This is a genomic window from Streptomyces endocoffeicus (assembly GCF_016741935.1).
Lineage (GTDB): Bacteria > Actinomycetota > Actinomycetes > Streptomycetales > Streptomycetaceae > Streptomyces > Streptomyces endocoffeicus.
Genome location: NZ_JAERRG010000045.1, coordinates 1 through 54,737 on the forward strand (window position 1 = coordinate 1; position 54,737 = coordinate 54,737).

A 54,737-nucleotide genomic window follows, 5' to 3' on the forward strand; every position below is an offset into this window, starting at 1 on the left:
ATCTTCTGCCACCCGGACGGCTCACCGCTGCGTCCACAGGGGGTGCTGGTCGAGCTGCGCCGGCGCGCTGCTGAGCTCGGCCTGCCACAGATCGGGGTGCACGATCTGCGGCACACGGCAGCTACGATCATGATCAGCTCGCGGGTGCCGCTGACGGTGGTCTCCAAGACGCTGCGCCACTCGACACTGGCCACCACGGTCAACCACTACGGCCACCTGCTCCCCCACGCCGCCCGCGACGCCGTCACCGCCATCAACACAGCCCTGGAACGCGCCGACCGCAAACACGCCACCGGCGACCCTGGCGGAGCGTCAGAACAGCGGGCGGCCTGAACCCTCCGCCTCCCCCGCTCCCCCTTAGGCTTCTCCGTGCTGCGGTGCCCCTGGCCAGGGACACCGTGGCGGTGGCGCCTCAGCGTTCACCGGTTGTCATCACATCGCCATCACGTGTCACACGAACGCAATCAGCGGGTCTGCCATCACTGGCAAACCCGCTGGTCACACCGTCGGGACGACAGGATTTGAACCTGCGACCCCTTGACCCCCAGCCCGGAATTGAGACGCTCTCCGCATGCGAAATACGTGCGGCAACGCCTGAGTTGCGCGGGGTCGCGCACACCGTGTGGTCCCCAAATGGTCCCCACGACAGTGCCTCCAAAGCCAGCTTCGCTTTCACTTCCATCATGCACCGCTTGGCAACATCCGCCAAGAACCCACCAGAGGAAGGACGAAACCAGAGAGACGCGGGCAGGGTGAATGTCCATGACCCGTCCGGGGGTTCAACTGCCTGCCGCGTGGCCGCAACGCCCCCTCGCCGAGCCGGGTGCCAGACACCATCCAAAGCCCGGAAGCGAACGCCTCCGGCACAAGACGACCCGTCGATGCCCGTGCGGACCCGATCCTGGGCGGGCCGCTCAACGAGTGTCCGCTCACCAAGCTCACCGCCAAGGACATCCGCACCTGGCTCAGCCAGCTCCGCACCACCTGCCAGTGCTGCGCGCGGCATCGACGCCCAGCGCGACCAGCCTCACTGCTGTGCCACCGTCCAGTGCTACCGCAAGCTGCTGTCACGCTCGCCTCCGTCCATTCCGTGCTCAAGTCCGCCCTGGAGCGCGAACCCCTCACCGTCGACGAAGCCCGGCAGCTCCTCACCTCCGCGCACGAACACCGCTTGCACGCCCTGTTCGAAATTGCTCTCCACACCGGTCTCCGCCAAGGCGAACTGCTCGGCCTGCACTGGAAGGACCTCGACCTCCACTCGACCGCCAAACTGTTCCTGGAACAGGGCGTCGAACTCGTCGTCACCAAGGAACTCCTCGGGCACGCCCACATCGGCGTCACCGTCGGCGTCTACGCCCACGTACGGCTCCGCCTCCAACGCCAAGCCATCGACATCCTCGGCAACACCCTTGGCCCGGCCGATACCCCTGACGACCCGCCCAGCGCAGTCGTCGTCCGCTGACGTTGCCGTCAGCGTTGCCGTCAAGAACCCCAGGAGCCCCATCGGATTACATCCGATGGGGCTCCTGCGGTGTGTCAAATGCGACAACGAAGCGGCTTTCGAATTTCTAACGGACCGCCGATATCCGACTTTCCCCGTCACTGGCCGGACAGAGCTCCCTAATCCGATGAACTCAGGAGTGAGCGCATTTCCCGATGCACGAATACCTTCTCCGTCACACCGGAATCCAGAGCATCCTTCAAGTCACCCAGCCTCGTAACGTCGTCCATGAATTGAGCAATGGGAGTTCCAATTTTCTCCACAAGAGAAGATTGGAACTCACCCTCGCCAATCTCCTGCTTAGAATTCTCCTCCAAGAGGAGGAGCCCCTCGGGAGTAATGGACTTAAGGGAGTTCAACCTGAATCGAACTTGACACTTAGATTCAGGCAGCCACGAATCCTCAGCTTGACTAGCGGGCGAGAAGGCAATGTTGACGTAACACAACTCATCCCACCTGGACTTTTGGACGTTGATCACTGCGTACAGATCCGATGTGACTCGATACCAGCTGTGGCCGCGCCGTTGAAACCCTAGCGGCTTGACAGCTTCACCGATGACTCGGACTACTGCGCTCTGCATAATCAATCGAACCTCTTATAGATGTCCAGATGCCCGGCCCAAGGTTGGCCAGTCATCTCCTCAAGCTCTTCGACGTAGCCCTTCAACTGCCGACGCCCGGTCACCATGCTACTAGGAGCGTCGGACTTGAGTTCGCGAACTACCCGGTTCCCCCAGTCGATCGCGTCAGGCCTGCGCCCGCTGGGGAGCGTCACTTCATAGTCGTATCCGTCCCCCAGTGCGGTTCGGTAATTCTTGTGAGTCAACCGCCCCCGAGCCGCGTCCGCATTCTCGCCCGACGTGAATCTTCCCTGTGCATCACGCCGGCAACTCGAATTATGAACGAGGACCGGAGTATCACCCGCCAGCACATAGTACGTGTGGATTCCGCTGACCGTGAGGTCATAGGTGCGTTGCAGCTTCGTGAAGTGGCGCACGGAGGTGACCGTCACGGCCTGGCCCTTGTCCGTGCGGAGCCGCATGCCGGTGATGACGTCGCCTGCGTCCACCCAGCGGGCCTCGCTCGTTACCCAGAACGGGTGGGTGTCGGTGGCGATGATCGACGCGGGGCGGTCACCGGTCTTCACTGTGAGGTCGGTGAAGTCCTTGTCATCGTTGGTGACGATCGTCGCGACGACCGGGCGGGCCTCGCTCTTCCCGGTTTCGGGATCGGTGGCGAGGACCTTATCGCCGACCTTGATGTCCTTGATGTCGCTGTGGCCGCCGTCTGCGAGTTGGACCTGGGTTTCTTCGGTGAAGCTGTGGCACTTCTCGACCGCCTTCTCGGCTGCGTCGACCGCATCGTCGGCCTTCTTCTCGGCCTTCCGTGCCTTCTTCCAGACCTTGACGCCCTTGAGGGCCTTCCCCGGGCCCGGCAGATCAGCCGCAGCCCAAAGGCACCCGGAGAGTTTGAAGTCTCCGCACTTCTTCCATTCCGATGTGTCCGGGCCGAAGAAGTCCACCGCCAGTTTTAAGACACTGAACAGTCCCGTGCCGGCTTTCTCATCGTGATAGGGGCCGGGCACAGGTGGAGGTCCGGGACTCGGCGCGGGCGTCGGGTAGGAAGCCGAAGTGGACGCCGTGCCCCCGCCTCCACCTCCGCCGCCTCCGCCGCCTCCACCACCATGGTGCCGACCACCACCGCTGGGGTAGTGGTTCTCCGGTGGGGCGTTTTTGCCGGCGTCTCCACCGTTGGTCGGCATGCAGTGCCCGTTGCCGGGGTCTACACACAGGCCTGTGGGGTCCCAGTCAGTGACCGGATTCTGGTTGGCATAGCTGTATCCGTTGAGGGACTGCCCCTGATCGGGAGTGAGGAGCGGGTCGAGGCTGATGAATTGGCCCGTGACGGGATCGTATTCGCGGGCACCGATGTGAGTGAGGCCGGTGACGCCGTCGGCCGGCTTGCCGAGGAACGCCTTGTCGTCCGGCCATGTGGTGGGCTTGGTACCGCGCGGAGCGCCGAAGGGGGTGGTGTAGCGCTTGGTGACCGCGCGGGTGCCGACGTCGACGGCCAGGGTGCCGGTGCCGTGGTGGTCGGCGGCGAGGAAGGTCAGCTTCGTGGTGGACTGGCCCTTTGTGCCGGTGCGCTCCGCGATGGTCTGCCCGGCGCCGGTGTAATAGCGGGTGCCGGTCAAGGTCTTCGCCGAGCCCCGGACAGTGAGACGGACCTCGGTGGCGCCCAGGTAGAGGACCGTGTCCCCGTCAGCCGTCGTGGCACGGCGGATGAGGAGCTCGCCATCGGCATCGTAGAGGTAGCCGGTCCCTGTGGCCGCCTTCCCGCCCTTCGCCGGTTCTGAGGAGGCCGCGAGTCTGCCTTCGGTGTTCCAGGCCAGGGTCTGTTCGGCCTGGGTGCCCGGCCGTGTGGTCGTGTTACCTGCGGCGTCGTACGCGTACGCGGCAGTGGCGGACGGTGTGCTTCCCGGCTTGGTCGTGCGGGTCTCGGCCAAGGGGTGCGGCTGCCCCTTGGCCGTGCCGTACGCGTAGGTTGTCGTCGTATCGCCCGCCGCCGCGTGCTGAGTCTCGGATTCCCGCTGGCCCGCCACGTTGTAGGTGTAGGACGTCCAGTACGGGGCAGCGCCGCCGAGGTTCGCGGTGGTCCGGCCGGAATCCGCACAGTCCGCCGTCTTCGGTGTCCACGCCTCGGCCAGGCGCCGATAGCCGTCGTAGCCGAAGCATTGGTAGTCGGCCTTGCCCGTGCCGCCGAGGTTGGTGCTGTCGAAGATCGACGTCACGTTCCCGGCGTCATCCTGCGTGTACTTCAGGTCCTGAAGCAGGTATCCGTAGGTCTCATCACGTGTGAAGCCGCGTGTCAGGCGTCGAGTCCCGTCCTCGTACTCATAGCTCGTGTACAGCTTCTTGCTGTCCGAGGCGGGGGATGTTCCCAGCTCCAACTGGCGCAGGTCCCCGACCGGGGAATAGACGGCGTCCAGCAGATAGCTGGAAGCGCCCGAGGCGGTGAGCTGCTGACCGGTCGCGTTGTATGTGTAGGAGACCGACTCGCCCGACAGCCCGCCCACGGCCGGCTCTCCGGTCTTCTTGACCGTGCCATCGAGCCTGTAGTCGGTGGAGAAGGCCAGTGTGGAGGGTACGCCGGCCTGTACGAGCGGGTCGTTCCCCGGCAGGAGGAGCTGGGAGTCGGTCGGCTGGTACAGGCTGTTGTATTTCGTGACTTTACGGGTGTACGCCTTGCCATCGACGCCGCCTTCATAGCGGGTCGCCGAGTCCTGCTGCCCCATTGCGAGGGTGTCGAAGGTCCAGGACGCCAGCTTGTTGGCGGCCGTCTTGGAGGACTGCCACATGCCGGTTTTGCGGCCGAGCTCGTCGTACTCGTACAGCAGGGTGTTCTTGTTCGCGTCGTCCGTGGAGGTGATGTGGTCGAGCTCGTCGTAGTGCGTGGATGTCTTGCCCTTGTCGGGGTCGTCAGCCGTGCTCAGTCGGCCGAAGAGGTCGTAGGTGTACGTCCATGTGGCGTTGTCCGGGCCGACGATGGTCTTCTGGTCGCCGTCCGGTGTGTAGGTCAACTTCGTGCTCGTGTACTTCGTGCCGGTCGGGCTGGTGCCCGAGTACTCACGGCGCTCGGTGACCCGCCCCAGAGCGTTGGTGACCTCGGCGACGGCTGACCCGCCCGCCGGGCCAGTGGTCGCGGCGGTGTCGCCGGTGTAGGTGGTCGTCGTGGTCCAGCGGTCGGCGCCGCGGACCTTGGTGACCGCCTGGACCGGGCGGCCGGCGCCGTCGTACTTCGTGTCGGTCTGGGTGGGCGCCTGACCGCCGTCGGTTTCCACCGCCTCGCCCGACGGGCCGTTCTTCTCGTCCCAGATGTCGTCCTGAGAAGAGACGGCCAGACCACGGTCGTCGTACAACGTCTGCGAGATGACCCGCCCGCCGACCGGCGAGGGCTCCTGCGTCTGACGGGGGCGCAGCAGGCTGTCGAAGATCTCGTAGGTGGTGTTGTATCCGGAGCCGTCACCCTTGAGTGTGCCCGTGGAGATCCACGGGAGGGATGCGTTGGTGACCTTGTAGCCGTATACGTAGTTGGGCTTCTCCTTGACGGCATTGGACCGGTTGGGCAGCCACACCTTGGTCACCCGGCCGAGGCTGTCGTACTCGGTCTCGGTGATCTTCTTGTTGGGGTCGGTGACCTTGAGCGGCGCACCCCGCGCCGGATCGACCGTGGTGATGGTGGGGAAGCCCTTGGCATCGGCGGTCACGGTGGAGGTCAGCGGGCCGGCCGTTTCGGGCGTGTAGGCGGTGGTGGTGTTGGTGCGGTCGAGAGCGTCCTTGACAGTCTTCGGTCGACCCAGCGTGTCGTAGGTCGTGGTCTCGACCTTCTGCCAGCTGGGGTTGTTGCTGTCGGCGTAGCCCTTGGCGCGGCCGGTCCAGCGGATTTCTCCCCGGGTGGGGGTCTGGTCCTCCGACCAGGTGGTGCTGTCGTACGCGGTGGCGACATCAGAGACGACGTCGCCGCGGCGCGAGGAGTCAGCGGGAAGATCGAGGTTCGCGGCCGTGACCGAGCACTTCCGCGACACGGTCTGGGCGCGTGCGATCAGTGAGCTGATGCCCGCCTTGTCGTTGCGTGCGTACCAGTTGCGGGTGCAGGTCTCGTCACCGCTGACCGCGTCGTCGCCGCCGTCCTCGACGGTGGCGGGCATGCCGAAGTCGTCGTAGGTGGTGGTCTGGGTGCGGACCCTGTCCACCGGGCTGATGCCGCTGGTGATTCTGGTGCGATCGTGGGTGGCCCTGGTCCGAACGTAGTATGCCTCGGTGTCCGCGTAGGACTTGTGCTGGGTGGCGGTGCGCTTGGACCACGGGTCGCTGATGCTGCCGGACACCTCGGCGTCCCCGTTGTAGGTCACCGACTCACGTGTGAAACCGGCGTACGGGTCGGAGTCGGTGATCTCGGCGGCCGTGATTCCCGTGACCGTGACCGTTTTCCGCTTGTCCGGATCGACGCCCTTGCCGTCAGGTCCCAGTACGCGGTCGCCGTCCATGCCGCGCAGGTAGACGGTGACGGTCCTGGACCGCGTGCTGTCGCCGGCGCCGGTTCGGTGGATGACCTTGCCGTAGCCCCGCCACTCCGACCAGGTGCGTTGCTTCGCCGGCGTCATCGGGTCGCCGTTGTAGTGCCAGGCCGCGCCTCCCTCGTACGTGTAGGAGTGGGCAACGGCTTCGGAGCCGCCCTTGGGGTCGGTGGTCCGCACACCGGTCACCGGATACTTCTGGAACCAGTCGAGCTGCGGGTCGGCCGCACCGTTGGGTGACCAGTAGACCGGGAAGCAGCGCTTGGTGTTCTCATCCGCCTTCGGCATCGTCCGGCCCGCGACACAGTCGGCTTCCGCGTAGTCGACGACGGTCTGGGCACCGGCCTCGGAGGTGATGGTCTTCACCCGTGGCTTTTCCAGCGACAGAATGTCGTCCGTCGCACCGTCCACCCGGTTCGTGAGCCAGGTGTGAGCGAACTTCACCGGGTCCAGGGAGATGTCACCGCCGCGCTTGCCGGTGCGCTTGATCTCGTCCAGCCACAAGGACTGATCGGACGAGTCGCCCGTGTCGCCCGGGTCGAGATAGGTCTGCTCGAGCGCCCAGGAGTCGACGGGTTCGTAAGCGGGTGTGGGAGCGGTCGCGTTCCAGAAGTAGGTGGTGATGTCCGTCAGGCGCTTGCGCGTGAAGAAGGAAGGGCCGACGTTGCCGGTGCACTTGTCACCGTCCTTGCACACCGCGTCGAAGGGCACGTCCGGCCAGTTGTCACGGTGATCCTCGTTCAGCGAGTCGCAGCCGGTGCCGGAGGCCATGCAACGTTCCGCGACGGTGAATGTGACCTTGTTCGAGGCAGAGGGGGTCGCGGAGAACAGAGCATCGGCGCGCTGCCCGTAGCGGATCTCCCTGAGATAGCCGCCGCGTATGTAGTCGGTACCGGGGTCGTCTTTGCCGTTCTTGGCGTAGTTGTTGTGCTCGGCGTTGTACCAGTACGTCATGGCGTTGTTGTGGGTGTCCTCGACGTAGTCGAGGTTCCAGCGCCATGCCTGCTTCTTGTCGCGCTCGCCGAAGGACGAGCCCGAGGAGTAGCCGGGCTCTCCTTCGTCGTCGCCGAAGACCGGCACGGTCCAGACCGACTCCGTGCGGTCGTCCGCGGCCGCGCCGTCCAGCTTGTTGAGTCCGAAGACGTACTTGGTTCCATCGCCCGTGGTGACGGTCCAGTACTCGCCGTTGTCGTCGCCGTTGTCGGCACCGGTGGAGTGCTGGACGGTGGAGGCGTCGTCGTTCTTCAGCCGCCACGTGCCGCTGGTGTCGTCCTTCACCAGTTCTGTCGCCTTGCCGTTGAGCACGAGCGAGGCGTTGTCGTACTTCCAGCACAGGTCGAACTTGTCGTCCTGTCCGTCGTCATTGCAACTGCCGTACTTGCGCTCGATGTACGACGAGGTGAGATCGAACCCCTCACCGATCCAGGAGCCCTGGTTGTTGGTGTTCGCCGTTCGTCCGTCGACGCTGCCGGAGTCGTACGAGATCGACAGATCCGGTGCGGGCCCAGCGGCCGCGGGAGGCATGCCGAGCGGATACGTCCATGTGAAGGAGCCCGAGGACCCACCCGCCTCCCACGTGGACGAGGCGGAGAGCGGCGTCGCCTTGTAGTCGCCACCGCCGGATTTGGCGGCGGCGGCCACCGCCAGGACCTTCACCTCGCCGCCCGGCTTCGCGGCGAAGGTGAGCGGTGTGGAGAGCTGCTCCTTGTGCCGCTTGTTGACCGCCCGAAGGGGGCTCTGCGTACGACAGCCGGCCTTCTGTGGTGTCGTCAGCGCGCATGCCGGGAGCTGCACAAGGGTCAGGCGTCCGGCCCAGTCACCGCCGTATGCCGCGGCGAAGTCCGCGTAGCTGATGCCGAGCTTCGTGCTGCCCCCCTTGGCCGAGGCGACGGCCTTGAGGAGCACGCCCTTGACCCCGGCCTGCCGGGCTCGGCCTTGGTCCATCACCTGGATGCTCAGGCTGGAAGTGGCGTGGGCCTTCCTCCCTTGGGCCTTCCCGCCCGCCGTTCCGAGGGTGATGGGCAGGCCGCCCGGCCGGGCCGTGGCCGAGCCGCTGCCGGATAACGCCAGGCGCGCGGTACCGGCCTTCGGCCAGGTCACCTTCCTGGCCTGGTCGCGGCGCGCCGCCTCGGCGGCCGAGCGGTCTGCTGCCTCGCTCTCCTTGACCAGGGCGGCAGTCCTACGGTCCGTCTTCGGGGAGAGGGGTATGACCTCGTCCGCCCGCGGGGCCTCCAGCTTGGGCCTGCCGAGCCCTTTGGCTTCTGACTCGAACGTGACCGGTGACAGCAGTCCCGGCACCAGCGACAAGCCGGCCACCGCGGCGACGCGCCCCAGCCAGCGGCCTCTCCGCGCTCTACTTCTGACTAAGACACCACGGGCCGACACGATCCGTTTCACTCCCCGTCCCCATCGCGTGCGGTCCGCACCGCGCTCGTTGTCCCGCCTCGTCGGCCGTCCGTCACGGCGGCCGGATATCACGAGTTCTCCAGTGGTCCGGCATCCAGGACCTGCGAGCGAACCTGTTCGGCGCTCATGGCTCCCGCCCAGATCCTCAGCTCCTCCACGGCCCCGGGCAGATAGTGGGCCGTGCTGCCGCTCCCGGTCCCCCGGCCCAGGGCCAGCTCACCGGTGCCTTGCTGTTCGGCCGTGAAACCGGCCCGGTCCAGAGACTCCTGGTCGGAATCCCCGACGTACAGGTGCACTTTCCCGTACCGGGTCTCGGTCTTCTCCGGGTCATCCGGGTCGGTCCATTCCCATGCCTCCTGGGCGTCGAAGATCCCCGTCACCTGCACCCAGGTGTCCAGCTCGGCGTTTTCCTCTCCGGGTACGGAAGCGCTCTGAGTCGCCTTGCCCGTGCCATCGACGCTTGTACGGGTGAAGCGCCATCGATAGGTGTCTTCCGCGGGCTTGGTCACCCACAGCGCCCAGGACGATTCGGTACCCGTCCGCTGCCCGGTCACCTGGGCTTCGTAGCCGATGGGCTTGCCGGAGAGCTTGGCGCTGTCGAGACGTACACGAGCCGAGGCCGTGAAGGAACCGTTCTCGTCGAGCACGGGCCCGGTCGTGGAGGCGTAGCCGGAGGTTCCGTCCAGGAGGAGCGCGTTGTCGTCCTCGTTCAGTGTGGCCCCGGCAGAGGACAGCTTCATCGCGGCTGCCGGGTACGGAGTGCCTTCGGCGATCTCCGTACCCTCGGCGGCGGAGGCGTCCCACATGGCCACCAGTTCGTTGGGCGGTGCCTCGCTCCCCATCAGCCGGGCCTCTGTGCGGATCTCCTCTGTGGTCAGCACGCGCTGCCAGAGGGCCGTTTCGTCGATGCGGCCGTGGAAGTACTCACCGTAGGTACCGCCCACCTTGGACCGGCCGAACTGCAGGCCACGGTTGGCGGTCCACGGCTCGTAACCGGTCGCCGCTTTCGACAGCACCACAGGGTCGCCTTGTGGGCGCCCGTTGACGAACAGCTGGATGGTGTCGTTCGACTTGTCGGTATCGCCCTTGGTGTCGAAGACTCCGGCCAGGTGTGTCCAGACCTTGAGCGGAGGGTTCTGCGCGTTGGCGAAGGAGCGGATGTATGTGGGGTCGTTGCGGTCCTTGTCCGTACGATTGAAGATCCACTTCTTGTACGTGGAGGAGTAGTACAGGGTGAAGCCGGAGCCGTCCTCTCCCGGCTCGGTCAGCACCACCCTGTTCTCGGTGGAGTCGGTGAGGTACGCCCAGGTCGAGACGGTGAATGAGTCCTGGGTGTTCACTGCCGCCGTGGAAGTGGCGGCATATCCGCTGGTGGCCGAGGAGTCGTTCAGCCACAGCGAATAGTCGGCGTCGCCCCGCCGCCCGAAGGTCGACCAGCCCGTTCCCGCCTCGTCGTAGAGGGTGGCGTCATGCCGGGTCCCCTCCGTGGCACTGTCGACGGCCTTGGTTACACCCGAACCTGGCGCCCCGTCCGCGAAGTGCCATCGGCCTACCGGGCCCGCGGCCGGCGCCACGGCGAAGGTGAACTCCGCAGGAGTACCCCAGCGATTGCGTACGTCCTTGGCCTCCACGGACAGCACCTGGGTCCCCGACAGTGGCGGAGTGACATTCAAGGTGACCCGTGCTCCGGCGCTCTGTTTGGTGTTCGCGGCCGTCGTGGTCAGCAACCGCCAGCGATAGCCCGTGATGTCCGTATCGACGGCGTTCGGCTTGACGGAGAACGTGCCGGACACACCGGGACCGCCCATCCCCACGCACTGGTTCGGCAGACACTCGGTGTAGGGCTTGCCCGCCGTGATCTGCGGTGCCTTCGGAGCGGTGGAGTCGATCTTCAGGTAACACCAGGAGGAGTAGGACGAGAACAGATCACCCGACTTGCCGTTGTACGCCCAGTGCGACTGCGTCCGCGCCTTGTAGCGGTACAACCCACCGTCGGCCCGGTCCGTTGTGCGCATCTTCTCCAAGGTGCCGTCCGGGTCCCAGCCGCTGTCCGGTCGGTAGCCGCTCCACACCTTGTCCCATGCCCCGTCGTCCTGTTTGCGCTCCATCCAGAACTCGGCCTGGAGCGAGCCCTTGTCCTCGCCGCTCTTCGGTTGCGTTCTCGTCTGGACGCGAGCCTGGACCATCGGATCCTTGCGGGTGACGACCAGCGGATCCGAGGAGGACGTCTTGCAGTAACCGGAGGTCCCGTCCCCCGGAATCACTCCCACCGAGGTGGGCACACCGGGTCTGGGAACGTAGGTGACCTTCAGGGTCGCGTTGTCCTCGAATCGCTTCCATGCGGTGGCGTCGGATTCGTCCTTCGCACGCAGCATCAGCGTGAGCCGAGAGATCTTGCCGTCGGCGAAGGACCTGACCGTGCTCGCGAGATTCTCGTCCGACTCGTCCGGGTTGTCGTTGAACTCGATCCACGCGTCGGGCTGTTCCGGACTGCAATTCTTGCCCCGCCCGGCGGAGACATAGCGATCGCCCATCTGATCGAGTTGCCTGGGTCCCGGCCAGCGTGTGCCCTCGGAGATGTTGTCGGTGCGCTCCAAGTCCACCCAGTGCGGATCGCAATCGAATGACCATGTCTCATGAGCGCGGAAGGTCGCATCCAGCACGTACTTGCCGACGAGCTTCGATGGCGCGAACTCGAAGTACATCCGGTCCACGTAGCCGGCCCCGCAGTAGTAGCCGTTGGCGCTGCCGCACTTGCCGACCCCGAGGCTGCCGTCGAACTGCCAGAATCGGTCCCCGTCGGACGAGAGCTTGGTGCGCTCCGAGGCGCCGAGGCCGACTGGCGGATCGATGTAGACCGGGTAGACCGTCTTGTCGCCGCGCAACAATCCGAGGTCCGGCTTCACGATCACCACGCCGTCCTGCACTGTGACGGGCAGTACTGCGCTGGCATCACCATTGCCGGGCCGCGTTTGCGGACCCCCCTCCTCCGGCACCGTCGTCACCCGGGCTTTCGGGGCCCTCGGGGCTTTCGGGCCGTCCGCGGCGAGGCCCTCGGCGTCTCCGGCCGAGTCCCACATCTGGCCGGCCGGGCCCTTGAACACCGCGTTGCCGTCATCATCCATCGCACGCAGCCCGCCGCCCGCGCCGGGAGCGGCTTCGAGCCCGACCCCGGATACCGACAACTTGATCTGCTCAAGGTCGGGATTGGTGGCCGCCTGAGCCGTCCGCACCACGAGAACCTGTCGATAGCCCTCTGCCGTCGCTGTCAGCTGAAGGTCCACGCCGTCCAGCACATCCGGATACGTGGCAGTGGGCCCGTCCAGCCTCGGCGCAGGAAGTTGCCGCCCAGGCCATGAAAGCCGAATCGTCTTTCCAGCCGTTCCCAGACGCAGGAGGTCCTCGGCGTCACCGCCCCCGGAGAAGGCCAGGTCGACCACCACACTCCTAGGGCCGACACTGCCGTCGGAGCGGCGCTCCAGCGTGGTGTCCACATCACGCCATGATCCGTCTTCCGCTCTCACTCGCTGCGGGACCGAGGATTGCTCCAGCGTGAACGTCCCGTCCGGGTTTGCGAAGGTCTGCGAGTACTCGACTCGCTGGGCGGTCACCTCCACAGGCTCGCCCGACGCAGCTGCTCGCTCCGACGCACTTATCGCCTGTGCCACGGGTAACGCACCCGCAGTTGCAACCGGTAACAAGACCAGCGATACGGCGACGATCGCCGCGGCAGACGCCCCCGCGACGGCGCGACGCGCCGCACTCATCCCACCGTCGCGCACGCGACAGCTCCACCTCAACCCCACAGTCCCCACCCCGGAGTCACAGAATCTTCATATGTGCGGCGAAGTAGATCCAACATAAAGACACAGCGTCAAGAGTGATCCCTGTGCCGCATGGCGCCTGGGAGCGATTTCAAGCTACCCAGCGCCCACCCGAGAAGCCTTCGGCTCGCCACCACATCTCTTCGTGGGGGCGACGTGTTTGATCGTGTAGGAGCACGCGCGGAACTGGTGAGTACTGCGGCGTGACGGTCCACCGCGCGATTGGCCTATTTGCGTGTGCCCAGCATGTTCGCGGCGATGCGCCCGAGGGCCGTCCTGCCATCCCGATCGACTGAGCCGCTTGGCACACTATTCTGGCAGTCACATTCACCTCGCACCTCCTTCCGTGCGGCCCTGTCGGCAGTCTCCAAATGCCCTTGGCACAGTGCTCCGTTACTCAGGAGGATCCAGGCGAGGGCGTCACCCGCGTCGGCGGGACGCTCCGTCAGGAGCTGCTCCGCCTCGGCCGACCGCCCGGCCATCATCAGGCTCACGGGATCGTCGGCGCGGGTGCTGTAGGACGCCGAAAGGCTGCGGAACTGTCCGAAGCGCATACGCAGCGAGGTCAGCAGCCTCTCGGTCGAGGCATCGGTCAGGCGCTCCCCGGCCGGGCGCCCCACCGTTTCCCTGGAGGCGAGAAACGCGGCCGACGCGAGGTCGGCCATGCCGCGCCTGAGTGCCTCAGCGCGCACGTAGCGGGCGAAGTGGGCATCGGAAGGCAGCGGACGCCAGCCCTGCTCGATACCCCGCTCGTCACGCGGGATGGATACCGCCACATGCCTGACCGCCACAACTGGTGGCGCCCTTGTTTCTCTGTTGGCCTTCTCCCCCGCCTTGGCCTAGGTGGTCAACTGCTGTCTGCTGCAACTGGCCTCTGTACGCCGGGTTTCCACAAAGGCCAACCGCCTGCCAACATCTTCTGTCTGGGTTCCTCCGCATCAGTGGGGTGTTGCATGGCGCAAGCGCAGAACAACGATCAGCGACTGCTCGACCGAATCCTGGAAGACCAACACCGCAAGCTCGCACCCGACAAGAGCAGGGACGACTTCTTCACCTTCTTCGCAGCCGACAAAGCGCTGCAGGACTGGGACCTCGACATCGACGAGATCACTGACGGGATCGTGGACGGCGCCCACGACTGCGGCATCGACGGCATCTGGACGTTCGTCGACGAGCGATACATCACCGCCGACACCCATCAGTACCTCCCGTCACGAGTCGGCAAGATCGACCTGGTGATCCTGCAGGCGAAGAACACCTCGGGTTACCAGGAGACGGTGATCGAGAAACTCCACTTCCATCTCCCCAGCCTGCTGGACATGGGGCGAGAGGAAGACGATCTTATCGACCACACCAACGCCAAGCTCTTGGACCGCACTCGCCGATTCCTGCACGTGCTGGAGGAATTGGCCTCGTCGTTCCCCCAAGTCCGCGTCAAGGTCATCTACGCCAGCAAGGCAGCTGAATCCCCACACCCCAACGTCAAGTCAAAGGGCGACCGGCTCCGCAGGGAACTTGCCAAGATCACGTCAGACACCAGCGCCGATCTTGAGTATCTCAACGCGGCAGACCTCCGTGAACGCACCGCACGCGGCGCGAAGGCCGTCGCCCAACTCGTTTTCAATGAGACGCCGATGAGCACCTCCCTCGGTGAGGGCTACGTGTGTCTGGCCCGCCTGGACGAGTACTACCGGTTCATCACTTCGGACAACGAAGCCCTGCGACTCGAACTGTTCGAGTCCAACGTGCGCGACTACGCTGGGTCGACCGCGGTCAACAACGCGATTGGCGAGACACTCAAGTCCGGTACTGGCGAGGACTTCTGGTGGTTCAACAACGGCGTCACCGTGGTCGCCGACGCCGCCCAGATTGCTGGCAAGAAAATCGTGATCAGGGAGCCCCAGATCGTCAACGGTCTGCAGACCAGCCACGAAATCTTCAGCTACGTTCAGAACGGCGGTCAGCACCGCGACCGATCGCTCCTGGTAAAGATCGTCGTGGCACCCGAGTCCGGCACTACTCGCGACCGCATCATCCGCGCCACCAACAGCCAGACGCAACTACCCGCAGGTGCGCTGCGTGCCACCGAGTCCATCCAGAAAGACATCGAGGAAAGCCTTCACCAAGCCGGAGGCTACTACTACGAACGTCGCGCCAGTTACTACCGCAACCTCGGCTTCCCCCTCGACCGCGTGGTAAGCATGGCCCGCTTGGCCCGGGAATTCACCGCCTTCGTCCTCCGGGAACCACACATGGCGCTCCGGCACTCAGATGCCCTGTTACTAGACGACCAGCACTACGCACGGATCTTCTCCACCCGACACGACTTGGACATCTATCGGCTCAGTCTCGACGTCCACACTCGGCTTCGCGACTTCCTCGCCCAATACGCCGAAGACCGCCCCCTTCTGGGAGAGACGTTGGAGAACTGGCTCTACCCTTTGGCCTCAATGTCGTCCTACACTCTGACCCGACTGCGTCAACCATCCCCTCGCGACCTGCTCAACATCGACCTGGGCCACTTGAACGAGGCACTCATGACCCGCATGGCGGGAACTTTGGAGCACAATTTCAAGACCGCCCTGCGCCACAGCAAAGCCGGCGGCGTCGACCGCATCGCACGCATGACCGACTTCACCGCCAAGCTCCGCCAGGCCGTCATCACACAAGGTCGCTACCGCATCGAAAAATAACTCGCTCTTGAACAGCTATTGCAGGTCCCGATCCGGTCCCAGCGGCACGTACCGTAGAGCAACAGGTGCTGCGGCTGCGCCGCGAACGCCAGATAGGCCCGCTGCTGCTGGCCGACCCGCACCGCCGTTGCCCCCTCCGCCGCACACCTCTTTCTCCAAGCCGCTGCTTGCCCCCTGGCCTGTGCCGCTCGGAAATGCGATTCGATGCTGTGTACTGCGGCGATGCCGTTCGGTCAGGCAGCCTGGCGGTACTCATTAATCAGGCCACCGAGAACGGGCCGTCGTTCGATTCGATGGGGCGTGAGGTCGGTGACGTTGGCCAGGGCGGGTAGTTCGGTACTGTCCGGGGGGCGTTGCTGCCGGGACTGGTGGGGGCGGTGCTGGTTGTAGTGCCGGATGTACTCGGTCAGCACCTTCACGGCATGGGCTTCGTTGTAGATCAGGATCCGGTCGAGGACTTCGCGGCGTAGGGTGCCCACGGCTCGCTCGCAGACTGCGTTCGCCTTTGGTGCCCGGGGCGGGCTGAGCAGGATCTCCATGTCGTGGGCCTGGAATACGGCGTCGAAGGCGCTGGTGTACTTGCTGTCCCGGTCCCGGAGGAGGAAGCGCAGGGAGTCCATCCGGCACCCCAGCGTCATGGTGAGGTTCCTGGCCTGTTGGACGGCCCACTGGGTGGTGGGGCGTTCGGTGACGCCGGCGAGGCGAACGCGCCGGGTGTCGTGTTCGATGAAGACCAGGGCGTACAGGCGCTTGAGGGTGATGGTGTCGGTGTGGAGGAAGTCGGCGGCGAGGATGCCGTGGGCCTGGGTGGTGAGGAATTCACGCCAGGTCGGGCCGGAGCGCTGGGGAGCGGGATCGATGCCGGCCGCGTGCAGGATCTCCCAGACTGTGGACGGGGCGATCGGGTAGCCGAGGCGTGCGAGTTCGCCCTGTATGCGGCGGTGGCCCCACGTATTGTTTTCCTTGGCCAGGCGCAGGATGAGCTGTTTGACGGTGGGCGCGGTGGACGGCCTGCCGGGGCGGCGGTGTTGGGGGAACGTCCACTTCCGCGCGATGAGTTGCCGGTGCCAGGCCAGCAGTGTGGTGGGGGTGACTGCGAATACGCGGCGCCAGCGTTCCCGCGGGACCAGTCGGGAAAGGATGGCGAGCCAGATTCGGTCGGCGGGCTCGTAGCGGACTCGGGCGATCTGGCGGCGTAGCACCGCGTTCTCGTGCCGCAACGCCAAGACCTCCGCATCCTTGGCCACGCGGCTGCGCAGCACCGCTGCGGGCACCTTGATCAGGTTCCGGACCAGCGCGGTGACGATTGAAAGCGGCATCGGCAGATCATCCCAGGCGCCACGCAGGCCGCCACCCTGCGCCGAGAAGCTGCAGGCCAGAACAGAATCGTATTCCCGAGCGGGACAGGTCTTCACGGACAAGGGAGCCATGGCCGTGTCTCGCTGCTCCGTGAGGGGTGAGGAACACGTCTTCGTCAGCGAGATCGACCTCTTCGCCGAATGCCCCGACAACACCGCCGACCGGCGAAAGGCCCTGGAGGCGTTCATGAAGGCGTACCACCCGCAGCCGTGGCCCACCACAGCTGCACGGCGCCCTGAGAGACACACACCCGCGGTCGAACCAACGTCCGAACCCACGGCCGACGATGAGCCCGAATGCAAGCGTACCGGTGGGGCACCAAGAGTGGGGCGCACCCCGCCACCCCACCGGCCGCGCGTGCGTTCTGCTCATACTCCGCGACCATGTGCAGTCTGGAACTCTCCCATGTTCGGGGCCAACGGCTACGACGGCGGCCTCAAGGGTGCGGTGCTCAGCGACCCCTACATCCGCGAACTCGGGGATGTGGCCCACGCACTCGACTCGTCCGAGGAACGGACAAAACTGCCCGGGGCCCCGGAGCCGGACGACGACCGGCGCACCCCACCCGTGGTCGCCGCCGAGAAACACCGCGGACATCGCCTGCCCCGGAGTGAGGACGACTCCGCCCGGGAGGAAGACCCCCGAGGCGACCTCCTCCTGCTCGTCGCCTTCGATCTCCTGGTGCTTCACCCCACCGCAGAGTCGCCACAGCGCCGTCAACTCGGCAGGCAGTCCGTACCCGAGGCGTTGCCTCAACTGACCGTCCGCCGCGCCCACGTCGTACGCCTTCCTCTCCCGGCACCGGCCGCAGCAGGAAGGCGTACGACGTGGGCGCGTGCTCCGCCGACCACATCCGGTTCAGCTCACTTCGTAGACGCCGCGCGCCCCGTGCCGGTCCGCCAGATGACCGACGGTGACGCCCAGGACCAGCGCGACCTTACCGGCCATGCCGGGTCCGAGCCGCCACCTGACCTGCCGGGGGAAGCGGGGCCCGGCAAGCCTGTGGCACGCCACTCGCATGATCAAAGAGCGTCGCCACGGCCGTCCGCCGATCAGCCGATGGGCTCGGCCACGATGAGCTGGAACCGCTCGAAGGACAGCTTCACGGTGTTGTGCTGAGCAGTGGCAGTTCCGAGTGACTTGCCGGTGAACGGGTCGGTCAGGCGGTACCGCGTGCGGCCCAGACCGCGCAGCTCGACCGTCCCGTCCCACTGGTCGGCGTAGAAGGCGTAGTGGAGGGTCCGCTTCGTGGCCACGACATGCGCCTCGGGCTTGTCGAAGCCGATGTCGTACAGCTCACCGCGGTACTCGCCGGTGGGCAGCATGTTCTTCTCGTACAGGGACACCCACTTGCGCCAGAGGACCTCCTTCTCCGGGGTGAGGTCGGTCGCCTTGTCCGGGGCTCCGGTGCCGGGGAGGGTGAACTTGGTCGACAGGACGGCTCCGACCCCGTAGGAGGACGCGAAGTCGTCGCCGTTGTCGCTCAGTTCGACGTGGTCGCCGGCGTAGCTGCTGCCCGCGCCCATCAGCGCCTTCATCGACTTGCCCTTGCTCCGGACCTGGTAGGAGGACTCCGGGTCCGAGCTGGGGTACTGGTCGACGTAGGGCAGGTTGTGGAAGGCGAAGGCGGTGCCGCAGGGGCAGAGTTCGACGAGGGCGTCGGGGTTCGCCGCGTGCGCGGCTTCGTGGATCGCCTTCCAGAACCGCGCCACGCCCTCGGTGGATTCCTCGGGGCGGGCGTGCCGGTGCTTCGGGTTGTAGCAGGGTGCGACGCTGTTGAGGTGCTGGCCGTCGATCTTGAGCCCCTCGTAGCCCCAGTCGCCGATGAACCTCTTCGCCTGCTCGACGAAGTAGTCCACGGTCGGCTGGTAGGCCGGGCAGAGCGTGTAGGCGTCCCACCAGGTGACGTCCTGCTTGTTGCCGTCGCGGTCCAGCAACAGCATGTCGGAGCGGTCCCGGACCAGGTTGCTGTCGGGGTCCGCCGCCAGCGGGGCCCACCACAGGCGCGGTCGCAGGCCGGCGTCCCGTATCTCCTTGGTGAAGGCCCGCATGTCCGCTTCGCCGCGCGGGAACTTCGTCGTGTTGATGTCCCAGTCGCCCTCGTTGGTCTGCCAGCCGTCATCGAGCACGACCCAGCGCAGGCCGACCTCGTGCGCCTTCGGCAGCGTTCCGGTGACCTGCTCGACGGTGAAGTCGCGCTCGTAGCCCCAGGCACACCAGATGGGCTCGAAGGCCGAGGCGGGGACCTTGGGAGCGCGCTGGCCGATGTCGCTCATGTAGTCGCGGTACCGCTGGAGCGGCACGAAGTGGTCGCCCGGGAGGGCGGTCAGGAACGTGGTGTCGGTGCTGAGCCGACGGCCCGGCTTCAGGGTGCGGGCGGTGTCGTCCTGGATGGCGATGCTCGCTCCGGCGTCCGTCTTGCGGACCGGCATGCGCAGGATCGTCGCCACGGGCTCGACGTGTCCGACGGAAAGGCCCGCGCCCCGGCGCCAGACGGTCGCCAGCGGGGTGCCGCCGCCGTAGTCGGAGGAGTCCATCCCCAGCGAGTTCTCCTGGACGTAGCCGTCCTTCACCGGCATCACCCAGTCGCGGCGGTCCGTGTACGTGGTGCCGGAGAAGGTGTAGAAGCCGCCGGGGGTCTCCAGGAGTTCGTGGGCTCCGTTGCGCCACCCGGTGACCTTCAGTGCGGTGGAGGACCTGTTGGTGTAGGTCACCTTCATCACGATCATGCCGGTAAGACGCTCGAAGGAGGTCAGCTCGACCGTCTTGTGCACGCCTTCCTTGGACGTGCCCTCGATCGTCACCCGGACGCCCGCGCCGTGGCGGGGGTGCCGGGTGGCGCGGGTCCGGTGTCCGCGGTAGGCGAACGCCTCGATGGCCTTGTCGCCCACCAGCAGGGCTTCGCCGGCGTCGAAGCGGGTGAGGTCGACGCCCTTAAGCGCGACCCGGCTTCGCAGTTGGTCGTCGAACTCCAGGGTGATGGAGGTGTCGCCGACTCCGACGAGGTCAGGATCCGAGTTCGGTGCGGCGGCCGCGGGTGAGGCGCCCATGGCCACGGCGGGGATGGCGGCCAGGCCGGCACCCCCCAGCGCGACCTTCAGTACGCTTCGCCGGTTCATGTCCGTCATGTCGAACTCTCTTTCGGTCGTGCGTGCCCGACTAGGGCAGCTGCCTTCTGTCCGTCGTGGTGGATCGTTCAGAGTCGAGCCGCGTGCTCGCGACGAGGCGACCGTCCGTAAGGCTGGCCGATGCCTGGTCTGCTACTGGTTTTCGCAGTGGGTCGGGTGGGATCGGGGGACGGCGTGGCGTCCGAACGGGCGCCCCGGTGCGAGGTCGCCTCCGGCGGCAGTGCGCGGCCATCCTCGGTGAGCTGCGACAACGCTGCCTCGATCACCGGAGGGTGCCCGGGGCACGGCGAAACGGAAGGTCGCTCACGGGCGACTTCTTCATCACCAGGTGGCCTGCTGCGAGAACGTAAGTGGTATTCGAGTGGCATGTCAACGGGTGGGCCGCCCGGACGAGGGTTCGCGCCGTCGATCGAATTGGTATGTTTCTGGTATGACGGATGCGAGAACGCCGATGCCCAGAGGTCTGTTCGGGGACGATGCCCTCCCGTTGTACGAGCGCACGGCCACGCAGTTGCTCGAGGACCTGCGCGCCGCTGCCGCCCGCCCCGGTGACCGGCTGCCCTCCGAGCGGGCTCTGGTCGAGCGGTACGCCGTATCGCGCGTGACGCTGCGAGCGGCCCTCGCGCAATTGGAGTCACGGGGCATCGTGCGGCCGTCGTCGTCGCGCGGGTGGTTCGTCGCCGAGCTCGGTCTGCTCCCCGAGGCGACGATGACGTCCGGCTCGGCGGCCCCGCAGGTCCAGGGGTTCGCCGACTATGCCCAGGCCAACGGCTTGACGACGGCCGGCAAGGTGCTCTCCGCCACCGTCCGCCCGGCCACGGTGTCCGAGGCCGAGCAGCTCCGGATCGCTCCGGGCGCCGACCTCTTCGACCTCCACCGACTGCGCTTCCTCGACGGTCTGCTGGTCGTGCTCGAGCACAACCGGCTTCCTTTGGCGGCCTGCCCGGCCCTGGCCGAAACCGACTTCAACACGGCCTCGCTCTACGCCACCCTGCGCGCCGCCGACCCGCCGCAGCTGCCCCGCGTCGCCGACTACTCGGTCGAGGCCCGCCACCCGACGCCACGGGAGATCGAGCTGTTCGAGATCGGGGAGACCATGCCGATGCTCGTCGCGACCCAGCTGACGTCGAACCAGGAATCACGCCCGATCGAACTGACCGTCCAGGTCTACCGGGGGGACCGCTACCGGTTCCGGGCCTCCATCACCAATCAGGGCTGATTGATCACCGCAGGTCACGGAGACTCTCCTCCTGCACCACGTACCAGCTGCGGGGCGGACGTGATGCGCGGTATCGAATACCAGATGCATACCAAAATAAGACTATTGACGGCCACCAATGAGACCAGTACCGTCCCCTCTGGGCTCCGGGCCAACGTGGCGGAAGGGCTCAAAATGCACGTTGAGTAAGGGGTTGGCAATGCAGAGCCCATTGAGCGAGGTGGTCCGGCGCCAGAAGGCCGGACAGCCGCAGGGCATCACCTCGGTGTGTTCGGCTCATCCACTGGTCATCGAGGCAGCCGTGGTGCAAGCACGGGAGAGCGGCGGTCATGTACTGGTGGAGGCGACCTCGAACCAGGTTGACCAGTACGGCGGTTACACGGGCATGCGGCCCGCGGACTTCCGCGACCTCGTGTACCGCATCGCCGCCGAAAGTGGTCTGCCACTGGAGCGCGTGATTCTCGGCGGCGACCACCTCGGACCGAACCGGTGGCAGTCCCTGACGCCCGACGAGGCGATGGAGCGGGCCGACGCCCTGGTCGCCGCCTACGTGGCGGCGGACTTCACCAAAATCCACCTGGACTGCAGCTTCGCCTGCGCCGGTGACCCCGTACCGCTGACCGACGACGTGGTCGCCGAACGCGCCGCGCGGCTGATCCGCGTGGCCGAGGAGACGGCCGGCCCCGAGCGGGCCGAGCGGATCCGGTACGTGATCGGTACCGAGGTGCCCACACCCGGCGGCGCGCACGAGACGCTCGGCGCGCTCGTCCCGACCACGCCCGAGGCGGCGCGCACCACTCTGGAGCAGCACCGCAAGGCCTTCGCCCGGCACGGCATCGACGAGGTCTGGAAGCGCGTCATGGCCCTCGTCGTCCAGCCGGCCGTCGAGTTCGACCACCTTCAGGTCGTCGACTACCGGCGGGAGCTGACCGAGAAACTGCGCAAGGTCCTCGACGACGAGCCCACCATGGTCTACGAGGCCCACTCGACCGACTACCAGACCGCCGAGGCGCTCACCGCGCTGGTCGAGGACCACTGGGCGGTCCTCAAGGTGGGCCCCGGGCTGACCTTCGCCCTGCGCGAGGCGCTGTTCGCCCTCGCCGCGATCGAGGACGAACTGGTGCCGGCCGCCGAGCGGTCACGGCTTGCCGAGGTCGTCGAGCGGCGGATGCTCGCGGAGCCGACCACATGGGAGGGCTACTACCCGGGCGGCGCCGCCGAGCAGCGCCTCGCACGCCGCTACAGCTACAGCGACCGGATGCGTTACTACTGGCCCGACCCTGAGATCGAAAAGGCCCAGGCCCGGCTGATGGACAACCTTTCGGCCGTGGACATCCCCCTGCCGCTGCTCAGCGCACATCTTCCGCTCCAGTACGCCCGTGTCCGCCACGGCGAGCTCGCCGCCCGGCCGCGCGACCTGGCCGTGGACCACGTCCGCGATGTTCTGCGCGACTACGACCGCGCCTCCCGCCCGAACCAGAAGGAGCACGTGTGACCACGCCCTCCGGCACGCTGTCCTTGGACGACGGCGCTGCCCACACCGTCCGCGAGATCGCCCAGCAGCCCGCGCTGTGGCGCGAGGTCGACCGGATCGTCTCGGCCTCCCGGGACTCGCTGGACCCCTTCCTGTGTCCGCTCGTCGCCCGCGGCGACCTGCGCGTGGTGCTCACCGGCGCCGGCACCTCCGCCTTCGCCGGCCAGGTGCTCCAGCCCGCCCTGGCCCGGCGTCTGGGACGGCGCGTCGACGCGGTTGCCACCACGGACCTCGTCGCCGACCCCCGCGGCTGTCTCGCCGAGGACGTGCCCACGCTGCTGGTCTCCTTCGCACGGTCGGGCGACAGCCCCGAGTCCGTGGCCGCCACCGCGCTGGCCGACCAGGTTCTCTCCGAGGTGCACCACCTCGTGATCACTTGCAACGAGCAGGGCCGCCTGGCGCGCGAACACGCGGAGCTGCCGAAGTCCCACGTGCTGTTGATGCCGCCCGGGTCCAACGACCGCGGCTTCGCCATGACGTCGAGCTTCACGTGCATGACACTCGCGGCACTGCTCGCCCTGGGCGGCAGCGCCTACGACGGCGTCGCCGAACGCCTGGCCCGGGCAGCCGAGTCGATCACCGACAGCAGCGCTGTCGACCGCACCGTCGGCGCCCTCCTGGAGAGCGCGCCCGAGCGGATCGTCTTCCTCGGCAGCGGCCCGCTGAAGGGCCTCGCCGAGGAGTCGGCGCTGAAGGTGCTCGAGCTCACCGGTGGGACGCTCATGGCCGTCGCGGAATCCTCGCTGGGATTCCGGCACGGTCCCAAGGCGGTGCTCAACGACCGTTCGGTCGCGGTGGTGTACATGTCAAACGACCCGTACACCCGCAAGTACGACCAGGACATCTATGCGGAGCTGCGCGGAAATCTGCCCGCCGGCAGCGTCGTCACGGTCTCCGCGGACTCCGGCGCGGGAACGGAGGGCACAGGCACCGACGCCTGGCCGCTTCCGGGCCTCGATGGCGTCGAGGATGTCGCCCTGGCGCTGTCCGCCGTGGTGTACGCCCAGCTCATCGCCCTGCGTGCCTCTCTGGCCCGGTGCCTGCGGCCCGACAACCCGTTCCCCTCGGGTGAGGTCAACCGCGTGGTGCAGGGCGTGACCTTGCACTCCTTGCACAACTGATCAAAGGCATCGACGGCGCGGTTCGAGGGCGCCGGACGGAGGTACAACGATGTTCCTAGGTGTCGACGGTGGCGGTACGAAAACCGCATTCTGCATGGTCGACCGGTCCGGACAAGTCGTGGCGCGAGCGCAGGCGGCAAGTTCGTACTACTTCTCCCACGGCATCGAGCTTGTCGAGCGTGTGCTGAAGGAAGGCGTCGAAGCTGTCTGCGCGGCGGCCGGGCTGACCCCTGCCGACATCGAGTACGCCTTTTTCGGGCTGCCCGGTTACGGGGAGGCGGCCCGCGATCTGCCCGTCCTGAACGCGACCCCGCGAGCGGTGCTCGGGCACGACCGCTACGCCTGCGACAACGACATGGTCTGCGGCTGGGCCGGTTCACTGGGCGCGGTCGACGGCATCAACGTCATCAGCGGCACCGGTTCGATGACCTACGGCGAGCGGCTGGGCCGGGGCGTGCGCGTCGGTGGCTGGAGCGAGATGTTCGGCGACGAGGGATCGGCGCACTGGATCGCGGTCCGGGGCCTCAACGCCTTCTCACGGATGGGCGACGGACGGCTCCCCGAGGGCCCCCTGGCCGAGGTGTTCCGGCGCCACCTGGATCTCGCGTCCGACCTCGACGTGATCGACGTCGTCCACAACCAGTGGCAGGGCGACCGGAGCCGGATCGCCGCGCTCAGCCGCTCGGTGGCCGAGGCGGCCGCTCTGGGCGACGATGCCGCCACGGAGATCCTCACCGACGCCGGCCGGGAACTCGCCCTGCTCGTCGAAGTCACCCGCGAGCGGCTGGAGTTCGGCCCGGACGAGACCGTACCGGTCTCCTACTCCGGCGGCACCTTCGGCGCCCACACGGTTCTGGAGGCGTTCGCCTCCGGACTGAAGAATCGTTTTACCAACTATGAGCTGCGACACCCTCTCTACGAGCCTGTCGTAGGCGCCGCCCTGTACGCGGCAAAACTCGCCGGAACTCCGCTCGACCAGCCTGCGCTCGACGCGCTGCGCATGGCCCCCGGGACCCCTGCCTCAGGAGAGGACGACCGATGAACAGAGGCACAAAGAGCTGGATCGTGTACGCGTCGCTGCTGGTCCTGTTCTGGGGTGTGTGGGGCGCCTTCTCCAGCGAGCCGAACAGCAGGTACGGCTACCCCAACGAGATGATCTACATCATCTGGGCCTTCACGATGCTCATACCCGCGTACTTCGCGATGCGCGGCAACACGTTCGACCGCCGGCCGATCGCCGCCGTGTACGGACTGATCGCGGGACTGACCGGTGCAGGCGGCCAACTCCTGCTGTTCCACGCGCTCGCCAACGGCCCGGCGTACCTCATCTTCCCTCTGGTGTCGCTCTCCCCGGTGGTCACCGTCCTCATGGCGATGGCGCTGCTGCGGGAGCGGATCAACCGGCTCGCCCTAGTGGGTGTCGTCGCGGCACTGGCGGCGATCGTGCTGCTCAGCATTCCCAGCGGCAAGGACGACTCGAACTCGCACGGCCCGTGGCTGCTGATGGCCATCCTGATCTGCGTCGCCTGGGGCGTGCAGGCGTTCTGCATGCGCAAGGCCGCGGTGGTCGGGGTCAACGACGCGACGACCTTCGGCTGGATGACCATCAGCGGACTGCTGCTGGTTCCGGTGGCGTTCGTGATGATGGGCGAATTCCCGTCCGACGCTCCGTGGCAGGCGCCCGCGCTCACCGCGGTGACGCAGGTCCTCAACGCGGTCGGCGCGCTGTTCCTGGTCATGGCGTTCAGCCGGGGCAAGGCCACGGTCGTCGCCCCCACCACCAACGCACTGGCACCGGTGCTGACCATCGTGCTGTCCCTGGCCGTCTACCAAACGCTCCCCAACGTATGGGGCGCCCTCGGTATCGTGCTGGCCCTCGCAGGCTCGACCCTGATGGTCTACAGCGACGAGAAGAGCGGCGAGAACTCCGTGGCCCCGGGCGCGGCGGACGACGGCGCGGACGTGAGTCCGGCCCCGCAGAAGTCCTGATCGCCCACATATCCGTACCGGCCGAACCACGTAGCAATACGGGCCGACACCGGCCCGTACTCACCGAACCGACATGAAAGCGAGGGGACACCTTTATGCCCCTGGTTCCCACGCGCGAACTCGTCTCGAAGGCCGCCGCCGCAGGCCGGGCCGTCGCGGCGTTCAACGTGATCACGCTGGAGCACGCCGAGGCGATCACCGCCGGCGCAGCCGCCGCGGGCGCCCCGGGGGTGATCCTGCAGATCAGCGAGAACGCCGTACGGTTCCACGGCGGCCGGGTCGAGCCGATCGCGCGGGCCGCGGCCGAGGTCGGCAAGGCCTGTGACGTCGACGTCGCACTGCACATGGACCACGTGACGGACATGCGGCTGCTGCGCACGGCGGCCGACGCGGGGTTCTCCTCCGCGATGTTCGACGCCGGGGCGCAGCCGTACGCCGAGAACCTCGCCGCCACCCGCGCCGCGGCCCAGTGGGCCCACGGCGCGGGCCTGTGGCTGGAGGCCGAACTCGGCTATGTGGGCGGCAAGCCCGACGCCCCCGCGAGCGCCCACGCGGCCGGGGTGCGCACCGACCCGCAGGAGGCGGCGCGCTATGTCGCGGACACCGGCGTGGACGCCCTGGCCGTCGCCGTCGGCAGCAGCCACGCGATGACCGAACGCTCCGCGACCCTGGACCACGCGCTCATCGAACGCCTGCGGGAGGCCGTGCCCGTACCTCTGGTGCTGCACGGTTCGTCGGGCGTCGGCGACGACGATCTGCGACAAGCCGTCCAGGCGGGCATCGTGAAGATCAACATCGGTACCGCTCTCAACGTCGCGTTCACCGGCGCGGTCCGCGAAGCGCTGGGGGCCCGGCCCGACCTGACCGACCCCCGCCCCTACGTCGCCCAGGGCCGGGAGACGATGGCGGAGACGGTCCGGGTCCTTCTCGGTGTGGTGAGTGGCTGAGCGGGCCCGAAGCTTTCCCGCACCTGATGTCGCCTGGTCGGTGACGGTTTCCGTGCGCCTGCACCCGGGCTGGCGGTGGTCGGCCTCGTCGCTCTAGTCGGCGGTCTCGCGCAGATGGCAGTCGACGCGGCATGATGATCGACCGTGCTGCTGCGACTGGCCTACCTGGGAGTGACCAACGCGTTCGCGCTGCTGCGTCTGCTGCCGATGAGCGACCGGGACAAGGATGCGGAGATCCTGGCCCTCCGCCATCAGATCACAGTGCTCGAACGCCAACTCGGTGGTGATCGAGCACGGTTCACGCCGAGCGACCGGGCGTTCCTGGCGGCGCTGCTGCACCGGCTGCCGTTACTCGCCCTGCGGCGGGTGCGGCTGCTCATGCGTCCTGACACGGTGCTGCGCTGGCACCGCGACCTCGCCAGGCGCCGGCATGCCGCCTTATCGCGGCCCAAGCGACCCGGCCGACCTCGTACGGTGCGCTCTATCCGGATTCTGGTACTGCGTCTGGCGAGGGAGAATCCAAACTGGGGCTACAGGCGTCTGCACGGTGAGCTGCTCGTGCTCGGCGTGAAGGTGGCCGCCTCGACCGTGTGGAAGATCCTCTAGGACGCGGGCGTCGATCCAGCGACCGACCGGAGTTCCAGCACGTGGGCCGACTTCCTGCGCTCCCAAGCCGACGCCCTCCTGGCCTGTGACTTCTTTGAGACGGTCACCTTGTCCGGCACGCGGATGTACGTACTCGCGGTGATCGAACACAGCAGTCGCCGCATCCGGATCCTGGGCGCCACCGCACACCCGGCCGCATCCTGGGTCACACAGGCGGCGAAGAACCTGGTCATGGATCTCGAGGATGTCGGATGCCGGGCACGATTCATGATCAGAGACAGGGACGGGAAGTTCCCCGTCCTGTTCGACGCTGTCCTCAAGGGCACGGGGATCAAGGTCGTCCTCACCGGCATCCAGATGCCGAGAATGAACTCGGTCATGGAAAGGTGGGAGCAGACCTGCAGACACGAGCTCCTGGACCGGACCTTGATCTGGAACCAGCGCCACCTCCTCCACGCCCTACGGGAGTTCGAGGAGTTCTACAACTCCCATCGACCGCATCAGGGCATCGCGAACGCCCGACCGCTACACCCACTGCCCACACCAATCGACGATCCGGACAAGCTAAGCCACCTCGACATACGACGCCACGACCGCGTTGGCGGCATCCTCCACAAATACAGACATGCCGCGTGACCTGCACGGACGAGGTATTCGGCAAGCGCAGGCTTGGCCGTCGTTCTGGGGCGCCGCTGTCCGACCGGGGTCTTGTCCGTGCTGCGGGGTCGCGGATGGGCGTGGTGCCGGGCTGGGTTGGCTGGTGGTGGCGAGTGCGTGGAGGAGTCCGGGTCCGACCTCGGCCCAGCCGATCAGGAGGACGGGGCCGACCGCGTCGAAGGCGGCCTTGCCCAGGGCGCCCGCGATCAGTGGGTCGGCGGTGTTCAGTGCCAGGGTCATGCCGCTGGAGAGCACCAGCAGCCGCCGGGCCGGACGCAACTGGTCCACCGGTGCACCGTGCAGGGCGAGGTACCGGATGCCGAGCAGCAGGCCGAGGATGGACAGGTCGACCGCCGGCGCCACCAGGGGTGCCACCCACGGGGGCACGCCCAGTCGCAGTGCCAGGCTCCATACGTTGCCGAAGCCGAAGAGGAAGGTCAGGCTGACGACGGCCGCCATCATGCCGGTCACCGCCCGGACCGTGGCCGTGCCGTCCGACGTACCGTCAGGCTCCGGCATAGTGCGGTTGAGAGGTTCAGACATTCTCGCCGATTCCCATCCGCTGGTGGGTCTCCTGGGCACGCTCGGCGGCCGCGCTGGCTCCGTAGTGGCGGGGCATGTCCTCTGAGACCCAGCCCATCAGCAGCATCAGGTCACCGGAGTCCCCGTTGGCCCGTTTCCACTCGTGGGCGAAGTTGTGCCGCCACCGGTGGGCATGCACGCCCTTCACCCCGGCGGACAGGCCGCGCCGCTTGATCATGATCTTGATGCCGTTGGGCGCCAGCCGCCGCCCGCCGCGCTCGGCCAGCCACAGATCCGGCAGCTCGGCGCCCTTGCGCTTCGCCCGTGCCCGCAGATATCGGCTCACCGCGCGCGCCGTTTTCGGGCCGAAGCGCACGCGGCGGTCGCGGCTGCCCTTGCCGTGGTAGTGCACCGAGTCGGTGACCAGGTCAATGTCGTCGAGGGTGAGGTTGCCGACCTCGGACAGGCGGGCGCCTGTGTTGTAGTAGAGCCGGATGATGGCCTCGTCCCGCAGTTGGAGGAACGCCTTGCCTTTGCAGGCGGCCAGCACCTTCCTGGTGTCGTCGTCACGGATGACCGGGATCAGCTTCTTCACGGTCTTGGGCTGGCGGACACGTTCCATCGGGGAGCGGTCGATCTCCTCCTCGTCCAGCATCAGCCACTTGAAGAACTGCTGGAGTCCCTTGTGCTTGTTCAACGCGGTCGACGCCGACCGTGTCTCGATCATCCAACCCTGGAACGCCTCGATGTGGGCGCGGGTGACCTCAGTCGGATCCTCGGCCGCGTCGTCCGTCTCGAGGTCGGGCGTGGCGTTCTCGTTCAGGTAGCGGGCGAGCTGGGCGGCGGCGAGGAGGTAGTTGTAGCGGGTGGTCTCCGGGTAGTTGCCCGCCCGCAGCGAGCGGTCCCAGTCCCGCAGGAAGCCGTCCCAGGTCTTGGGGAGTCCTGCGGTGATCTTGTCCAGGTCCAGAAGCGGCATGGAGAGAAAGCCTCCGAGTCAAGGTGTCGGTGAGCGGCGTGCTCGACCTCGACGCAGGAAACGGGAGCGCGAAAAGAGGGCCCTCACAGGTGTTGACCTGCGAAGACCCTCTGCACCGTCGGGACGACAGGATTTGAACCTGCGCCCCCTTGACCCCCAGCCGCGCGGCAATTCTCCCCATATACTCTACTTTAAGAGTCTCGCAGACCTGTCGCGCCGTCAAGCTCCATAGGGCGCTCTACGCGGAAGCGGTCAAGTGGCAACAGGGTGCTCCCCACAAGGGCAGCTGCGGTCGGTCGATCTGCCCGACGCAGCACCGCGACCTCGTGGCGGAGAATGAAAATCTCGGCGTTGCTCGCGGCGGTCGATTGGCCCAGCAAAAGGAAGCAGCCCAGCAGTCGACAGACGATCAGGTAGAGCAGTCGCAGGCCCACGATCAGTGATCACGCCCATGCCTGGGCGATCACAAAGCCCCAGGTCAACCACCGTACGGCAATAAAGACACCCTTCAGGCACCGTCTGGGCGCGCACGGTGACCAGCCTTCCACCCCGATGGCACGAAGCGGCCGCAGCCAGCAGACGAGTGCTGGTGGTGTACGGGTTCGGGTTCACGCTGGAGGAACCGGCCCAGCGGCGCCCTGCGTTCGCCTCCCCGCAAGCCTTCGCTGAGCACTTCCACACGGCCGCCGCCTGCGGGATGCTGACGGCCGCGTTCGTGGCGTGGGACTCTGCGCAGCCTCAGCGGCGCACCCGCCGTCAACAGGGCCGCAAGCGGCGCAATCGGTGACGCAGGGGCCGTTTGCCAAACATGTCCGTCCGAAACTGTGAACCGCCGTGCCGAGGCAACGTGGCCACCGGGCCAGTGCCCTCTCGGCCCAAGATCTCGCGTCTGCTGCGTACACGCCTACTGTTCAACTCGAAATCTATAGGGAGCGAAAGGGCTGAGTAGAGCCGGTCAAGCCGGTGCGGCAGGCGGGAAGTGCTTGGCGCGGAAGTTGGCGAGGGTCTGCTCCAGGCCGTCGATGGTCAGCCGCCAGAACTCCCAGCCGTCGATCTTGCTGCTGCCGGTCGCTGCCCGGGCTGCGGTGGTCGGAGTGCGCCAGGGGCGTTTCCCGATACTGATCCACCCGTCGGTGTCCAGGACAGCATGGTGCACCTTCTTGTTGTGCTGGCCGGTCAGCGTGATGCCGGCCTCCAGGTCGTCCGGATCCAGATATCGCAGCAGGTCTCGCAGGTCGACGTAGGAACGTGCCTGGTCGATAGCCGAGGTACCTGCGGGCACGGTTGCGGGCTGGGTCGACACGTCTATCTGCTGGTCGCAGGCGCGCTGTAGGGCCAGGGCAGTCGCAGCTGCCGAGCTCCATTGCGCTTGGGGCCCCACCTTTTCGTCGATCAGCTGTTGGGCACCAGGCGCATCCAAGAGACGGGCGAGCACAGTGACTTCCCGCATGAGGTGGCTGCGTTGCGCGATGATCCGTGAGTCGTTGAGCGCAAGGATCCGTATGGTTTCTTCGGCGCGGCACACACCGATGTTCGCCTCGGCCTGCGAGTAGGGTACGTCACTGCGCCGGGCGTAGCCGGATGTGTCGAAACCCAGGAGGTTGGGGTCGCCGCGGCGGGCCGGGTCCAGGAGCAGCGGTTGTTCCAGGTTCAGGTCGTCACGTGGGTGACGGGCGCGCGTGCCGGCCAGGAGCGGGAACTGACTGCCCTTGGCACGACCTTCCGGCACACCGTTGAACCTGGCTCCGCCGCTGTTGCAGTGCTTGCAGGCGATGCGGTAGTTCGACACCTCGTAGGCCAGCCACCAGTAGCCCTGGTGACCGCGCACATCGAGTACCTCGGACTTCGGCCGGAAGTGGTCGACGTTGACATCCGCGCGCAGGATGAGGGTTTCGCAGTACCAGCACTTGCCGCCGACGAGTTCGAGCAGCTGGTCGCGTACGGCGTCCTCGGTCCAGTGCGCGGTGAAAGCGCGCTCCGTGTTGCCGGCCATCGCGGCTCTCACGACGTTCAGAGTGCGTTCGGTCTTGGCTACCCACGCCGCCGGGGCGGTGAGCCCGCTGATGTCCACATGTCTCATGGGCGTCAGATCACCGATGAGAAGCGCTCGTCGAACAGTTCGGCGATCAAGGCCTGCAGCTCATCGGGCGATGGCGGGTTGGGGCCCCGGGCCGCCTCGACGAGGGCGATGCGTCTGCGGTGGAGCTCGGCGAGGAAGGACGCCACGAGCGGATCGCGGTTAGAGGTGGGAAAACCCATGGCGTCGAGCTGGGCGGTGACGTCGCGGAGTTCTGCCTGCTTGACCGGATCGTGTTCCGCTTCTGGGAGCAGCGCATACTGGCGGTCAATCAGTTCTTGGGTGTACTCATCAAGTTGAGTGGGCAGCCCGAACAGGTCGGTGGTCAGCAGTCCGCCAGCGCCTTGTCCCCGCGGGTTGGTTCTGGGGATCACTGCGGTGGCCTGTCCCTCGTCGTCGGTGGTGACGACGCGGATCTGCTCGCGGGTCATGTTGGCCACCAGGAGCGGTTCGTGGGTGGCGGTGAGGAACTGCGAGTCATGATGTGGTCCCAGCACGCTGCGCACGGAAGTATACCAGCGCCGACTCCACTCGGGGTGGAAATGCGAATCGGGTTCGTCCAAGAGGAACAGCGACTCATGCGCCCGCTGGAGCCTCAGGAGGCCCAAAATGGTCAGGAGTTGCTGCTCCCCCGAGCTCAGGTCGTCAAGGCCTAGCGTGAGTGCGCCGGGCTTGTCCAGGCGGACGTCGACTGTGAGGTAGCCGGCGTCGAGCAGGGTGGTCAGCAGGCCGAACATCGACAGGTCGCTGTCGAAGAGGTTGCGGAACGCGCGGACGTCCTCGGAGGTGCCCAGGACGATCTGGAACCCGTCGGCAGGGCTTCCGGCGCCGTCCACAGGGTCGGCGTCGGGGATGAGGCCAAACCGGCCTGACTCTGCGGCGGCCGCGAACAGGGTGCGAGCGGGCCCGCCCAGACCCCAGTACGGAAGCACGGCCAGGTGCGGGATGCGTGCGGCACGGGGCGCCCTGATCCGCAGGACTGCGGAGGCCACGCGCTGGATGTAGGCGTGGCGTCGCAGGTAGGTGTCGAACGAGTCGGCCCAGTGGGTGGTCTGTGCGAGCAGCAGCAGAGGCAGGTGGGCGGGGGTACAGAGGAAGACGGGCGTGTACAGAGGACAGCTGATGGGCAGGGTGAGCTGCTCCGACCACAGTTCTTCCGGTGAGTGGTGCGCCCGCCACTCGTCAAAGCCTCCCGTCCACTGCTGGCGCCATTCGCTGACGCGGCGTGCGGCGAAGCGGCGATGCTGGTCGAACTCCGTTGTCCAGGGGGTCTGGGAGTGCGCCTGGTAGCCAAAGACATGATCGGGAAGATGATCCGGCCAGTGCGCCCGGGCCACACGCGTCGCCCGACCCCCGCCTTCGGACACACTCAGTTGGGGGGAAGCCTCGGGCGAGGTCTGGACGGCCCGGACAGTCTTGCCGTGCACCACATAGTGGATCTCGAAGGCGAACGCCGCACGGTGTCCTGGCCGGTGGAGGGCGCCGAAGATCTCGGCGAGCGCATGCAGGGCCCGCGACTTGCCGCCGCCGTTGGGGCCGATCAGTGTGGCGATGGCATGGCCGCCGTCGAGTGCGTCCGTGAGATCTAGCTCGAAATGGTGAAGCCCCCGGTAGGAGGGAAGAGTCAGTCGCAGCAGCCGCACGCCATCCCCCCGGTCATGGCACCTCTGATGGCGTTCACTGCTCCGCCTCCGGATCCGGGCCGCCACCGTGCACCCCATACGGGCGCAGCGCTTCGGTCAGGGCTGCGAACTCGGCCAAGGCCGCTCTCAGTTCAGCGGTGACCTCTTCGGCCATGCGGTGCAGGTCGGACTCGGGCTCATCGAGCATGAAGGGCTCGGCTGGGGGTTCGGCGACCTGAAGATCCAGGTTGGCGCCGTGCCTGGCGAGCACCTCCTCCACGGTAAAGGACCGGAAGTGGGGTGTCTCGACTCGTTCGCTGCGGGGCCGTCCAGGCCGGTAGGCGGACACGAAGTCGCCGTAGTCGGCGCCGGTCAGCGCGGTGATCTTGGCTGGCGCTGCGTGCTGGGAGCGCAGGTCGTACACCCACAGCCGTTTCGTCGATGGGCTGCCGTCCGGCCGTGGGTCGGGCTTGTCGAAGAACAGGATGCTGGCCTTGAGGCCGCCGGCGTAGAAGATGCCCGTGGGAAGCCGGAGCAGGGTGTGCACGTCACACGCGGTCAGCAGGCGCCGTCGGATCAGCTCACCGGCCCCGCCTTCGAACAGCACGCTGTCGGGCACCACGACCGCTGCCCGCCCGTCGGTCTCCAGCAGGGTATAGACGTGCTGGAGGAAGTTCAGCTGCCGGCTGGTGGTTCCCGTCCAGAAGTCCTCCCGGTAGGGCGCCTCGCTGGTGGAGCGTCGGCCGAACGGGGGCGAGGTGAGCACCAGCGTCGCGCGCCGCACCGCCGGGTCGGCAAGCGCATCACCCACGGTAACGCAGGGGTTGGCCGCGTCGGCTTGGGTCACTCCGTGCAGCACGAGGTTCGTCGTGGCCAGCCGTGCCGTGGCGTCGACGAGTTCGGTGCCGAAGAAGGCGTCCGCGTTGAGCCGCGCCCGCTGGGCCGAGGTGACACCGGAAGGAAAGTGATCGATCAGATATTCGAATGCTTTGATCAGGAAGCCTCCGGTACCGCAGGCCGGGTCCGTGATCGTGTCATCGATGCCGGGCTGGACACACTGGACGATCGTCTCGATCAGCGGCCGGGGCGTGAAGTACTGGCCCGCACCGGTCTTCTGGTCCGCGCTCAAGCGGGCCAGCAGCGCCTCGAAGATGGCACCGCTGTCGCCTCCGGACCAGTGGCGCCGGTCGACCAGGTCGATCATGCGGTGGAGGTTGGTCGGCTCCGGGATGCGGTTTTGTGCCCTGCGGAAGAGCAGCCCGAGCGTGCCGGGTCGGGAGGCGAGGCGGACCAGAGTCTGCTCGTAGACCAGGAACTGGCGGTCGCGGGCCGCGGACAGGAGCTGTCCCCACGCGTCGTAGCCAAGCACGTCCTGTGAGTTGAGCGGGCGGTGACGTTGTTCGTGAACGCGCTTGAGGAGGATCAGGCAGGAGAGTTGCTCGACGTATTCCAGGCCCGAGATGCCGTCTTCTCGCAGCGCACCACCGAAGGACCACAGGAGCTCCACAAGGTCCTGGTCGTACTCGGGGCGGGACGAGACAGTGGGGTTCACAGCACGGACTCCTGTTGCCCGGAGGGGGGGAGCGGATGGGACAGGTGGCCGGTGAAAGCGCGTTCCAGGAGGTTGCGCCGCAGCCGGCCGGCAACAACGAGAGCACGTTCGGCCGCAGCGGACGCCGTCTCGAGGGCCGTGATGTGCGCCTGGACCAGCGCGACCAGTTGGTGCTGCTCTTCCGCAGGCGCGACGGGCACCGGCATGAGCCGGATCTTGCCCAGGCTGATGGACGCCAGCCCCGTGACCTGTGTGGCGTTGCGTTCGCACCACTGGCGCCCGAAGCCGTTAGCATGCCAGGCCAGCAGTTCGGGGTGCAGTTGCCGGCCGGTGATCCGGGCGCGGAACACATGGCTCTGGTGAACGCACTGGGGCAACTGCTCCTCCCAAACCCAGCCGCGGCCCAGAGTGTCGCGGGATCCGCCGCCGGTCAGCAGCACATCGCCCGATTGGAGGCGAGCTGCCTGCACCTTCGATGCAGGCAGCCGGACCGTGCGCACGTCGTCCAGGTCCAGTCGACCTCGCTGCACGTTCGCGACCCGCAGGCAGGGGACGTCCACGTCGGCGGGATTCCATTGCTGCTTGCTGAGCGTGGCGATCCCGCGCGTCACCTCGGCGACGTCTTCCAGGCGAGTCCATCGCCAATGTACGGGCAGGTGGGGCAGAGTGCCGTCGCTGGTACCGACCCGGGGGAGGCCCGCGGGTGCACAATCAGTGTCGGAAAGCTGGCCGAGCCCCACCCGCGCGGTCATGGTGCGGCTCAGGACGTCGGCCTGGCCGAGAGCGTTGCCGGTGCGAATCGTGGTGGCGTCAATGCGGGCGAGGTGGTCCTCCAACAGGCCGATGATCCGGCGCTGTTCGGCAAGACCGGGGAGCGGAAGCATGACGTCGGCCAGATCACGCTGGTTGATCCGGTAGATGGCTGCGCCACCCTGGCGAGCGCGTGCCTCTATCTGGCGCCGCATGATCGGCGACTTCCACAGGTGTGCGAGGTAGCGCGGATCGACCACGCTCTCGCGCACACGCACGCGGGTCATGGTGTCGGGAAATGCCGTGGGAGTCGGCGGCTCGTCCACTAGCGCGCCCTCACCAACGAGGGAGAGCGAGCCATTGACCCGGCCGACCAGCAGGTCCCCGCGTTCGGCCAGCAACGGCGCGCTGTCATCTTCGCGCCGGTCGCCGCCCTTGGACTGGGTGAAGTCCACCGTCGCTGCCCGAAGAGCCGTCAGCCGAAGTACGGGGAAGCCGCCCTCGCGGGGGCGCAGGACCCGGCCGTTGACCAATGGTTCGCTCAGCACGTCGGCCAGCCGGATGACCCTCCAGCCGACAGGCAAGTCATTCTTCAAGCCAGGGCCCTGCGCAGTTCGTCCAGTAGGTCGATCGCGGCGTCGGGCCCGAAGGCGTCCAGGAAGCCGTCCGTACCGCCGCGCCCCGAGAAGGGGACGCCGTCGAGGCCCCTGGGGTCGAATCGGGTCTCATCGGCGGCCGTCGCGTCCGCAATGTTCTCGATCCACCACAGCTGAGCCGGAGTGAAGGGCCTGGCCTCCAGCATGAATGCGACCAGACGTTGGTGCACCGCGTCAGCGGTTCGGCGCCGCCTGTCGGAAGCCGTCACCGGCAATGCGGTCGGCCGGTCGTAGAGGTCGAGCAGCGCCTCCCGGAGCGCAGGTGTATTGGCGAGCGGGGCGGCAGCCTCGCGTCTGTCGTCCTCGACGGCCCTTTTGCCTCCCATAGCGCGCAGCTGCGCCAGGTGATCCGGGTCGACTGAGTCGAGAAGACGGGTCACCAGCTCCTCCAGAGGCAGACCCGCCAGCTTCCGGACGACGGCGCCGCCCGCGTCACTCAGCATGGGGATGACCCGAGCGAGCCTGACCCCAAGTTCGGCCATCTCGTCAGGCGTCATAGGACCGTCCACCGTGCGGTTGAGCAGACGGTCCAAGGCGGCCCGCCCGGCCTCCCCGGCTGCATCGGTCACATTCACAAGCGGCCGGTGGTGGCGGCGCGAAGCGCCCACCGCGTCGACGACCACGAGCTGGGTCTTGGCGACCGCCCCCGGAGTGACAGCGCGCAGCTCCGCCGGTGCGATGGGCTGGGTTCCTTGGGCAAGCAACTGCTCGTAGTAGGCGGCAGAGCGCACCTCACGCAGGATCAGTAGGCACTCGATCGCACGCATGTCGCTGAACCCGGAGATCAGATCCGTTACGACCGCAATCCGGAACTCCGGTGTCGTCCTGAAGTCCCGCATCAGCTGCGCCACACGATCATCGCGATGCGTGATCTGCTGGCAGAAGGTGTCCCCGACGCCGAACACTTCGCGGATGTGCTCCACGACATCGTCCGCGTGTGCGCTGTCCCGCGCGAACACCACGGTCTTGGGGACCACGCCGCCCTGGTGCATCCTCTCGGGAAACATGGTCGGCAGAGCGTCGCGGAAAGCCGTCACCACCGCAGCCAGCTGTTCGGACTCGACGACCCGCGCAGGGCCGTGTGCCCCGGTGTGGGCCAGGTCCTCGTCCAGCTGCTCGTACTGGGCGCGGCGCGAGCCCTTGGCTTCCACACTAGGAGCGTCGTCCAGCGGCGCGAACACCGCTCGCCGGGAGTCCTCGAACCGCACCTCGTAGACGGCGTAGTCCACGGCAACGCCATCAGCGACTGCGTGTTCATAAGTGTAGGAGTTGACCAGGTTGCCGTTGAAGAAGCCGAAGACGGTAGCGGTCGGCGTCGCGCTGAATCCGACTACGGGAGCGTCAAAGTATTCAAGAAGGGCGCGCCCCTGTCCGTAGAGCCAGCGGTGGCAGTCGTCGACGATGACAAGATCGAACGAATCGGGCGGCAGAGCCTCGCAGTAGGTCACTTCGAGGGGTGCCTCATCCGGCTGCACCTGCCGTTCGGCGGTCTCATACGCCGACACGCGGACGGATCCGTCCTCCGGAGCTGGCGTGCCGGCCAGCATGGCCGACAGTCTCGGCACCGTGGCCACGACCACGGAAGCCGACGGTGCCAGGTCGGTCGCGGTCAGCTCTTCGACGTTGTACACATCGGCGAGACTTCGCCCTCCGTCCGGCATGCTGAACTGGCGCAGCTGGGCCGACAGTTGCTTGGCTATCACGTTTCGATCAGCCACGAAGAGAATGCGGGCCGCCCTCGCGTACCTGAGCTGACGGTACGCCGTGAATACCCCGGTGAAGCTCCGCCCTGTGCCGGTGGCCATCTGCACCAGAGCACGTCGCTGACCGGCCTCAAGGGCTTGTTCGACCGCCCGTACCGCCCGATGCTGGGGTGCTCGAAGCTGTCGGAATCCCTCGACCGTCCCCGGCAGGTAGGCGGCCTGCCGGGCCCGGTAGGTCGGCGCCGCGCTGTCCGCCTCCGCCTCACGCTGCCAGCGGGCCAGCGTGCTGGGCTGGTGGAAGCCGCTCACGAGGCGAGCTCGTGGTTCGGGCTCGTTGGTGTCGCAAAACAGCAGACGCCAGCCATCGCTTACATACCGATACGGCAGCGGCGAGCGCCAGACCGGCCACGGCGAGGAGTCCGTGGCGGCCGCGGCCAGTGCACCCGCCTGCTCCATGGCGTCTGAGAGATCCGTGCCGTCCCTCTTGCACTCGATGATCCCCACCACCTGCCCACCGACCGTCAGCAGCATGTCGGCCCGGTGTCCGCCGGCCAGGCGCGGTCCAACCAGTACGCAGCCGAGGGAGCGGTGGCGTTCATCCTCCTCACCTTTGCCCAGGACGTCCCACCCTGCCTTGGTGAGTCTCCGCAACACCTCCGAGGCAATGTCGGCTTCCCGCAGGGGCTCGTAGGCTGCATCGCGCGCGCTGACGATCAACCGCTCGCGCTCCGAGGCTGGCAAGGACTTCGGCGTAACTCGCAGGGCGAATTCTCGGCGCAAACGAGGCAGGGCCGCTTCCAGGGGAGCCACTCGCTCCACCAGAACACTCAGATCGGACACTTCGGCGCCGACGAAGACCATCGGCTCCGGGTCGGATGTCTGGAGACGGAAGAACCAGACGGCCAGCGTGAAACAGCGGTCGACCAGGTGTGCCGCCGCCTCTTCCTCGTCAAGTTCGCCGTCGCCGAAGCCGTGAAGGTCTCGGAACGCGGCGAGGATCCGTGTGGTGAGCACCCCAGCGCGGGCCAGGGTCTGCAAGCGGGCCGGTTGGTCGCCCGCGGGCAGCCGCACCCCGGCCAAGTGGCCGAGCTTGGCAGCGAGAACCTCGCCGAACTGGCGCGCCGCCACCAGCGAATCAGCGGGGGCAGTAGACATACGCGCCTCACACGAAGCGCCGTGGAGAACGAGAAGCGGCTCGTAAGGAAGCAGGAATCCGAAATTGGCTGATGCGAGAGCCAGGTCCGTGAACTGACTTTCGAACTCGCTCAGCTCCTGAGCCACGCCAGCCCTCCCTACCTGCACTGCGGCGCCGCAGAATCCGCTACAGAACACCTCACACTCTACCGTCCGACATCTGCGCGGGACACCGACGCTTTGATCTGATACGGGTTGATCCGTCCATTCGGTGTTCTCATGAGAAACCGTGCAGCCTGGAGAATGCCGCTCATGCTGGCCGGCGTGCGCGCCCATCCGGTGTTCTCGACTACGGCCGGGCCGAGTGCCGCAACACGTTCGGCGATCGCAGGACCGCAGCCCAGGGCAGAGAGCTCCATGAAGAGCGGCGAGCTCGGTGGCTGCCGCAGCGGCCGGTAGCGTCGAGGTCGCGCACGGCGGCATCAACACCGTGGACAAGGACCGGGTCAAGAGGGCCTGTGCCTCGTGGGATCCGGAGGCCAAGCGCTGGTTCGCGCCCCGCAAGGGGATGACGGGACTGCAGGTGCCGGACCCAAGCGGAGCCCGGTGTTGGTGGACCGACTTCTGGTCACGCTGCGCCACCATGCCCCAGCCAATGTCACCGCTTGCCTCAGTTCGCACCGGCATCCTCGTCGTGGCCCTTGGCACGGCCCAGCTTGCTTCGACCCTCACCCGCGTCCCTCGCGGGTCGTATCGCGTTAGTGAAGCTTGGGGGCTGCTCATGCGAGTGCGCGTTATCAACATCCGCTTCGCCCGTCTCACCAGCAGAATCTCGACATAGGCACACCTGTACGAATTGGGTCGTCTTGACTGATCACTCATGACTCAGCACAGTTAGCCCAGGTGTGTCGGGGGGCATTGGAGTCGCTTGTGGAGGCACAGAGTGCAAGGCAGCGCTTGTTCTCCGTGCCCCAGCTCGACGACTCGGGTGCGGACACCTTGGACCGGTACAACTGGCAGGCCTCGATGGCGGCTGCGGACGGGCTTCGCCTGTACTTAGACGCGCTCGACGACGACGGACGCCCGTCTCCGAACATCGACAGCAGAGTCGTCTGCGAGTACCAAGAGGATTGGGCAGCGGTCGATGGCGACGCAGTGGAACTGGTCTCCGCCAAACACCGAGACGTGACGACCGGCCCCTTCACAACCATCAACAGTCTCGCCGATGTTGGCGGCGTGGCGCACCTGTTCGGTCGTTGGCACGCTCTCAACGAGACTCCCAGTTGCCGCATGGTCACCACCTTCGGACTGTCCCCTGAGGTGCAGAAGCTTGAGAAAGCATGGGAGAAGCTAAGAGAGCTGCGACTGGCGCATCAGCCCCTGACCGTGCCCGACGAGCACCACAAACCCGTTAATGATCTCTGTCAGGCCCTTAGGTCTTATTGCAAGGAACTGCCATCGGGTTGGACGTCGGCGGCAAAACCCATGCCCTCTCCGACCGATGCAGAGATCACGCAAGTGGTCCGCTTTTTGGCCGTACTGGACGTTGAGGCAGGCAAGCCTCCTCGTGACCACCTCGCGTACGCCGCGGCGAACATGTACGTACGCCCCCTATGCGACCGCCTTCGGCTCCCGATCGATCCCGAGTCCATTTGGGCTGCTGTGCACGATATTTTCTACGCACGTATGCGCAAGGCAGGGCCTATCCCGACTGGCAAGCTCCCCGCGGTGCTGGCCTATAGAGTCGGCTCGACTTCACCCGATACGGCGCAGTTGGAACGATCCCTCCTCAACCGCATCGTCACACTGGATGACATAGACCTGGCGGTCAGGACCGCCATCTCTCAGCCTCATGGTTACCGGCCGCTTCCTCGTCTACAGCGAACCACGAAGCTTGCCGTGAAGATGTCCGCCGGCCAGTGTCCGGACAACAGTATCGAGCGAGCCGAGCATCTGGCACAGGAGTACAGAGACTTCTGGCGCGAGGAGCGCAGCGGCAACCCCACTGCTCGAGCGGCTCAAGCGCGCCTTGAGCGCTACCTACTGCGCATCAGCGACGAAGCCACTCAAAGCACTCTCGCAGAAGTGCCGCGAGGGCCAGCCTTCTGGCAGGCAGTACAACGGCTCCTTGCAGCCTCGCCACCGGCTGACCTGCCGAGCGGCATGGACTCCGAGCTCTTGCTCGGAGGGATCTGCGATCTGACCAGTCAGTGCAAGGTGTGGTTCAGTGACAGTTTTGACGTAGACGAAGCCATCAAGGCTATCCAACGAGGACGGGGGCAGACCTCATGAGTGACGCCCTAGACCGCGCCCTGTTGCGCGAGGACCTTGCCTATCACCAAGCACGTGTCCTGCTCCTCGTGACGTCTGTGGCTGGCACTGTCGGTCACAGCGGCAAACTCGATGGTCTGACAAAGCTCGCTAAGCTTGATTTCCTGTTGCGCTACCCAGCCTTGGCTTCGACGGTGCTCGACCCTCTTAATCCGCGAGATGAACGACTGGCATTGGCTCCCGAGGAGTTGACGGCGCCTACAGAAGTTGAGGCACCGATGACTCGATATAAATACGGCCCTTGGGACGATCGATACTACGCCATCATTGGCGCTCTCGTAGGACGCGGCCTAATTCGCTACGCCAAGGGGCGCAGAGGCAGTGTGGCATTGATTCCAACGCCACTAGGTAAGAAACTGGCCGCAGTTCTGGCTGACACAGAAGCATGGGCGACTGTCAAAAACCGCTGCGATGCAGTAGCAGAAGCCTCAGCAAACATGACCGGAAACACCCTGAAGGACCTTATCTATGAGCGGCTGGCAGATCTAATGAACCGCCCCCACAGGGAGGTCATTCAGTGACTACGAAGTTCCGTCTCGACAAGGTGACCATCCACTCCACTGAGGGTCCGGTGGAGTATCAGTTCCCGTCTGACCTTACAGTCTTGGCGGGCCCCACGGGCGTGGGGAAGACAACACTTCTCGAACTAATCAAGTGGGGTCTGGGAGGAGATGGCCAGCTCGCCCCCGTGGTTACCGATAAGGTCCAAGATCTCTCGCTCCAAATCTCCATCGGCGAAGAGAGGTTCCGTCTCTCCCGTAGCATCGACCCGCAGAAAAGAAACAACGTACGCGTCACAGACCTCGTGACCGGCGAGCGACTTCCCGACCATCAAGTGAAGTCAGGGGAGGCTGGCAGCCTCAACACTCTCCTTATGTCGAGCCTAGGGCTGCCGAGCGATATGCGCGCCGCCGCACAAACAGGCCGCAGCACAAAAGCTGGGGCCCGCATCTCGTTCGCAGACATTTTCACCTACATGTACATTCCGCAGTCGGAAATAAATCGCGACATCGCAAGAAGTCAAGATTCGTATCTAGAGCCGAAGCGCAAGGCAGTGTTCGAGCTTATCTTCGCGCTCGCCGATCCAGAGCTATTCGAGAAGCGTTCGCAAGCGAACACACTCAAAGGGTCAGTCGAAGAGGCAGAGGATCATCACCGAAAGATTCTCCAGTTCCTGCGTGACAGCAACACTCAAAGCCGCGAAGAGGCCCAGCAAGAACTCGACAAAGCCCTCATCGCGCAGCGAGAAGCCGAGGAGCAGAGGGCACAACTCAGGGACGATATCGACCCCGTCACTGATCGAGAAACTCAGGCGCTACGAGACCTGCTCAATGAAGCCGAGCGAAGCCTGGCAGATGCTCGCAATGCCGAAGTTACCCTAGGGCGTCAGATAGAAGAACTGTCCAGTGAACGCCGTCGGGTAAATTCTGACCTTGCACGCCTGAACCGGATGCGTGATGCAGGCGAGCGACTGGCGCAGATCGAATTTACGACTTGCCCTCGATGCATGCAGGCACTCAAGAACCGCAAGGTCCCCAAGGGGCATTGCAGGGTGTGCCTACTCCCCGATGAGGCTGCATCTACAGATGAACTCGATCAGTACGAGACAGTGCAACTAAAGGATCAGCTGGAGGAAATGGAGAAACAGCTATCATTTGTTGCGCAACAGACACAGAATGCGCGCCAGTTGATCCTGGACCGGCAAGACCTCGTCCGACATCTGGAAACTGCGATCGATGCGCGGACGGCTGATCGCGTAAGTCCAAGGCTACAGGCATACAGCGATATCTCAGAGAAGATCGCGGCAGCCCGTACCGCACAGAAACACTTCGAGAATGTCTTGCAGCAATGGGACCGGGTGTCAGATCTGGCCCGCTCCGAAGAAGAACTAAGGAAACGATACGAACGCCTGTTTCGGGAAATCGAACAGAAGGAGGCGAGACTAAAGGAGCGACGCACACACACGGTTCGCCAAATCTCCGAAGAATTCAATCGAGTCGTTTCGGACCTGCAAATTCCAGGGGTCGAAGAAGCCAGCATCCACGAAACGAATTATCTCCCCTTGCTCAATGGAAAGCCATTCAGGCAGTTTTCCAGAGGTGGCGGTATCGTGACCGCAACCCAGGTGGCCTATTGGACTGCACTGATTGCGGTAGCTCTGCGAGAAAGGGATGTCCCATACCCGACCTTCCTCCTCATCGACAGTCCGCGCCTAGCCTTGAACGAGGAACAGGACCTCACTTCTGGGCTATACCGGAGACTGGTGACGCTGGCCGAGGCGAACGCGGGGCGCGTTCAGATAATCATCGCCGACCATGCCCTGCCTTCGGCGTACCGAAAAGACTATGCCGAGATCGACTTCAGCTACAAGAAACCAACCATCAGTTCGATTAAGCACCCAGGAAAGGGAAGTGTTAAGCCGCTGGTTTCTACTTAACGATGATAGTTCGTTCCCGCCTAGTTCACGGCAAGGCAGCGCGTAGGCATGCAGCACTGCGTCACACCCGTTCGTACATCCCAAGCGAGTCCGTCTTCGAACTCAAAAAGCCGTTCAGAACCACCGACCAAGCGCTTCTCACGCTGTGGGATAGGGTGCGGAACCTAGACGACCGCATCGAGGAGTCGCTCTCAAAGAATGGCTACTCAACGGTGCTGGGAGACTCGCTTTTCCAGCATCGGAGCGACGATGAGATCGTGCTCTGCCTGAATTATGACGGCCTTTATGGCATCAACAACGTCAACCGGTTCCTGCAGGCGAGCAATCCGAATCCAGCTGTGACCTGGAGCGAGTCCACGCACAAGGTCGGCGACCCCGTGCTCTTCAACGATTCTGATCGGTTCCGTCCGGTTATTTTCAACAATCTGAAGGGCAAGATCGTCAAGATCGATCGCGTTACCGGCCGCATCACGTTCGATGTGAAACTCGAACGTGATGTCACTTCAGCCGACGTGTCCGGTACAGATCTGCGCTGGATAGAAGGCTCGACCGTCCAGTTCGACGTCTTCGAGCGTGGCAACAGCGATGATGATGACGATAAGGTCACCACCATGGTGCCGTTTCAGATCGCGTACGCCGTATCGATCCACAAAGCGCAGGGCCTTGAGTACAATTTGGTGAAGGTTGTCATCACGGATGCTAACGAGGAGAGTATCTCCCATAGCATCTTCTACACCGCGATCACACGCGCTCGGGAGCGTCTCGAAGTGTTCTACGCAGCAACGAATCCTGAGCCGTCTCGCAGTACGTGAGAACACGAAAGACGAGATTCTACTGAAGGTGCGCCGAGGCGTGATCCCTGTTGTGAAGCGACCGAAACGCCAAAAGGCGCGCCAGCTGCCGTAGACGCCGGAGCTGAAGTTTGGGGGACGCTGAGGCGACCAATCGTCCGGAGGTAGTGGCCCACGGGGCGAGGCTCCTGGTCAACGGCGCCAGGCCACGGCTGCGGCCCGTAGCCTTTCCATGCTGGCGACCACCTGCGCGGCGACGAGGTGCCCGATCGACACGGCCGCCTGACGACCGGACGCTTCAAAGGCCGGATTGTTCCTGGCCGCCGCCCTGGCGATCGCCGCCCGCAGCAACCCCAGCGACTCGGACGAGATCCGTATCGGCCTCTGTGAACCCTTCTGGTTCGCGCTGTCCCGGCCGTCGCTGCTGCTGTTTGCCTCGTCCGTCATGTTGCCCCTTGCCCGTCAACCAGGCCAGCGCCCGGTGATATCGGCACAGGATAGGACCAGCCGCCCACAAACGATATGTTCCCGCCCAGACGGGTTGCAGGGGGGCACGGGGAGAAGGCGGATTCTCCGGCCCGGGCTCGGGGCGGCCCTACTCGGCGCTCACGCTCTCCACCCGGCCACATCAGATCGCGCCCGGCCGAACTCTCACCGACTGGCCTTCTTGTTGAGGGACGGCAGCCGTTCCTTCAACAGCCGGTCCTCCAGCACGTACGCAGCCTCCCGATCCGGGCATGGGTACGCCTGCCAGCTCGTGAAGACCTTGCCGTCCTTCACGTGCTTTCCTATGCGAGTACGGAACTGGTCAGTGCTTCCCAGGTAGCAGGGGTCGTTGCGGGCGTCGAAGAGCGCGTAGACAACCCCCACGCCTCGCAGCGGGCAGGGATCTGTCTCTGGGCACGGCCACGTGCCAACCCATGTCCCCTCAGGCCCGTTGGGCGGCTTCATGAGGTGGCATGTCTGATACGGCAAGTCGATGTGGTTGTTCCAGCGGCGTGTGCGGCGCGGGGTCACAAGGGCCCGGTACGCCTTGAAAAACTCAAGCAACTCCGTGATGGTGACGTCCCCGCACCGGTACGAGGAGCCGTAGTGGTGCAGGATCTGGTCTTCGGCATTCTCTTGGGCCTCGACCAGCTTCTGCTGGCGGGCTTCAAGAGCTGTTTGTGCTGGAGCGTCGCGTGGTACGCCGACTCGACGGATGTGGAGCGTTGCTCCGGGACATTGGTCACGGTTCCCCCTGAGTCAGGCGCTGACTTCTTCGTGGCAGTCGCGGCACAGCTTGGACTCGGTTGCATTCCTCAACGGCCGGTGGCGCTCCGGGCGCTTCGGCTTGCTGACGGGCGCTGAGCGCTGCCCTGGGAAGCTATCGGCGCTCTCTGACAGCAGCGGGGCAGCAGGAATGTTCTCGGGCGCCAGGCCGTGCCTGTAGACCGCGGCCAGTGACTTCGCGCTGTCCGTCTCCGCCACAGCTTCCATTCCGGCCAGCCGTCAGCCAGGGCCTGCGACACGCGCTCGATTAGGTGCGTCCGTTGCCAGGACCAGGTGTCTGGTCGTCCCCGCCCACGCGGGGGTAATCCGACGCAGTCCCCTTCCTCGGGGTCGTCGGGGACGTCGTCCCCTGGTGCCTCTATTGCCGCACAGTGGCCGACCAGGGAATTTGTGATCGCCAGCGTGGAGATAGGCTCCAGGACGAGGCGCTCAGTGATCCTGCGACGCGCGCCCGGGGGCCCGAGCAGCGGCGTGGACAACCACACAAAAGAACCTGGCCGGGCAGTAGACAGCCGGGCGGATGAACAACCGGCATACCCGCTCCCGCAGACTTCGTCCACACGGTTGCCAGCTCATGGCGACATCACCCTGTGATTACGTTTCCCCGCCCCGCTTGGCACACTTTTCACAGCGTCGACCTTGCACACGTACGGTGCGCACTTGTCGCCACGACAGGGGATCACCGCAGGTCAAACGTGCTCCACAAGTCTGGTGGTCGCATATGTGAGCTCACCAGCTTCAGACTGGGTGTGTCGGCACTTTTGTACCAAACACGGGAGGCGATCATCATGCGCTCCTCTGCCGACCGAGGCCGCATCTACCGGCGCTGCGGCTGCCGGGATGCCCAGCACCGTCAGCTCGGCACGCGCTGCCCCAAGCTCGCCGACGATCATGATCACGGCACCTGGACCTTCGCCGTGGACCTGCCCGCACCCGCTGGCAAACGCACCACCATCCGCCGCGGCGGCTTCCCCACCCAAGACGCCGCCCGGTCCGCGCTGCGGCGGATGCTCGAGGGCGAAGCGGGCGGCTTCAACGCCGATCCGGACCAGACCGTCGCCGACTACCTCACCACCTGGCTCGAAGCCAAAGCCCTCACCCTCAAACCGACCACCCTCGTCCGCTACCGCGACTACGTCACCCACGACCTGATCCCAGCACTCGGCACACTCAGACTCGACGACCTCGGCTACCGCCACATCGCCGGCTTCGCCCGCACCCAGCTCAACACCGGCCGCGGCCGCGTCACCCTCCACCGCTGCCTCGCCACACTCTCCAGCGCACTCGGCGACGCCGTCCGCCAGCGCCGCCTCGCCCACAACCCCGCAAAGCCCTCCGTCCTCCCCCGCCCACCAGCCGCCGAACGCACCATCTGGACACCCGAGGAAGCCGCCCGCTTCCTGCGCCACTGCCACCACGCCGACCCCCTGATGGCCGATTTCGTCGAAGTCCTCATCGGCACCGGCATGCGCAAAGGCGAAGCCCTCGGCCTCCACTGGGCCGACGTCCACCTCGACGAACAAGTCCTCTACGTCCGCTACACCCTCTCCGCCATCAACAACAGCCGCCTCGTCATCACCACCCCCAAAACCCGCAGCAGCAAAAACTGGGTCGCCATCTCCCCACGCGTCGCAACCGCACTCACACACCAGGCCCCACCCGGCCCTGCCGCACCGCAGCCCGACGATCCGTTATCCGGCCTGGTGTTCAGCCGGCCCGACGGTCAACCACTGCGACCGCAGACGCTCCTGGACCACTTCAAACGACTCGCAGCCCAGGCCAAAGTCCCCATCATCACCCTGCACGACCTGCGCCACGTCGCCGCGACCGTCCCCATCACCGCAGGCATCCCGCTCCTCACCGTTTCCAAGACCCTTCGGCACTCCACCGTTTCCACGACGGCGAACATCTACTCCCACCTGACCCGGCAAGCCGCCCGCGACGCCGTAGAAGCCATCGACAAAGCACTTACCAAAGCCGACACCGGCCATACGGGTGGCATCCGCCGGCACTGGCCACCCCGGCCGCGACCGCGACCACACCGCGACCACCGAAACCGGCCCCACCACCTCTGGAAACGGACCTACTCCCCCACCATCACCGCTACTTCACCCGCCGCATCCCGACCCCAACAAGCGACTGCGACCACACTGCGACCACCGGCCTCCGCAACACGAAAAAGGCCGCTTTCCCATCTCTGAGAAAACGGCCTCCGACCTGCGAAAACGCTGGTCGGGACGACAGGATTTGAACCTGCGACCCCTTGACCCCCAGTCAAGTGCGAACGACGAATTCCCCGGAATTACAACGCTTTCCGCAGGTGAAATGCGTGCGGTAACGCCTGAGTTGTGCGGGGTCGCACACACCGTGTGGTCCCCAATTGGTCCCCACGACAGAGTCTCTATAAGCCAGCTTCGCTTTCACTTCCATCATGCACCTCTTGGCGACATCCGACAAGAACCTTGCGCTTGCCGGGAATGTCATCTGCCCTGGTCGGAAGCCTGCACCTGCAATGGCGGTCGTCGGCCTCGTCGCTCGAGTAGGCGCTCTCGCGTAGCCGGTAGTCGACGCGTCATGATGATCGACCGTGCTGCTGCGACGGGCCTACCTGGGGGTGACCAACGCGTTCGCGCTGCTGCGTCTGCTGCCGATAACCGGAACAAGGATGCGGAGATCCTGGCCTGTGGGTGCCGGGAATTATGTCACCTGGGCTGACCTGTTGCTTCGGATCCGCCCAGATCTCAGGAACGGCGAGCCATTTTGAGGCAGCATGCCGGTCGTGGCGATACGGCTTCTACCTGAACGAAGCTATCGGCTAGCCAGCAGCCGCAACCGCTCGCGGACACTGGGCAGGACGTAGTGCTGTGCCTCGCTGGTGTACTGGATCCTCCCGAGTGGCAGGGCGTTGCCGGACTCCGGGATCAGCGCTCCGATCACGCCGAGGGCCGCTCAGCCGACGGGCGACGCGTATCAGGCCGAGCATGGGCAACGACAGCGGCACGATGTGCTGCGGCTGGCTGATCATGGCGATGACCGGTCTGGTGTTGTCCCAGTAGGGCAGGTCCGTCGCCTTCTTCGGCCGCTTCGCGACCTCCGTCGGCCATCCCGAATCGGCCACGAGGACGACGTCGAGATGCGGCCGCTAGGACTGAACAGGCGGCGCTGGGGTGTGGTCATCGATCGCCCTGTACGCGAGGGTGCAGGTTTGTGAGGGTAGGTCGGCCCGGGGCTCGCGCCCGCCGAGCGCGGCGCCGCCAGGAGGTGGCGGCGCGGCCGACGCCACCCGGCAGGGCGGTCCGGCTAGGCTCACACCCGTGACGTGGCTGCGGGCCTTCGGGGATGTCGTGCGTTCCGGGCTCACGGTCGAGGAGACGCGGCTGGAACCCCTGCTCGCGCTGCGCACGGCCGCTGGGGTGGCGCTCGTCATCGGGCCGGCCCTGTGGCTGGTCTCCCCTGCGTACGCCGCGTCCGCCGCCCTCGGTGCCTTCTCCTCGGGTGGGGCCACCTTCCAGCGCACCTGGCGTCCACGCAAGGTGATCGCGCTCGGCGCGGGCGCGGGTCTGGCGCTCAGCACCTTCGTGGGCTACCTGGCGGCGGGGCGACTCGTGACGTTCCTCCCACTGCTGGCCGTATGGGCCTTTGTCGCGGGGATGGCGTGGGCCGTCGGATCGACCGCTGGGATCGTCGCAGCGACGACGGTCGGCAGCATGCTGGTCACCATCACCCTGCCCACGAGCATCGGGCAAGCCCTGGAGCACGCCGGGGTCATCGCGCTCGGAGGCATGGCGCAGGCCATGCTGATCTTGCTGTTCCCGATCCGCCGTTGGGGGGCGCATCGTGACGCGCTCGCCGACGCCCTGGCCGCCGTGGCGGACTACGCCCGCCGGCTGCGGCATGACCCGACCGCCCCGTTCGACCCGGAGCCGTTGATGACGGCCCGGGACGCGGCCGCCGTGACGCCATCACAGGCCCGCACTCGTCCCCCTGTCCTCCACGGCCCCCGGGGCCTGGCCGAGCGCATTCGGTCGGTCGTCGCCGCGCTCGCCGACCCGGATGTCGGCGCCCCGGCGGAAGGACCCGGGCGGGGCCGCGCGCGGGAGTTGCTCGGCGCGGCCGCCGACGTCCTGGACGCGGCCGCCCGTTCGATCCGCCGCGGCACTCCCACCGAGGTGCCACCCGGGAGCGCGGACGTCCTGCGCGTCGACGAGGAGCACGAGGTGCTGGAGGGGCCCGCGCAGCAGGCCGCCGAGCGGCTCGTGGAACTGCTCGGCGAGGCATTGGAGATCGCCGGGAGCGGCAGCGCGCGCGGGAAGATGCCCACGCCGCCCGGCCCCGCGGGCGCCCAGTTCCTGGTGCGCCCGACAATGTTCCGGCTGCTCCCGGTCGTCGTCCGAGCGGTCCGCCGCGAGCTCCGCCGGGACTCCCCCGTCTTCCGGCACGCCGTCCGCCTGGCGGCGGTGGCCACGCTCGGCTATCTGATCGCCGCCCAGCTCCCCCTGGCCCACGGCTACTGGGCGCCCATCGCCTCGGTGATGGTGATGCGCCCGGACTTCCACCGGACGTACGCGCGTGCGGTGGCCCGGCTCGCCGGGACCCTGGCGGGGGTCGCGCTCGCCACCGGGATGGTGCGGGCCGTGGGCCCGGACGCCCATGTGTTCGGCGCGCTGGCGGTGGTCTCGGCGGGCCTGTCGTACACGCTGATCCGTACCGGCTACGCCTACTCCCAGTGCTTCACTGCCGCGTACGTCGTCTTCCTGCTCGGCATGGGCGGCCAGGCATGGCGGCAGACGGTCCCGGAGCGGGTGGTGCTCACCCTGCTCGGCGGGGCCCTGGCAATGCTGGCGTACGTGGTGTACCCCGCGTGGGAGACGCCCCGGCTGCCGGGCCGACTTGCGGACTGGCTCGCCGCCAACGGCCGCTACGCGGCTGCGGTGCTCCGCAGCTACGCCGAACCGACCCGGGAACATCGCGCCGACGTGCGCAAGGCACTGCTGGCGAGCAGGGAGGCACGTGCCGCCTGGCAGGAGACCTACGACCGGGCAAGGCAGGAACCGGTCCGCCCCAGGGGTCTGACGTCGCGCGAGGCGGAGGAGGCGCAGGAGGCGCTCAAAAGGTTCGGCCGGGCGGCGATGCTCATGGAGAGCCACGTCCCGCGGGCCGACAGCCGTTTCGTCCCCGAGGCGGAGCGGTTCGCCGAGGCCCTGGAGGCGGACACCGCGCAGGCGGCAGTCGACGTGCGCGAGCACAGGAATCCGGACTGGGGGCGCGTCGAGGAGGCGCTCCACGCGTGGGAGGGCGCCACCGCCGGGGACCGGAGCCCGGTGGCACGACGCGGGGCGGAACTACAGAAGCGGGCCTTGGAGGACCTCGCGACGGCCGTGAGCCGCACACCCCTGGAACGGGACGTCGGCTCTGCCCGCGAGGAGCAGCGGGTGCGGGCGGCGGTGGCGGCGGCGGCGGAAGGTGACGGATCAGAACCCGCGCACCGGGGTGGGTGATCGATCCCCTCGACGTTCCGCCGGAAGGACTTCTCCGCCTCGGCCGTCACGATGAGTTGCGGATGCCGGCAGTCAGGCCGATGACGAGGAAAAGCTGGCAGTGGTGGAGCTGGCCGACGCGTTTGAACAGGTTGCGCTGGGCGGCGGCGTACCACGTGGCAGCCGACGTGGTTGAGGCGGTCGTTCTTCACCAACCGACGGGTAGCGGGCCCCGCTCACACGCTCAGGCCGTACGGCATCATGCAGACGACGACATCGGTGCGCGCCCTCAGGACCGTGGCCAGCAGCAGGCCGCGCTGGTTCTGGAGGATCTTGTAGCGCCGGTGCCGGGGCTCGACCTCGGGGATGAGAACGGCGATCTGCCGACCGCCCCCGGCCTCGCGCCGCACATACGCGACCATCGGCTGCACCAGGGACCGGTGCGGGCTGTCGATGATCTCCAGGCGCACCCCGGGATTCCAGCGCTCCCAGGCGTCCTGCAGCGCCCGCGCCTTCGCGGGCTCGGCCTGGACGCTGACCGCCACGACCTCGTCGCCCAGGGCGAGCGCCGCCGTCAGCGCACGCTGCGCGAGCCTGCTGACCTCGCCGAGCGGGACGATGACCAGACTCATGGTGCGCGCCGGTGGCGGCGGGATCCGCCCGAGCCCGAGTTCCTCGCCGGCCGTCGTGTAATAGCGCTGGACGCGGGTGAACAGCAGCATCAGCAGCGGCACCGCGACGACGACCACCCAGGCCCCTTCGAGGAACTTGGTGGTCAGCAGGACCAGACCGGCCCCGGTGGTCAGCACGGCCCCCAGACCGTTGATCATCGCCCGGCGCAGCCACCCTTCCGGCTGCTCGGTCGCCCAGTGCCGTACCAGCCCGACCTGGCTGATGGTGAAGCCGGTGAACACCCCGATGGCGAACAGCGGGATCAGCCGATGGGTCTCGCCCCCCACCGCGATGAGCAGCAGGGCCGACAGCAGCGCCAGCGCCACCACGCCGTACCGGTACACCGGGCGCTCCGCGCGCAGCCCGAACAGGTGGGGCAGCCGGTCGTCCCGCGCCAGCAGGCTCATCAGGACCGGGAGGCCGCCGAAGCTGGTGTTGGCGGCGAGCGCGAGAACAAGGGTGACGATGAGGTTGGTCGCGTAGTACTCCCATCCGGCTCCGTACGACCCGGCGGCGAGCTGGGCGAGGACCGTCACACCGCCGCGCGGCGCCACATGGTCACGGCGGATCAGATACGCCATCCCGAGCAGCATCACTCCGAGGAGCATGCCGAGCATCAGCTCGGTGTGCTGGGCCCGCTTGATGCGCGGCTCGCGGAACATCGGCACGCCGTTGGCGATGGCCTCCACCCCGGTCAGGGCGGAGCAGCCCGAGGAGAACGCTTTAAGGATCAGCAGGACGCCCAGCGCCTCGGTGGCCCGGACGGGATGGGCGGCGCCGACGACGGCCGCGGGGTGTGAGCGCAGGATCCCCATGACGACGATGCCGAGCATGCTGACGATGAACAGCACGGTCGGCAGCATCAGCACCCGGGCACTCTCGGCCACTCCCCAGAGGTTCACGGCCGTGAGCAGGGCGAGCAGCACCAGGCAGACGGCGAGCAGATGCGAGGAGAGGATCGGGAAGGCGGAGGCGAGGCTGGCGGCGCCGGCGGCCAGGCTGACGGCGACGGTGAGGACGTAGTCGATGGTCAGGCTCGCCGCGGCGAGCAGGCTCACCCGTTGCCCGAGGCTCTTCTTCGCCACCGCGTAGGCGCCGCCGCCGTCCGGATGGACGGCGATCACCTGGCGGTAGGAGATCACCAGCACGGTGAGCAGGACGGTGATGACGACCGTGATGGGCAGCGTGGCGGTAAGGGCCCCGGTGCCGGCGGCGACCAGGACGACCACGATGGCCTCAGGGCCGTACGCGACCGAGCTCAGCGCGTCCAGGGACAGCGCGGCCAGCCCCTCAAGGCTGGTGAGATGGTGCTTGTCGCCCTCCCCGTGGCGCAAAGGTACCCGTGGCCGCAATGCGCGGTGTGCCAGTCCGAACGCCATGGAGAACCTCGGGGCGGGGTTGTCGGGGACCGTCCCGCGACAGTGTGCCCCGCCGTGGCGCCCGGCCAGCTGAGGCATGCCCGAACAGCCGCCATGTGTCCGCCGCCTCCGTGACTCCCTGACCTGACCGAGTGCTCCTCACGGCGCTCCCCGAGTGTCGCCGCGGCGGTGCGAGCCGCGCCCATAGCATGACCTGGCGCGGTCACCGACCTGTCGGCAGCAGGCCGGGCCGTGCGATTGGTTCCTGGGGCCCATGCGGTCGGGCATCCGCCGAGCGAGGGTGGCGCTGACGAGGCGCGCCGGGTTACGCCCAGCGCCGGACGACTGGAGGTTGATGACCATGACGGTGATGTCCGTGCCCAGGTTCGAGCGGTTCTTCCGGGTGGCGGCGGGACTTGATGTCGACAAGAACGACCTCAAGCGCTACAGCGACTTCGTGGACGCCAAAGTCTACGATCTGCTGCTCATCGCCGAGGCGGTCGCGAAGGCCAACAACCGGGACGTCATCGTGCCGTGGGATCTGCCGATCACCAAGGGGCTACAGGAGAACATCCACCGCTTCCGGGACCTCGACCACGAGATCGAGCTGAAGCCCATCCTCGATCAGCTCGTCAGGCACCCGCCGCTGGACCGCGCACCCGACGACGCGACGGAGGCGAGGTTGCCGGAAATCGTCGGCGGGCTCAGCCTGGCGCTCGCCAAGGCATTCAAGATCATCTACCCGGATCTGAAGAATCCGCAGACCAAGCACTGGGAGACGGTCTGGCCGCTCTTCAATCTCCTGCTGTGACGCCGGGGTTGTGAATGCCGGGAGCGATGCGGTGGCCGCCGGACCGGCTAGGAGGGCATGACCGCGGACATCGAGTCGGGCATACGCGCCTTGAGGTCCTTCCACTCGCCCTCGCTGATGTGGTTCTCGAGGACATGCAGGACCGTGCGCACCAGTTGCTCGGTGTCGCCCTCGATCGCGTACGGAAAGTCGTGCCGGACCCGCCGGAAGAATTCCTCGCCGGTCAATTTCACGGGCGTCTCCGCGGGTTTCCACCCGTCGTAGTAGACGCCGCGCAGCAAGGTCGGAAGCTGCGCTCCGAAGTGCACGGCCTCATCGACCGACAGCCGGTCCCGCAGGTGGTGCAGGACCGCGCGCAGAGCGGCGTACGACTGCTTCCGGCGCTCCTTGGGCCACCCATAGGCGTGCTCGATCTCCTTCAGGACATGGTTGGCCTTGTCGACCATGGTGTCGAACGAGGAAAAGCCTGCCGCAACCATCATGTAGTCCTTCCGATGCCCGCGGCGGCACCCGGCGGAGCGGGGCCGCCGCGGGA

35 protein-coding genes, 1 tRNA gene and 2 pseudogenes are annotated in these 54,737 nt (G+C 66.5%); 19 read left to right on the plus strand and 19 right to left on the minus strand.

Annotated elements, in window-relative coordinates:
* Together JK364_RS49025 and JK364_RS56410 are read left to right on the plus strand one after the other, a co-directional pair.
* The coding region (locus JK364_RS49025; RefSeq protein ID WP_201857957.1) for a tyrosine-type recombinase/integrase at window positions 1–333 on the plus strand (333 nt) is incomplete at its 5' end.
* A gap of 580 nt (window positions 334–913) precedes the next feature.
* Window positions 914–1,462, plus strand: a pseudogene (locus JK364_RS56410) (tyrosine-type recombinase/integrase); the annotation flags it as partial.
* A gap of 158 nt (window positions 1,463–1,620) precedes the next feature.
* On the opposite strand, the gene JK364_RS58325 reads toward JK364_RS56410, so the two are convergent.
* The 4 genes from JK364_RS58325 to JK364_RS49050 form a co-directional block, all read right to left on the minus strand.
* Window positions 1,621–2,082 carry a DUF4304 domain-containing protein gene (locus JK364_RS58325; RefSeq protein ID WP_201857958.1) on the minus strand — a complete coding sequence of 154 codons (462 nt, stop codon included), beginning with the start codon at window positions 2,080–2,082 and terminating at the stop codon, window positions 1,621–1,623.
* Between the two features lie 2 nt (window positions 2,083–2,084).
* Window positions 2,085–8,522, minus strand: a complete 6,438-nt coding sequence (locus JK364_RS49040; protein ID WP_230993722.1) for a polymorphic toxin-type HINT domain-containing protein — start codon at window positions 8,520–8,522, stop codon at window positions 2,085–2,087.
* A 530-nt stretch (window positions 8,523–9,052) separates the two neighbouring features.
* The gene (locus JK364_RS49045; RefSeq protein WP_201857959.1) at window positions 9,053–12,751 is read right to left on the minus strand and encodes a laminin G domain-containing protein; all 3,699 of its coding nucleotides are present in this window, start codon (window positions 12,749–12,751) and stop codon (window positions 9,053–9,055) included.
* Between the two features lie 284 nt (window positions 12,752–13,035).
* Entirely contained in the window at window positions 13,036–13,584 is a 549-nt protein-coding gene (locus JK364_RS49050) for a hypothetical protein (RefSeq protein WP_201857960.1), read from the minus strand.
* 177 nt (window positions 13,585–13,761) lie between these two features.
* On the opposite strand from JK364_RS49050, the gene JK364_RS49055 reads away from it, so the two are divergent.
* Window positions 13,762–15,501 (plus strand): AIPR family protein, encoded by a 1,740-nt coding sequence (locus JK364_RS49055; protein WP_201857961.1) that lies wholly within the window; start codon window positions 13,762–13,764, stop codon window positions 15,499–15,501.
* A gap of 233 nt (window positions 15,502–15,734) precedes the next feature.
* On the opposite strand, the gene JK364_RS49060 is transcribed toward JK364_RS49055, so the two are convergent.
* Complete coding sequence (locus tag JK364_RS49060; protein WP_201857986.1) at window positions 15,735–16,820, minus strand: integrase core domain-containing protein; 1,086 nt, start codon at window positions 16,818–16,820, stop codon at window positions 15,735–15,737.
* A gap of 445 nt (window positions 16,821–17,265) precedes the next feature.
* Between JK364_RS49060 and JK364_RS49065 the strand changes: the two genes are divergently transcribed.
* Complete coding sequence (locus JK364_RS49065) at window positions 17,266–17,979, plus strand: hypothetical protein (protein WP_201857962.1); 714 nt, start codon at window positions 17,266–17,268, stop codon at window positions 17,977–17,979.
* Here the strand turns inward: JK364_RS49065 and JK364_RS49070 are convergent.
* Complete coding sequence (locus tag JK364_RS49070) at window positions 17,913–19,988, minus strand: glycoside hydrolase family 36 protein (protein ID WP_201857963.1); 2,076 nt, start codon at window positions 19,986–19,988, stop codon at window positions 17,913–17,915. The genes JK364_RS49065 and JK364_RS49070 overlap by 67 nt on opposite strands.
* 430 nt (window positions 19,989–20,418) lie before the next feature.
* Here JK364_RS49070 and JK364_RS49075 point away from each other — a divergent pair, with 430 nt between their 5' ends.
* The 7 genes and pseudogenes from JK364_RS49075 to JK364_RS49105 all read left to right on the plus strand — a co-directional run bounded on the left by JK364_RS49075 (window position 20,419) and on the right by JK364_RS49105 (window position 28,040).
* Window positions 20,419–21,207 carry a GntR family transcriptional regulator gene (locus JK364_RS49075; protein ID WP_043236804.1) on the plus strand — a complete coding sequence of 263 codons (789 nt, stop codon included), beginning with the start codon at window positions 20,419–20,421 and terminating at the stop codon, window positions 21,205–21,207.
* 199 nt (window positions 21,208–21,406) lie between these two features.
* The gene (locus JK364_RS49080) at window positions 21,407–22,702 is read left to right on the plus strand and encodes a D-tagatose-bisphosphate aldolase, class II, non-catalytic subunit (protein ID WP_201857964.1); all 1,296 of its coding nucleotides are present in this window, start codon (window positions 21,407–21,409) and stop codon (window positions 22,700–22,702) included.
* The gene (locus JK364_RS49085) at window positions 22,699–23,862 is read left to right on the plus strand and encodes an SIS domain-containing protein (RefSeq protein ID WP_201857965.1); all 1,164 of its coding nucleotides are present in this window, start codon (window positions 22,699–22,701) and stop codon (window positions 23,860–23,862) included. The genes JK364_RS49080 and JK364_RS49085 overlap by 4 nt, the downstream gene beginning before the upstream one ends.
* Window positions 23,863–23,911: 49 nt before the next feature.
* Complete coding sequence (locus tag JK364_RS49090) at window positions 23,912–24,904, plus strand: BadF/BadG/BcrA/BcrD ATPase family protein (RefSeq protein ID WP_201857966.1); 993 nt, start codon at window positions 23,912–23,914, stop codon at window positions 24,902–24,904.
* Entirely contained in the window at window positions 24,901–25,851 is a 951-nt protein-coding gene (locus JK364_RS49095) for a DMT family transporter (RefSeq protein ID WP_201857967.1), read from the plus strand. Before JK364_RS49090 ends, JK364_RS49095 begins: the two co-directional genes overlap by 4 nt.
* Before the next feature lie 95 nt (window positions 25,852–25,946).
* A complete protein-coding gene (locus JK364_RS49100; RefSeq protein WP_059149134.1) occupies window positions 25,947–26,798 on the plus strand; it encodes a class II fructose-bisphosphate aldolase in 852 nt (283 codons plus the stop codon).
* 144 nt (window positions 26,799–26,942) lie between these two features.
* Window positions 26,943–28,040, plus strand: a pseudogene (locus JK364_RS49105) (integrase core domain-containing protein).
* Here JK364_RS49105 and JK364_RS49110 read toward each other — a convergent pair.
* From JK364_RS49110 to JK364_RS49140, 7 genes are all read right to left on the minus strand, one after another.
* Window positions 27,969–28,580, minus strand: a complete 612-nt coding sequence (locus JK364_RS49110) for a SpdA protein (protein WP_201857968.1) — start codon at window positions 28,578–28,580, stop codon at window positions 27,969–27,971. The pseudogene JK364_RS49105 and the gene JK364_RS49110 sit on opposite strands and share 72 nt — an antisense overlap.
* Window positions 28,581–28,596: 16 nt before the next feature.
* A complete protein-coding gene (locus JK364_RS49115; RefSeq protein WP_201857969.1) occupies window positions 28,597–29,559 on the minus strand; it encodes a tyrosine-type recombinase/integrase in 963 nt (320 codons plus the stop codon).
* Between the two features lie 955 nt (window positions 29,560–30,514).
* Window positions 30,515–31,639, minus strand: a complete 1,125-nt coding sequence (locus JK364_RS49120) for an HNH endonuclease family protein (protein WP_230993718.1) — start codon at window positions 31,637–31,639, stop codon at window positions 30,515–30,517.
* A gap of 5 nt (window positions 31,640–31,644) precedes the next feature.
* Window positions 31,645–33,279 (minus strand): AAA family ATPase, encoded by a 1,635-nt coding sequence (locus JK364_RS49125; RefSeq protein WP_201857970.1) that lies wholly within the window; start codon window positions 33,277–33,279, stop codon window positions 31,645–31,647.
* A gap of 34 nt (window positions 33,280–33,313) precedes the next feature.
* Entirely contained in the window at window positions 33,314–34,810 is a 1,497-nt protein-coding gene (locus tag JK364_RS49130; protein WP_201857971.1) for an HsdM family class I SAM-dependent methyltransferase, read from the minus strand.
* Complete coding sequence (locus JK364_RS49135; protein ID WP_201857972.1) at window positions 34,807–36,156, minus strand: restriction endonuclease subunit S; 1,350 nt, start codon at window positions 36,154–36,156, stop codon at window positions 34,807–34,809. The genes JK364_RS49130 and JK364_RS49135 overlap by 4 nt, the downstream gene beginning before the upstream one ends.
* Window positions 36,153–39,200: a DEAD/DEAH box helicase family protein gene (locus JK364_RS49140; RefSeq protein WP_201857973.1), complete on the minus strand. Its 3,048-nt coding sequence runs from the start codon at window positions 39,198–39,200 to the stop codon at window positions 36,153–36,155. Before JK364_RS49140 ends, JK364_RS49135 begins: the two co-directional genes overlap by 4 nt.
* Before the next feature lie 819 nt (window positions 39,201–40,019).
* On the opposite strand from JK364_RS49140, the gene JK364_RS49145 reads away from it, so the two are divergent.
* The 4 genes from JK364_RS49145 (at window position 40,020) to JK364_RS57850 (ending at window position 44,633) form a co-directional block, all read left to right on the plus strand.
* The gene (locus JK364_RS49145) at window positions 40,020–41,345 is read left to right on the plus strand and encodes a hypothetical protein (RefSeq protein ID WP_201857974.1); all 1,326 of its coding nucleotides are present in this window, start codon (window positions 40,020–40,022) and stop codon (window positions 41,343–41,345) included.
* On the plus strand, window positions 41,342–41,905 hold the full coding sequence (locus JK364_RS49150; RefSeq protein WP_201857975.1) for a hypothetical protein: 564 nt from the start codon (window positions 41,342–41,344) through the stop codon (window positions 41,903–41,905). The genes JK364_RS49145 and JK364_RS49150 overlap by 4 nt, the downstream gene beginning before the upstream one ends.
* Window positions 41,902–43,821 carry an AAA family ATPase gene (locus tag JK364_RS49155; protein ID WP_201857976.1) on the plus strand — a complete coding sequence of 640 codons (1,920 nt, stop codon included), beginning with the start codon at window positions 41,902–41,904 and terminating at the stop codon, window positions 43,819–43,821. Before JK364_RS49150 ends, JK364_RS49155 begins: the two co-directional genes overlap by 4 nt.
* Window positions 43,822–43,976: 155 nt before the next feature.
* Window positions 43,977–44,633: an ATP-dependent DNA helicase gene (locus JK364_RS57850; RefSeq protein WP_201857977.1), complete on the plus strand. Its 657-nt coding sequence runs from the start codon at window positions 43,977–43,979 to the stop codon at window positions 44,631–44,633.
* 171 nt (window positions 44,634–44,804) lie between these two features.
* Here JK364_RS57850 and JK364_RS49165 read toward each other — a convergent pair whose 3' ends face one another.
* Both JK364_RS49165 and JK364_RS49170 read right to left on the minus strand, forming a co-directional pair.
* The gene (locus tag JK364_RS49165) at window positions 44,805–45,059 is read right to left on the minus strand and encodes a hypothetical protein (protein ID WP_201857978.1); all 255 of its coding nucleotides are present in this window, start codon (window positions 45,057–45,059) and stop codon (window positions 44,805–44,807) included.
* Between the two features lie 204 nt (window positions 45,060–45,263).
* A complete protein-coding gene (locus JK364_RS49170; RefSeq protein WP_201857979.1) occupies window positions 45,264–45,482 on the minus strand; it encodes a GIY-YIG nuclease family protein in 219 nt (72 codons plus the stop codon).
* A gap of 222 nt (window positions 45,483–45,704) precedes the next feature.
* Between JK364_RS49170 and JK364_RS49175 the strand changes: the two genes are divergently transcribed.
* Both JK364_RS49175 and JK364_RS49180 read left to right on the plus strand, forming a co-directional pair.
* Window positions 45,705–45,962: a hypothetical protein gene (locus tag JK364_RS49175; RefSeq protein ID WP_201857980.1), complete on the plus strand. Its 258-nt coding sequence runs from the start codon at window positions 45,705–45,707 to the stop codon at window positions 45,960–45,962.
* Window positions 45,963–46,633: 671 nt separating this feature from the next.
* Complete coding sequence (locus tag JK364_RS49180) at window positions 46,634–48,085, plus strand: tyrosine-type recombinase/integrase (protein WP_307841643.1); 1,452 nt, start codon at window positions 46,634–46,636, stop codon at window positions 48,083–48,085.
* 28 nt (window positions 48,086–48,113) lie between these two features.
* Here JK364_RS49180 and JK364_RS49185 read toward each other — a convergent pair.
* Together JK364_RS49185 and JK364_RS57350 are read right to left on the minus strand one after the other, a co-directional pair.
* Window positions 48,114–48,201, minus strand: a tRNA-Pro gene (locus JK364_RS49185).
* Window positions 48,202–48,692: 491 nt separating this feature from the next.
* On the minus strand, window positions 48,693–48,821 hold the full coding sequence (locus JK364_RS57350) for a hypothetical protein (RefSeq protein WP_269146429.1): 129 nt from the start codon (window positions 48,819–48,821) through the stop codon (window positions 48,693–48,695).
* Between the two features lie 377 nt (window positions 48,822–49,198).
* Between JK364_RS57350 and JK364_RS49190 the strand changes: the two genes are divergently transcribed.
* Window positions 49,199–51,382, plus strand: coding sequence for an FUSC family protein (locus JK364_RS49190; protein ID WP_201857981.1), 2,184 nt, complete (start codon window positions 49,199–49,201; stop codon window positions 51,380–51,382).
* Between the two features lie 215 nt (window positions 51,383–51,597).
* Here the strand turns inward: JK364_RS49190 and JK364_RS49195 are convergent, their stop codons facing one another.
* On the minus strand, window positions 51,598–53,412 hold the full coding sequence (locus JK364_RS49195) for an APC family permease (RefSeq protein ID WP_201857982.1): 1,815 nt from the start codon (window positions 53,410–53,412) through the stop codon (window positions 51,598–51,600).
* 340 nt (window positions 53,413–53,752) lie between these two features.
* On the opposite strand from JK364_RS49195, the gene JK364_RS49200 reads away from it, so the two are divergent.
* The gene (locus JK364_RS49200; RefSeq protein ID WP_201857983.1) at window positions 53,753–54,202 is read left to right on the plus strand and encodes a DUF1931 family protein; all 450 of its coding nucleotides are present in this window, start codon (window positions 53,753–53,755) and stop codon (window positions 54,200–54,202) included.
* Window positions 54,203–54,249: 47 nt separating this feature from the next.
* Here the strand turns inward: JK364_RS49200 and JK364_RS49205 are convergent.
* On the minus strand, window positions 54,250–54,737 hold a 488-nt coding region (locus JK364_RS49205; protein ID WP_230993720.1), incomplete at its 5' end, for a DUF2267 domain-containing protein.

Excerpts from the sequence above, each read along its gene's own strand:
- JK364_RS58325 (WP_201857958.1), bottom strand. The coding sequence starts at position 2,082 with ATGCAGAGCGCAGTAGTCCGAGTCATCGGTGAAGCTGTCAAGCCGCTA.
- JK364_RS49040 (WP_230993722.1), bottom strand. The coding sequence starts at position 8,522 with ATGGACCAAGGCCGAGCCCGGCAGGCCGGGGTCAAGGGCGTGCTCCTC.
- JK364_RS49045 (WP_201857959.1), bottom strand. The coding sequence starts at position 12,751 with ATGAGTGCGGCGCGTCGCGCCGTCGCGGGGGCGTCTGCCGCGGCGATC.
- JK364_RS49055 (WP_201857961.1), top strand. The coding sequence starts at position 13,762 with ATGGCGCAAGCGCAGAACAACGATCAGCGACTGCTCGACCGAATCCTG.
- JK364_RS49060 (WP_201857986.1), bottom strand. The coding sequence starts at position 16,820 with ATGCCGCTTTCAATCGTCACCGCGCTGGTCCGGAACCTGATCAAGGTG.
- JK364_RS49065 (WP_201857962.1), top strand. The coding sequence starts at position 17,266 with ATGTTCGGGGCCAACGGCTACGACGGCGGCCTCAAGGGTGCGGTGCTC.
- JK364_RS49070 (WP_201857963.1), bottom strand. The coding sequence starts at position 19,988 with ATGACGGACATGAACCGGCGAAGCGTACTGAAGGTCGCGCTGGGGGGT.
- JK364_RS49075 (WP_043236804.1), top strand. The coding sequence starts at position 20,419 with ATGACGGATGCGAGAACGCCGATGCCCAGAGGTCTGTTCGGGGACGAT.
- JK364_RS49080 (WP_201857964.1), top strand. The coding sequence starts at position 21,407 with ATGCAGAGCCCATTGAGCGAGGTGGTCCGGCGCCAGAAGGCCGGACAG.
- JK364_RS49090 (WP_201857966.1), top strand. The coding sequence starts at position 23,912 with ATGTTCCTAGGTGTCGACGGTGGCGGTACGAAAACCGCATTCTGCATG.
- JK364_RS49095 (WP_201857967.1), top strand. The coding sequence starts at position 24,901 with ATGAACAGAGGCACAAAGAGCTGGATCGTGTACGCGTCGCTGCTGGTC.
- JK364_RS49100 (WP_059149134.1), top strand. The coding sequence starts at position 25,947 with ATGCCCCTGGTTCCCACGCGCGAACTCGTCTCGAAGGCCGCCGCCGCA.
- JK364_RS49110 (WP_201857968.1), bottom strand. The coding sequence starts at position 28,580 with ATGCCGGAGCCTGACGGTACGTCGGACGGCACGGCCACGGTCCGGGCG.
- JK364_RS49115 (WP_201857969.1), bottom strand. The coding sequence starts at position 29,559 with ATGCCGCTTCTGGACCTGGACAAGATCACCGCAGGACTCCCCAAGACC.
- JK364_RS49120 (WP_230993718.1), bottom strand. The coding sequence starts at position 31,639 with ATGAGACATGTGGACATCAGCGGGCTCACCGCCCCGGCGGCGTGGGTA.
- JK364_RS49150 (WP_201857975.1), top strand. The coding sequence starts at position 41,342 with ATGAGTGACGCCCTAGACCGCGCCCTGTTGCGCGAGGACCTTGCCTAT.
- JK364_RS49165 (WP_201857978.1), bottom strand. The coding sequence starts at position 45,059 with ATGACGGACGAGGCAAACAGCAGCAGCGACGGCCGGGACAGCGCGAAC.
- JK364_RS49195 (WP_201857982.1), bottom strand. The coding sequence starts at position 53,412 with ATGGCGTTCGGACTGGCACACCGCGCATTGCGGCCACGGGTACCTTTG.
- JK364_RS49200 (WP_201857983.1), top strand. The coding sequence starts at position 53,753 with ATGACGGTGATGTCCGTGCCCAGGTTCGAGCGGTTCTTCCGGGTGGCG.